Source organism: Paenibacillus sp. FSL R10-2788 (assembly GCF_038003885.1).
Taxonomy (GTDB): domain Bacteria; phylum Bacillota; class Bacilli; order Paenibacillales; family Paenibacillaceae; genus Paenibacillus_AQ; species Paenibacillus_AQ odorifer.
The window spans coordinates 6,861,346-6,919,016 of record NZ_JBBOQA010000001.1 but is presented as its reverse complement, the minus strand read 5'-3'; the positions used below and the strand labels follow the sequence as shown (position 1 = coordinate 6,919,016).

The following is a 57,671-nucleotide window of genomic DNA, read 5'->3' as shown; positions in this document are numbered from 1 at the left end:
TTTCGTCAATGGTTGCTCTAGGTAATATGCCGTTAGTTATAAATTGTTTTTTTTCTTGATTGATGCAATCTATAATAAGGGGCTGCAAGCGTGTCTTCTCAATGACGAAGTCCTTCTCAAAGGCATCCAGACGCGCCAATGATAAGGCCATCTTAAGCCCCTTTTCAATCTTATACAGCTCCTCTTGGATGCCGCTCACATATATGGTACCAACCTGAGCCTCCAACTGCAGCTGGATAACGGAAAGAGGCGTTTTCATTTGATGCACCCATTGGTTGATGAATGTTAAGTGCTCTTGATGTTTTTGATTGGATTGCTGCAATTTCAATTCATATAAGCGGTGTTGTTGTTTGAGCAACATGGAGATTTGATGGCTCCAAAAGGAGCTCCCCTTATCCAACGAAATTTCCTCAAGAGCATAGAAGTCACGATATAGTAAGGCGTAAACCTCTTTCGTCTTCACATACTTCCAAACTAAATAAACGAGAAGGATAAAAGTGTTAAATAAGAATATGTACAGGATGTCTGGGAATGGAAAATCTATCACGAGCACACAATAAAAAGTAGATAATACCACAGAGAAATAATAGAGAAGAATATATCCCTGATGTTCTTTTAGAAATAATCGCATTGAGGGTTCACATCCTACCAGCATTTGTTTAATTTATAACCGAGGCTTCTGATCGTTATAATCCCGTTTTGAATACCAAGTTCTTGCAGCTTTTTTTTCAGTCTTGTGACATTTACATTCAGGGTGTTTTCTTCGACGAACTGGGAGTCATCCCACAACTTTTCGAGTAGATTGTTTCTGGATACCACATTCGGATACAATCGAATCAAGCTTTCGAGCAACAGAGCTTCTTTTTTCGTAAGCGTTAATGCCTGACCTTTGAATTCAAGCTCCAATCTTTCGGGATATAATACTAGCTCCTCCAAAGCAATAACCCGCTCATCCGAACGGGCATAATCGCCATAAGCTCGCCTAAGATGGCTTTTGATTTTGGCCATGATCACCTCGTAAGAAAAGGGCTTGGTTATGTAGTCATCCGCGCCGTTTTCAAGAGCCATCACTTGATCCATTCCGCTTTCTCTAGCCGAGATGAAGAGAATTGGAGCTTTAGATATTTCCCTGATCCTTCTACACCAATAGAACCCGTCAAACTTAGGAAGGTTCACATCAAGCAGCACTAAACTAGGACGATGTAAAGAAAATTCTTCTGCGACCTGTTCAAAGTTTTGTACAACCTTCACTGAGAACCCATACTTCTCTATATGTTCTTTTAAAAGTCGACAGATAGACAAATCATCTTCAACTATAAAAATGGTATATTCCATAACTAAATTATTCCTCCGAAATGATGGATTGATTCATGAACTTGGATACTATCAGTATAACCCACTTAATAATATATGTATCGATTATATGGGAACGGCTGAGTATCCTTCGTAATTACATATTTCATACGCATCTAAGCTCGCCTTCATTATTCAGGTTCTATTTTCCCTCTTTATTGAAAACATGATGTATACAGCTGATAGGTACATTATTCTGTTATGCACATTCGACACATGTCGAAGTGGTAGTGTCAACACACCGTGTTGACAAATAATCCGAGGACATCTAAACAAATGGCTATCATTTGAATATTGAATCATTGAGGGTTCATGCCCTGTAGCATGAGCCTTTTGAATCTGCTAAATACCAACTTAGACGATTGAAATACTGGACAATAAGCTAAAAGGAAGCTAATATACATGAAACTTTCAAGGAGGCGATCCACATGTCAAAGCCCATTCACCTGTACCAACTCGATATCAATCCTGCTGCCGAGCGACATCTTCTTTCCCTCACCCAGCGCCATCTCAAACTCGCAGTCGAGCACGGTCACCGCCAGACTACTCTCGACCGCCGCACTGACATCACCAAAGAAATCGAAGCTATTCGAGCCGAGCGTGACTCCATAATCGCTGGCTTGAGGCAACAGCAAGATTTGCAGGTGGCGCTATGAACAATCACACTCCCCCGCTCGACTCCAAGTGCCCTGCTGGGCGCACAGTCGCCGCACCTAGCGCTGTCTTTAGCCATTACTAACGTTTGTTCGTCATAGGAAGCGAGTAATGCTGAAATATCATGAATGATTTGTTCACTTGCTGTCAGATTCTCATGGCGAGTGGTGTAACTATAGAATTAGTGGATGCCGTCCTCCAAAGCGACGGCGATTTTGTTCAGATTCTTTAACGAGATATTCTTTTCCGCTCGTTCCACACCACCAATATAGGAAAACGTAAAGCCGCACTTCTCGGCTAAACGCTGTTATCCTGAATAAGGAAATGGTTGTAGACGCTTTGAAGAACTTCGATGCCCTGTTTGCGGAAACATCTAATGATGACTCCTACGAGCACTGATTAAAGAGATTCATATGGAAGCAGATCGCAAGAGCATTAAAAATATCGTCTTCTGGTTCACAGAAGACGATTCCTTTAGCCAATTTGCTTTACCAGTGAGTGACGTGGGGAGAACCGTATCATAAGTAGGGCGAATTCGGTATGCGTGGCAAGGGAGCCCCGAGGCCCGGGGGGAGATGGCGACCTCTGGGGAAGATCGCTATACAGGATGGAACGAATTACTGAGATCCTACAGAAATCTTCGTTGAAGTTGTCCATTTGAGTGAGATGGCGGATGAATTTCGGCTGTGTTAGAACAGACATTAAGGTGTGATAGTTTATTCGAATCAAATGCAGATGATGAAGACCCGCAGGACGAACTTTGTAAGTTCTGCCATTTTGGACGTGAACTGTACGCGGTGGTTGTCGTTCACCCCCTCTTTTTTACTGTGTACTCCTTTCGTAGGACTTAAACCTTCTATTATTCGACTATGATGTTTAAATAGAGTCGAATGATAGAAGGTTTTTTGCGTGAAGACAATCAATGTTGAAGCATCTAACCATCTATTTTTAGCAAATAATCACCAAGGAGCGAACATGAATGGAACAAACGGTTACGAATAAAGTCACAGGAGAACAAATTACTTTTCTAGAAACGGCAAAGGACACGAACGGGGAGTATTTATTAATCGAAGTTGTGCTGCCCCCATTTGGCAAAGGTCCACCTTTGCATATTCATGATCAGTTTGAAGAGGAATTCGAAGTGATTACAGGCAAGCTCACCGTAACTTTAGGTAAAACAAAGCATGTGCTAGAAGCGGGAAACCGCCGTATTGCCCCACTTAAAACGTCCCATACCTTTACGAACGAGCATGAAGAGCCTGTTGTATTCCGCGTTCGGCTAACGCCGCCAAACAAGTTCGAGCAATCGGTTCGCATTCATTACGGGCTCATGGACGATAGATTAACAGATGAAAAGGGCAAACCCAAGTCACTTGCCCATACCGCTTTCGTTTTAACACTACAAAACACCCTAATCGTGGGTATTCCCTTCTGGTTACAACGTTCTCTCTTTAAATTCATTATTAAACGAGCCCGTAAAAAAGGAGTTTATGAAGTTCTGAAAAAGTATACAGGAGAGGTGCTGTAAGGAGAATTAATCGTTCATTTCTCACACAATCTTATAGAATACTACTTTCGTAGGACTACAAACTATTATATTTCTCACTATAATGTCCAGAGGAAGTCGAATTATAGTTGTTTTTTTGTTGCTTTGATTTTATCGGGTGAAGGGGGATCAATGTGAGGAAAGTATATCGTCGTTTAATAGTTGCTGTTATGAGTTTCACATTAATTGGAGGTACAGCCGCAGGGGCTGCCGGCATTCAAAGTGAGCTGTACCTGGGTGACAGCCATGAGGCTCTTTCAAAAGTAACAGTATTTGCAGGAAGTGGTGAATTTGACGATTGGGATGGAGCGGCATCAGAGGCTTCTTTTCGTATGCCTCAGGGAATCGCTGTCTTGAAGGATGGTTCTGTGCTTGTGGCAGACACCCGGAATCATCTCATCCGTCAAGTGAAGAATGGAGAGGTTTCTACCTATGCGGGCTTAATGCTTGACGGGGAAGACTACGGAACTCCTGAGGGAGCTTGGCACGATGGTGCTAAAGAAGATGCTGTGTTCAACGGTCCTTCGGGCATGGATACGGATTTGGAAGGTAATATATACATAGCAGATACCGAAAATCATCGGATACGAAAAATATCTAAGGATGGGATGGTAACAACGGTTGCCGGTGATGGCATAATCGGCAATGAAGACGGTATAGGTAATGAAGCGGGATTCTATCATCCCCAGGATGTGGCTGTCGCTGCAGATGGAACCTTGTATGTTGCGGATACGTTAAATCATTTAATCCGGCAAATAACAGCGGATGGTCAAGTGACTACACTTAACGCTGCATCTGATCGAGTCGTCGAGGTGATTGGCGGCTATGCTGTTCCTGCAGGTGATTATGCAGATGGAGAGCTTTCAACCGCCAAGTTTAATGATCCTACCAGCATTGCGATCGACCATAAAGGCAACTTATATGTAAGTGATACGGGCAATCGAGTAATTCGCTATATTGATCTGGCCAAGCGTACAGTGACAACCGCGGCGGGTTTGCCTGCGGGGGAGGAGCCTGTGTATGCGAATGGTAGCCTGTATGCCGAAGGTGGTTATGCGGATGGTGCCGCTACACAGGCACGCTTTCAGTCTCCTAGAGGAATCGTCGTAACAAAGGATGGGGGACTAGTCATTGCCGATAGCTTGAACCACACGATTCGTTATCTTGTTGACGGGTATGTGAGTACAATTGCTGGTGTACCTGCTCAGTTTGGTCAAGTAGATGGCATTAACGGTCATAATCTGCTCCATAATCCGACAGATGTAGCGGTTCTGCCAAATGGCGGCTTGCTCATTGCGGACAGCTATAACAATAAAATCCGTGAGCTTGAGTATTACCAGCTTCCAACCAATTTGCCCCACAATGATCAGGTGAAGGTTGTGATCAATGATACCGTGATCAGACTTGACGTGCAGCCCGAAATTGTGAAGGGGCGCACAATGGTGCCCGTGAGAGCTTTAAGCGAAATGCTGGGCTATAAGGTTGGATTGTTGGATAACCAGCGTACCATTGAATTGACAAAGGGAGACGTAAGTATCAGGCTGCAAATGGAGAGTAAAGTGATTTCCATTAACAATGCCGAGACGGGTGCAGAAGAGCAGCGAGAGATTGAGACAGCGCCATATAACAAAGATGGCCGTTCCTATGTTCCGATCCGATTTTTCAGTGAGGCATTTGGAGCAGATGTACAATGGGATTCGAACACGAGGACGGTAATTTTACGGGAAATCGCGGAAGCGGTCGAGAAGCTGCCTGCAGCAGATCGCAAGTCGCGTGTGACGGTAATCGAACAGATTAAAGGAACGGTCTGGATCAATCAGGCGGGCGGTTCATTGACTTACCGGGCCTATAATGGCATGAATCTTCATCAAGGTGATCATATTCTTACGGAAAAAAATACGAGCGCGATATTAAGGACGGCCGATCGTGGGGATGAAATTACGATAAGCGAAAACTCGGAGCTGTACATTTCAAACTTAAGTGATGCGTCCCGTGTAAAGCACACGAGCTTTATGTTATGGAGCGGGCTAGCTGCGGCCAATGTGTCCTCACTGGTAAGTGCCAAGGATACCTTCAACATCCTTACGCCGACGGCTGTGACTGATGTTCGAGGCACGAATTTTATGGTGGGTATCAATCCGGTTACGTTGTTTCCGATGATTACTGTAAACAGCGGTCTAGTTCAGGGAAGCGGCAACGGAACTAGTCAGGATCCAGCCCTCCTCGTATATCCTGGGCAGCAACTGAGCTTAAATCCAGGATTAGATTCGCAAACGCCCAATGTGCCTTATGTGGTTGATCTTTCCGGTCTCGTTAATCAAGCTTCACCTGCTGTTATCGAAGCCATATTAAAGGCTAAGCAAAAAATAGAGCAGGAAAATGAGGAGATGCTGGAGAGGTTTAGAAATCAAGCCCCAGGGTCTATCCCTAGCGGAAATCCGGGTGGCTTGTCTCCAGACGATCTGGATCGATACCAAAATAATTTAGATAATCTTCTTCCTAATATTTTAAAGCAGGCTCGTGATCAGAATTTAATAGGACCAGAACAATTGCAGGCACTTATCGATGAGGCCAATAAGCAATCCGGTAAAAAGATCGATTTGAATAATGTCCTGCCGCTTCAATTATCGGATGAGGAAAAGCAGCAGCAGGCAAGGCAGAAGCAATTGGAGGAAGAACAAAAAAGACTGCTGGAGGAGCAAAATAAGCAGCGTCTACTAGACGCACAGAAGCAGGCCCTAATAGATAAGCTTCTAGCTGCAAAAGTACTGCAAGAGCAGGAGAATAAGAAGAAACTTGAAGAAGCCGGTAAACAATCGGGGGAAAAGTTGATGCAACGACTTTTGGATGCTGAGAAGAAAAGATTTGAGGAGCTGAAAAAATTTTTGGAGCAGATGAAGAAGCTGCAAGAACAAGCTCAGCGGCCGCCAACACCGACGACACCATCAGGACTATCGGGATTGACACCGACGCCGACACCGACGCCAACACCGACGCCGACGCCAACACCGACACCGACGCCAACACCGACACCGACGCCAACACCGACGCCGACGCCAACACCGACACCGACGCCAACACCGACACCGACGCCAACACCGACGCCGACGCCAACACCGACACCGACGCCAACACCGACACCGACGCCAACACCGACACCGACGCCAACACCGACGCCGACGCCAACACCGACACCGACGCCAACACCGACGCCAACACCAACACCGACGCCAACACCAACACCAACGAATACTGCTCCTGAGGCGGTTAAACCAATATCTAATCAAATGGTAAATTCTAATGCGCCATTTGAAATCGATATGAGCGAGGTTTTCCATGATGCGGATGGTGATTCGTTAACATTCACAGCCCGTTCGAGTGATACGGCAGTTGTAGAGGTAGATGTGGAAGGAGCTAGCATGCGCATTAGCCCAACTGGTTTCGGTTCAACAGAAATTCATATAACGGCCAATGACGGTAAAGGCGGACTAACTACAGCCTCCTTCCGTTTCGCGTACTATGGGGAGATACAGAATATGAGGTCTGAAGTTCAGCCTCATTTCATTGAGCTCTATTGGAATGAGTATGGGGAAGAGGGGATCAACTATCACGTTTATATGAATGAGGAGCTGATCGAAACCACCCCAACCACCCATGTTTCACTTAGGAATCTTAATCCGGAGACGGTGTATAATCTGCGTGTAATTGCGGTTACTCGCGATGAAAAGATCATAGCGTTATCCGATTATTCGGTAACGACACTTCCTATCTACTTTGAGCCTATACCAAGTGACGGCTGATTCAATTACCGTATGTGGAACAAATAAATAAGCAGCTTTTTTGGAGGACTTTACGCTCCTATCATTTGTCTATGTTGTTTAGATAAAGCGAAATGATAGGAGACTTTTTATATGGAGACGACCAAGAGGCTTCTATTAATATTGGTGGCTTCTAGCGATGAAGAATTCTTTATGCGTAAGGACAAAAGAATGATGACAAGGAAAAGTAGGAAATTAGCAATAATGTTATTGATTATCCTTTTTATAATAGGAGGTATTTCGGGAAGCGTAGAATTTGGCGGCATATCGACTGTTGCAGCCGCTACAAACATCTCCGGTCAAGATGGAATTGGGTATAGTGGCTCCATTCTTGGGGATGAAGTGTTAGGAAGAACATTTACTGGATATCAGGCATGGCCAAGCGGATTTATAAAAGGATCTTCTGCCTTTGCCGGCGGTGTCTATGACGGAACTAACACAAGGTCGAAGCGGGAATCGGTTCGAACCGGAGTCGGAGGCCACACGGGCTGAGGAGGCGGTACTTATATTACGGTTGCTTCAACAGAAATAGTCAGGCGAATGCATGTGTTTTTGCCAATAGTTTCGCTGAGCTGAACCCTATAAGGCACCCGGACCGGGTGTCTTTTTTTCGTGCGCCCATAGTATATTTGAGTTAACTTACAGGGGGGGAATTAAAACTAATGGACTCCAAAAGCATCATAGATTAATATTTATAATAAACTTATCTTCCTAACCAAAGAGATCAGGACCTTTCGAACCATCTATAACTCAAAACTTAACTTATATTTTAGGTAGGTGCGTACGATTGTCGGCTATGATTAAGAAACTAAAAGATTACATAAAGGAGCCTCCTATAGAGATTGAAGGCTTCATTGAGCTCTCCATCCCATTGACGGAATTGGTGCTCCGTGAGCATCAAGAGAATGGGATGATCGGATGCTTGAGCCCCGTTAACATCAGTATTCAATGGGATGAAAAGACGGCGCGCATGATAAAGATCGGGGTAGGTAATGCTGCTTATCGGTCTCCTGAGCAATCGGGACGGATTAATCGGGTGCCGGATGAACGCAGCGATCTATACGCAGTAGGCGTTATTTTGTATGAGCTGTTAACCGGACAACTACCTTTTCTTCCTGAAAAGGGTGAAGATTGGAGTACTACACATATTAGCAGGATGCCTCAGCCTCATAATCGGTTGGAGGGAGAAGGGCCGCTGCAAAATATTTTGATGAAGTTACTTGCCAAATCTCCGGAGGATCGGTACCAGAGCACTTACGGGTTACTTGAGGATCTGAAGTGGTGTCGGGACATGCTGAAAAAACAAGGATCGCTGACGCCCTTCGAAGTAGGCCGCCTGGACCAAATTCGTTCGCTAGGTCTATCCGATAATTGGTACGGGCGGAGCGCTGCAGTAGAGCAAGTGGAGGCCGAACTTGAGCAGGCTGCTCAAGGGATGAGTGTATTTTCATGGGTGAGCGGCCAGGAGGGAATTGGCAAAACGACGCTCGTTCGCAGATTACAGTTAAACGTCGCTCGGCGTGGAGGCATGTTTGTTGAAGGGAGAGCAGAACCTCTTCAGCAAACTGCACCGTATGAACCAATTCTTCAAGCTTTGCGACAGTGGGTGGATCAGCTGTGGAGCGAGCCGGCAGATGTCATTTTACAGCTTAAAATAAAGCTGCAGGCGGAGTTTGGACGAGATGCGTGGGAGATCGTCTCCATTTTGCCCGAGATTCATTCACTGTTTGGAACCGAGGCGGAGGTATCGGCTGCCGTGGACGAAGAGAATGGCTGGGATCGTGCCAGAGATCATCTGCCACATCTCATTCGATGCATGGCCGAATGCAAGCCTCCGCTTGTCCTGTTTATTGATAACCTGGAATGGGCCGACCATGGAACGCATGCGGTGCTTCACTCACTTGTGAAGCATACGGTACCCGGATTGTTCCTAATTGGAACGAGCCAGACGGCAGTTGAGCAAGCTCCCACTTCGGGAGAACCTAATTCGAATCACTTCCCTGAGGTTACCTGGTTAGTTGAGAGATGGCGTACCAATGCGGAGGAAATAGTGGCCCTCATGCCACTGACATACGAAGAGGTGAGCCAATATGTCTCCGATGCCTTGCATGAAAATTCTGCTCGTATTCGTCTTCTAGCCAGATCTGTCTATAATCAAAGCGGCGGCAACCCTCGGGCGATACGTCTGATACTAGAAGACTGGCTGCAAGAGAAAAAACTCAGCTTTGACGAGAATCGGCATCAGTGGTCATGGGATCCGGAAGTCATCCGGCAAATGGGCGACCTAGAAGCGAATCTCCGTCTGATGGAGGCGAGCTTCACTAAGCTATCGAACGATACAAAGCAGCTTCTAGCTATGGCTGCCGCGATTGGTTCTGCCTTCCGATTGTCGATTCTTGCCGAAGCGTGCGATATGGTGCCGGATGCCGCTTTCCGTGGGCTACAAGAGGTAGAGGCAGAAGAAATCATCTATCGTGAGGATGAGGATGAGCAGGGAGACAGACAGGATCGAATCTATTTGTTCGTCCATGAGTGCATTCACCGAATGGCATATGATTTCGATTCAGGACGCAACGCGGACAGGCACCGTAGGATCGGGCAGCTGCTGCAACGCAGCTTTCCCAAGTGGAGTGATAATACGACGCTGACGGCAATCGATCACTTGAACCTAGCCGCATCGGTTCTGTCAGGGCAAGAGGTTCGGCAACTGGTTGAGCATAATCTTCAAGCGGGAAAGAAGGCATTAGCTGATGGGCGCTATGTAAAAGGGAAAGAATATGCGGAGAATGGGATTCGCCTATTAACGGAATACAAAGAGCTCGAATCGGGCGAGCTCAATGTTCAACTGCAGTTGGTGTTAGCATGGACGGAGTATATGGGCGGGCAACCCGACCGGGCGAGAGTACTATTGTCGGATTTAAATAAGAACACCAAGGGGATGAGCCGATCGAAGCGTTCGTGCATATGGGTGCCCTTGATTCAATTTCACGCGTTTGTGGACAATGAGGCGGCAATTGCAATTGGAAAAGAAGCGTTGGAGGCTTATGGATGGAAGCTTCAGGAGAATAGCTCCTTGTTGTCCATCGCCAAGGAAGTGACTCGGACAGGGCTTATGTTGTATCGAAAACGCAATAAGTCTTATCTGTTGTCCGACGCTCTTGATGAAGAGTATACGGAGTTATGCCTGTTATTGGAGCAGCTATTTTTTCCTCTCTTTATGCATGACGCCAGAGCGTTGCTAGAATTCTATGCTCGGTTTATCCGTTACGGGCTTCAGAAAGGGTTAAACGAATCACTTGCCGTCATGATCGTAGGATACGAGTTGATCATACAGAGGGTGCTTCCAAACTATGTTCAAGCGCCTTCAATCGCCAAACGGGTATTTTCGGAAATGGTTAATTTGTCCAATTTTAATCAACATTCATTTAATTTTGCGAGTGGAATGTTTAAGCAAATGGATAAGCCCTCGGAGGCTTTCATCATGATGTATAAGTCGATGCGCCAAGGGTTAGAAAGTGGAGAAAGAGATTTCGCCAATCTGGCCCTGATTACCTGTCTCGTGACGTACAGCGGTGACCTGGATGCTTTAAAGGAGCTACTCCAGTATTATGAGGAGAATATGCGACAGTTCGCCAGCGACAAGACACAGGAAATAGTACGGATCGCAGAGAGTTACATGTTAGCACTACAGGACGAATCTAAGAGGGAAGACTTCATTTCCATTCCGCAGGTTCCGTCAAGCGGCGCTTCGAAGCAACAGGAAGAGGATAACTATGGTTGTGTCTGCAGGCTAGAAGTGGCTTACTTGTCGGGTAATTATGAGGAAGCCTTGTACTGGGCGAAGCAGGGAAGGCAGAACGAGCTGTCACTGGATTGGACAAGAATTCGCAAGCAACGCTTTTATGAGAGTTTGAGCTTAGCCGCTATATTTTTGGAGAAAAACGAGGAAGAACGCAAGCAGATACGGCAAGCTATACGTCGTCAATTGCGAAAAATGAAAAGCTGGCGAGGATTTCTAGGCAACAGGTCCTCCGCATATTTGCTAATGAAAGCGGAGGACGAACGAATGGCTGGAAATCCGATGGCTGCGGTACACGGATATATGGCTGCGATTGGGCAGGCGAGAGCTGAAAAATACGCTCTAATTGAAGGGATTGCCTGCGAGCGGCTTGCAATCTGCTATAAAGATGACTTAATTAGCGGATCCGGTGCGATGATTAACATGATGGATGCCTGCGCCGCGTTCGCCGAATGGGGCATCACCTCCAAGGTGGCCCAAATCAAAGGCAGATATGCCGATCTGTTGGTTTACCCAGCTGCCAAGCAGCAGGAGGAGCAGATCTTGGAGCAGGAAGTGGAAAGCGACCGTAAGCGCATGGACATGCCACAGCTGAATACTTCAGTGGAAGGCAGGGAAGAGGCGAGGGAAGGCGAGTATGAGCTTGTGCGACAACTCATTGAGGGGGTTAGCAAGCTGAAGCAGGCTAGCTGGATGACAAGTCTGCTGGAAGCAGCGCTTCGCCAGTCTGGCGCCGATTGGGGTCTCTTGTTGAGCCGCCAAGGTGACGGGTTTGCTATCGAAGCAGGCGGATCAGATCGGTCGGATAAGCAAACGGCATCCGGATTGTATGCAGAGAGCGTCTTGAGTCATACTGCGTTGACAGGTAAGCCGCTACTTCTCCATGATGCGATTCGGAGTTTTTGGGTGAAGGATCATTATATTGAAGCACAGCAGCCCAGATCAATATTGTGCATACCGATCGCGGTTCCGGGAGATCGAGCTTCCTATTTACTCTACTTGGAAAATCGGAAATTACCAGGTGTGTTTACGGATCGGGACGTAAAGGTGTTAGAGCTTGTCGCGACGCGGATGATTTATGTCGAGCTGCTGGAAGGCGATGTTGGGGGTGCCGTAGAAAATATCTCGTTGCCGTTGCCTGTCCCAAGCCCCGATCAAACGGAGCTGAGTGAGCCACTGACCGACCGGGAGTACGAAATCTTAATGAATATTGCTGAAGGGCTATCGAACCGAGAGATTGCCGAGCGGCTCGGTATTGCCGAAACGACGGTCAAGACGCATGTATCGAGAGTCATCGGCAAGCTTGGCGTGAAGCGGCGGGGGCAAGCCGTTGTCCGTGCCAGGGAGCTGCAATTGATAGATTGACGAACGAGGAAGCGAGCCTTTAAGGGGCTCTTTTTTTCGTTTTTTTGAGGTGTACATCTTTAGGAGGGTAAGAAATTCTGCCTTATCCGAGGATATATCTCCACACTCTAGAAAAAGGACTTTCAGTTCTATCGGGGTCCGTCTATCTATAATTAGACAGTATATTGACTAATTAAAATAATCTGCTATGATGAATAAAGACAACATATTGTCTAACTGAGAAAAGGAGGACTCATGGATAATTACAGAGAGTTATTTTTGATGCAACAAATATATGCGACTTCATTCTCTCTTACCAATAAGATTCAGGGTAAAGGTGATAACTACATGGATCATTTTACATCCAGACAGTTTATGGTAATGATGGCCGTTGCTCATATATCCGAAGATGAATCGACGTTGAACAACATTGCAAGAAAGTTAGGTTCCACAAAACAGAGTGTGAAACAGATGATCATGATTTTGGAGAATAAGGGCTACATTAAGATTTCGCCTAGTAGTAAGGATAAACGGGCTGTCAATGTGACGATTACTGACTCTGGAAAACAAGCCCTATTGGAAGACGGCGAAAAAGCAACATTCTTCTTAGAAGAACTTTTTACGGAGTTTTCTACGGAGGAATTGGAAACAATGTGGGGTCTATTAAAGAAACTATACCGCTTTGACGGTGAGCAACAAGATGGATTTGAAGAAGATGGTAGTTTGGAATTCACGGAGAATCAAAACGACACCCAGATGAAGGTACTGAAGGAATTTGAAAAACGAAGAACCCATCGAGGAGTGGAGAATAGCCATGAAGAATAAGTCTGCAAGGCTAATTAATATTGAAGAATACGCACCAATCAATGGAATCAATCAATACTTGTATCACTTGGGAACTAACTATGATAACCCTGTGATGCTATTTTTGCATGGAGGACCCGGCTCAGCTGAATCTTTGTTTACGAGGGCGTTCCAAGAAAAATGGGAAGACATCTATACGGTGGTTCATTGGGACCAGCGCGGGACTGGGAAGACTTTAACCAGAAATCCAGATAAGCTTCCAACGATTGATCTGGTGCTGCAGGATTTGTTTGAAGTCATCCAATTCTTGAAGAAGAAATATAACAAGCAGAAGATCGTCCTGATCGGTCATTCTTGGGGAAGTGTATTGGGTTCTGTGTTTATTAAGAAGTATCCAGAAGAGGTAGCTTATTATATAGGCGCCTCACAGGTTATTGATATGTTGGAAAATGAGAGAGTCGGTTATAACAAAGTTAAAGAACTAATTGCGCAAGCCGGTGATACTAAATCAATGAGAAAGCTGGAGTCCGTTGGTGAATATCCGGGCAACCGAATTATATTTAACAAACCATTTTTGAAGAAGGTTGATGTGGTAAGAAAGCTCCAAGGAAAATATGAAACAGGAATAAAGCTAGACCTTTCGACTTGGATAACGGTGTTCAAGAGCCCTATTTTCAAGTTTTCAGATATTATTGCGTTCATGAAGATTTTTCGGGTAAATGCTAAGCTGCATGAATTTCTAGGTGATTTCAATCTCCGTACTGAAACGGCAAAATATAAGGTTCCTATTTATTATATTTTGGGTGGGAATGATTGGCAGGCTCCTTATGTCATTGCCCAAAAGTATTTTGAAGAGATCGAAGCTCCGAATAAAGGAATATATATCATTCCTAATGCGGGACATATGACAATGATGGAACAGCCAGTTCTGTTCTTTGATGCTCTGTTGGAAATAAACAAGATTGAAGAAATGAATAAAACCAGTGAAACTACCTACAGCGAGAGCACGCCATTGCTGGCGTAGTAACTACATATAAATGAGATATACCCCTAAAGTAATGTTTACTGAAGGGGGTACCTGCAAGGGTGCCCCCTTCAATTCGCCGTTAGAGTGATACGGTGAACCTTATCATAAGTAGGGGGAAAAGTTTGACGTGAAGTCCTTGCTGGCAGTGGAACGAGAGGGCGTTCAGCTAACGAGAAAGTTCAAATAAAAATCTATATAAAAAGATGTGTCTGATACATCAGAAGCTTGCTTAATTTAGTTTGATCGGGATACCGAATTCCATTTCGCACTGTCCATCCGGATGGTGAAGGGAGTTGGGGAAGTAAATCTCCAGGGCCGGACGTGAAACATCCCATATATATGGGCTTAGGGGAAGCCACTCGATGGAGACCAGGTGCAGCAGATCTTTCACCATATCCAGTCTGTCTGTTATCCGCACAATGGCGTACTTGCCTCCAGGAATCGTCCGGATGCCCAGATCGCCAGTCGGCGTCATCTGTTGCTCCGTTGTAATGCAAGCATCATACCTGTGTCTGCCATCCGGCGTGATGAAAGGGTCGTCGAGGATGAGTCCGACCGTCAGACATCCTTTTTTCAGTGCTTCTCTCGCGTCCAACCACGAGGCTACCCGCTCAAAGAGCCCTGTAATGTCCGAATTGATTGTTCCTTCATTGATGGTTCCCCTATACCGGGCGTAGATAGCATTCATTGGAGCAAGGTTCCGAATCTCAATAGGGAGTTCCGCCAGCTTGCGGGACAGTTCGGTGGACTTTTCAAAGGTGAATCGGGCCCTGAACCGTTCCGCAATCGTCTGGAGAGGAAACCTGTCCCGGCATTCGGAAGCGCTCAGCCCGGTATGCTCACGGAACACTCTGCAAAAGTGGGCCGGGGTTTGCAGACCACAATCCAAGGCGATATCAGTTATGCTCCGGTTTGGGTGGAACAACAGTAGCTTGATTGCCTTCTCGATGCGGATCCGCCGGGTAAACCCGTGCACGTTCTCGCCCATCACCACTTTGAACACCCGATGGAAGTGAAAGGGGGAGAAGGCGGCCATGTCCGAGACTTCTTTAAGGGTTAATGGATTCGTAAGATGCTCCTCCATATAGTTGACGACATGGTTGACCCGGTATCGGTATTCCAATTCCAACGCTTTTGCTGCCACCATTCGTTTCACCGTCCCCCCTTATTTTCATTATTGATTCAATCCTATCTCTATTATAGCAAGAATTGTTAATCAGTTAGCAAGAAATTGGAAGATGATACGCGCCCATTACACTACCATAAGGGAAGAAAGAAGATAACCTTAAAGGATGTGTTCATGTATGACCGAAATATTCCGTTATGCCAAGCTGGCCATGTTGGCAGGGGCAGCTAGCCTGATCCTTACCATGTCCGCTTGCTCTTCCGAAAAGTCCTTAGCCCCTGTGGTGTCCCCCAGCAACTCTAAGGTGATCAACTTGCCCAACGGGGAGTGGCCGATCGGCACTCCAGAGCAGGTTAAGATGGATCCCAAGGAAGTCGAAGCAGTGATGCAATATGCCAAGGAATCGCCGGTTCTCTCCATGCTCGTTGTTAAGGACGGTACAATTGTCTCCGAGTATTACAAGGACGGCATGTCGGATTCCAAGCTGGCTATAAACTCGGTCACCAAGAGCGTGACATCGCTCTTGATCGGGATAGCTATCGACAAAGGTTATCTGAAAGGAATAAATGAGCCGATAGAGCCATTTTTCCCCGAATATAAGGAGTTGTTCAATTCAACCGATAAGAGATCCATTACATTAGAGCACTTGCTCAGCATGACAAGTGGCTTGCATTTCCCGGAATGGACTGATTGGAATTATATGATCCAGCCTATGACGGAGACCAAGGACTGGAACCAATTTGTACTCAGCCAACCGATGGATTCTAGGCCAGGTGAAATATGGAACTACAATACAGGCGGTTCCCAACTAATGGCGGCAATTCTTAGGAAAACGACTGGGCAATCCGAACTCGATTTTGCCAAGGAGCATCTGTTGGGTCCTCTCGGAATTGATAGCATGAAGTGGCCCCGTTCACCGGACGATTCGAATTCAGGGGGCTTCGGCCTGAAGATGAAGCCAAGGGATCTGGCCAAGATTGGCCAATTGGTGCTTAACCGTGGCGTATGGGATGGCAAGCGCATCGTCTCGGAAGCATGGATCCGGGAATCGACCTCTCGGCATTCGGAGGGAAATGTGTTTTTCGGCGAATATGGCCACCATTGGTGGATGAATCAGTACGGCGGGCACAAGGCAGTTTTCGGTTTGGGTTATGCCGGCCAATATCTGACCATTGTTCCCGACCTGAATCTAGTGATCGTCGTGAACTCGGCTGCCACCGGGAATCCCCAGGATACCACCCTTCCTATCCAGTTTATCGAGAGCTTGGTTAAAGCGGTGAAGAACAAATAGAGGATATAGTCCTAGCCTACCGCTGTTTTATTGAACTCCAACCAACGTTGAAATTCGAATGTATACACAATTAAAGGGCACCCACACGAATGCCCTTTAAGGGGGAAACCTATGACAAGGATGCCTGGGGAGAATCCTCCCTCTGCCCGGTAAGAAAGAAAATGCCGCTTCAGCTATCGCGGTGAACCTTATCATAAGTATGGCGAAATAAATCCGTGGCAGGCGTTGTCCCCAGGTATCGTCATCCCAATCGAACCTAAAGAAGAAAATAGCGGCGTAGGGATCATCTCCCTTACGCCGCTACTATTCTAGTTTAATTCATTTTATTCCAACAAATCGTTAACGACAGCTTGGAGCTGATTGCTGTTAGTTAAAGAAAACGGCGGGTTATATTCGTATCTGTGATCATGGGCATACCCAATAGCTTCTATGACTTGGTCTAAGTTGTTAGTGGTTACTCCCGTTATCCCTGCAACGGCAAATGTCGTTGCGTCAGGCTTAGGGGCATATCCAGGATCCCAAAAGTAATTACTGATCTCTGTCAACGCTAGTCCAGCACGAACTTCATTAACTATCGCTTGGATTTCAGTTACGGTCCATGGAGATTTCGCGTCCGCGCTCAATGCATAATCAATATAGATTAAGTTCGACTGAGTGACACCTGTTACTCCAGCAATGTCAAATATGGATTCGTCAGGCGCATCGACATTTGGCTCTGGCTGGCCATAGTAAGCATTAATCGCTTCCAACGCGGCTTGTGCAGTCATTGGTGTTGGTGTTGGTGTTGGTGTTGGTGTTGGTGTTGGTGTTGGTGTTGGTGTTGGTGTTGGTGTTGGTGTTGGTGTTGGTGTTGGTGTTGGTGTTGGTGTTGGTGTTGGTGTTGGTGTTGGTGTTGGTGTTGGTGTTGGTGTTGGTGTTGCTGTTGGTGTTGGTGTTGGTGTTGGTGTTGGTGTTGTTGTTGGTGTTGGTGTTGGTGTTGGTGTTGGTGTTGGTGTTGGTGTTGGTGTTGGTGTTGGTGTTGGTGTTGGTGTTGGTGTTGGTGTTGGTGTTGGTGTTGCTGTTGGTGTTGGTGTTGGTGTTGGTACTGGTGTTGGTACTGGTGTTGGTACTGGTGTTGGTACCGGTGTTGGTACCGGTGTTGGTACCGGTGTTGGTACTGATGTTGGTACCGGTGTTGGTACCGGTGTTGGTACTGGTGTTGGTACTGGTATTGGTGCTGGTGTTGCTGCTGGTACTGGTGTTGGCGTCGCTGTTGGTACTGGTGTTGGCGTTGCTGTTGTTCCTGATGCTTCAGCTTTAGCTTTAGCTTTGTCTATAGCTTCTGTTACTGAATAAGATCCGACTACAAGATCGGCGCGAGTAGCAAGCTTGGCTCCATTGTTGCCTACATCAAACCCGCTCGCCTTGGCAACATCTAAGTAACCCTGGTACCATGGAGTCGTCGTTTGCACCTCGGATTTTTTACCAAACCCCTTAACTAGCATTGTAGCAAGCTGCCCAGTAGTTACGTTATCCTTTGGTGCAAATGTGTTGTCCGTCATGCCATCAATGATTCCAGCTTTTTTTGCCGCTTCAATAAACGGAATTGACCAACTCGAAGAAGCATCCGAACCATCTACATCTTTAAAGGACGAAGTGGCTTCTGTCCCGACGGTTAAGTTGAAAATTTTAGCTACAAGTTTAGCAGATTCCGCACGCGTCATGTTTCCAGTAATATCAAATTTATCGGTGCCATTACCTTCCATGTATCCCTTGGCTAGCAATGCATCAATTTTGGCAAGAAGAGCCGCATCCAGACCTGCTAAATCTGGGAAATCTTTAGAAGTCTTTGTAGGTGGTGAAGTAACTTCTGCTGCAGAAACCACACTTGGAATGAGTAAGCAAGCTACTAACGATAGAAGAATCCATTTTGAAACTTTCCTTTTCATAGAATACGCTCCTTAATTTATTTTTTTAGATGTAAATCTGACGTAAGGTTTATATCGGCATTTATTTCAATTTTAAATAGATTTTGAGGAAAATAATCTACACCCGGATATCAAGGCTGGCTTGGTCAGCAGATTTTTTGCAAAGCTCGGATTCAGCATAATCAACCATGCCGGGTTTCAAAAAATGATAATTGTCCTTGATTAAGAAGTAGCTTTCACCGATATTCATCTCATGGCATGCTACTCCTACGATATCGCCGTTTTCCTCCCAGCTGCCGATCCGGTGCGTTCACGAGTGATTGGAGTAAGGATGCGTGTGCCTTAATCATAAACGGTCGTCCATAGCCGTATCATAAATAGCGGCAAATTTTTTGGAAAATCGCGCTGCGGGCTTTTTGGAATTACAAAATAATGGAGGGGTATAAATGAAGTATTTTTACGGAGTATTATCTTTTTTGGGACTCGTCTTGCCCTATTCGCAATTCATCCCTTGGGTCGTGCGCAACGGCCTCGATTTGGGTCTCCTATTTGAAGCCATAATCAGTACGCGTATCGGAGCTTTTGCATGGATGGATGTTTTAGTTACCGCGATCGTGCTTATCGGATTCATTCTGTTAGAAGGTACCAGAAAGAGAATGAAATATTTATGGCTGCCGATTGCAGGTACGCTACTGGTAGGTCCTTCACTGGGTCTTCCCTTGTTTTTGTTTCTTCGACAATTACACATGGAGAAAAACATTTTAAAATAACATCATTCTGTTTTAGTATGAAGACTTGCCGTTCGTGACGCTAATGATGAGAAGATACGCGTGGCGAAAAATGTACTTAAAGAATTATTATGTGATACGTCCCTCATAGCAAATGAGGTCATTTAAAACAAGCGCACAAGCCATTGGCTTGTGCGTTTTGCTGCAGCTTAAGTATAGTTCTTATTTTATGATTAATGGTAATAGTCTGAAATTTGAGGCGTAACAAAAAATATCTTTAATAAAGAATTTCGCTTTAACTAGCGTACAATTTATGGGTCATAAGGAGGAAGAAATGACTGAATTACTAGCTCCAGCAGGAAATATGGAAGCTTTAAAAGCTGCAATTTCTAATGGTTGTGATGCAATATACTTAGGAATGCAAAAATTTGGTGCACGTGCATACTCGTCTAATTTTGATTTAGAAACGTTAAAAGAGGCGGTTACGTATGCGCACCTGAGGAACGTTAAAATCTATGTTGCTATGAATACCATCGTTTTCGAAAACGAAGTTGAAGAGATGAAAGTGCAGATACAGGAATTAAATGAAATCGGTGTTGATGGTATTATCGTCCAGGACCTGATTGCTTTTGATTATATCGTTAAAAACTTTGTTGATATGGAAGCACATTGTTCAACTCAAATGGGAATAGATGATCTAGACGGAACTTTATTATTTAAAGAACTTGGTGCGAAAAGAGTTGTTCTGTCCCGTGAGGTCAAGATTGAAAAAGTAAAAGAGATCAAAAGAATAGCTGAAATCCCTTTAGAAATTTTCGTTCACGGTGCTTTATGTGTATCTTATTCGGGAAATTGTCTAATGTCAGGATTGCTCGGCAATCGATGCGCAAATCGCGGAAGATGTGTGGGTTCATGCCGTAAGGAGTATGAACTAATCGATAAGACAACAGATACATCTTTAGGTAAAAGCTATATTCTATCTACTAAGGACTTAAACACCATCGATTATATCCATGATTTAAAAGAAATCGATTCTTTAAAAATAGAAGGCCGAATGAAGGCGCCTACGTATGTTGCTAATGTTGTATCCAAATATCGTAAGGCCTTAGATCATAAAATAACCGAAGAAGACAAAGAAAATCTGAAAAAAACATTCAATAGAACATTTACTAAAGGGTATTTGTTTCACGAAGACAGGAGAAATATTACAAATATCTTAAAACCTAATAACTTTGGTTATGAAATTGGAACAATCAGCAAGATTGTTAAAGATAGGTATGAAATAACACTTACACGTCCTTTAAATCAGAACGATACCATTCGAATAAGTCACAACAATGAAGATGTTAATTTAACGGTTGCAAAACTGTACGATAAAGAGGGCGAATTAATCAACAAAGCAGAGGATGTCTGCTATATCAAAATCAAAGAAAAGATGTCTACGGGAGATTTAGTATATAAAACGAAGGATTATTTCTATAACAAAGAATTAGAAGCATCACTGGAAAAAGAATTTAAGCGGTTTAACCTCGATATTAGAGTGTATGCACGTCCAGATTCAAAGCTTGTCATAGATGCGGAGGGCTTAGGCTGTCATTATTCATATGAAAGCGAGGAAATACTAGGCGAAGCCATTAATAATCCAACAACAAAAGACCAGGTAATCAAGCAATTTTCAAGATTAAATGATACGATATTCGAACTTAATCATGTGGATTTTGAGGAATGCAATGCTTTTATTCCAGCTAAACTGTTAAATGCAGCAAGAAGAGATATTGTACTGGGCTTATATGACTTAAGGCTTAACAGCCAGAAGAAAAGAACCAAGGCTTTGGAAGCAAAAGAAAAAATAAGCTTTGCCCCTGAAAAACCATACTTTACGGCCTCTGTAACGACTAAGGAGCAGTATGATGCTTGCGTGAGCTGTGGAATTAAGGAAATCTATTATAAAAACGTTGTTAGAAGAAATCAGGATGATTACAAGGAAAAAGAAGGGCAGCTACTAATCGGAGGATATGGCGGAATTTATCACTACAGAGAAACTAATCCGTTTGTTACGGACTATTCTCTAAATGTTGTTAATACTATTAGTTGCTATGAATTATATAAATTAGGTGCAAAACGAGTCACTTTATCTTATGAACTGAATAAGAGCCAAATTGAAGATTTAATGAATGCCTATGTTAAAGAAAATGACGGCTATCCTGCACTGGAAATGATTGTATATGGCAGGGCTCCTTTGATGTTTACGAAATATTGTCCGATGAAAAAAATGAATCAATGCAGAATTTGCAAAACGAAGAGCTATGAGTTAAAAGATGAGCACGGAACGTTCCCTATCATTTCCCATAATGATTGTACAACGACTATTCTTAATGGGAAGACGCTTAATCTTTTAGATGAGCTACACAACATCAAAGGAATCGAGGCGCTCAGATTAAACTTCACAGTTGAATCAAAAGGGCAGGTTGTGGAAGTCATTAATATGGCGTCAGGCAAATTAAATGGCTCTATGAATAATGCTGTCTTTAATCAGGAAACAGACACAAGAGGACATTTTAATAAAGAGATTGTGTAGGTAGCCAAAGGGATGACGCTGTCTTCCTTGCTAATCGTTCAGCTTAACATAAAAGAATCGAGTAGGAGGGGGCGGCGAGCCCCCGGCCTCTCACACCACCGTACGTACCGTTCGGTATACGGCGGTTCATGAAATATTCCGTAAGGAGTTGTATCTGTCCAATACACTCTTTAATCCATTGGATTCCCAATATTGGTTATTCAATGCACGTTGTAGAATTGGACTCCCCGCAATTCGCTACTAAGTTGCTGGCAGAGTTGGGTCTGGGCTCGAAGTTAAAAAGTCTTCCAGGGGAGCTGTCAGGTGGGGAGAAGCAGCGGACAGCGATCGCTCGTGCTTTAATTAATAACCCCAATGTCATCTTGGCGGATGAGCCGACAGCAAGTTTGGATACCAAGCGCGCCCATGAAGTAGTCAGTCTAATTGCGCAAGAGGTGAAGTCACGCCAGAAAGCGGCGATTATGGTTACCCACGATGAGCGTATGCTTGAATATTGCGACAAGGTATACCGGATGGAAGATGGGAAATTGTCGTTAGCTGAATCGTTAAGATCAGGGGTGTAACCAAGTTTCGTTCATAGATGTTGCGGTAACCTTATCATAAGTAACGACGAAAAAAGGGAGTATGCGCACACTCCCTTTGGAGCTAACATTGAATATTATCAAATGTCTACTTTAGATTAATCCAATAAGGCGAACCACTCAGATCACTTAATTTGCCGTCTTATTGATAAAATCAATCTCATTTCTGATCCCTTTATGGGCGTCATTCCACAGGCCCTTTGTCAGGCGAATGCGCAGCAGGCATGTGTTAGGATCTTCGTCGTTATTGGCTTCGTTATACCAATCGGCGAATATAGTGCGCAACTTAGTCATCATCTCGGCGTTATTCTCGTCACATACCCAGCCCAGGTTCTCACCGATACCATCGGCCGTAAAGTTTTCGACGATGATACAAACGGCGACTTCGGGGTTCTGGGCGATCTGCCGCATTTTGCCTGAGGTCGCATAAGTGACGGTGTAGAACGCGCCGTCCTCATAATAGGCGTCCACTATGCGGGCGGCGGGACGGCTTATACCATTGGCCCCGGGTTCCAGCGCGATGGTAGACAGAGTAATCAGGCCGTCCTTGTTACCCACTTGTTCTTCCAGCAGCTTCATGGCTTCGTCGTACTTGCTCATTATACTACCTCCTAAAATGTCATAAGGTATACATTGTTAAGCTTATCATTGTAAAATATTGGTGCATGTGAAGAATAATACGATAAAAGATTAAATCGCCATCAATCCAAGCTTATACTCGATGGTCTTTTTTTTATGCCATTTAATCTCCAGTCTACAAATATATCTATTTTTTTTATGTAATAGACATTGTAAATTACCCTGGTCCTATTGTAGAATCAAGAAGTTGTCGAATAATGGTGTAAAATGCCATCCTTGGAACTCACTAGGACGACAGACTCATTGATATTTTTAGAGTAAGAAGGGGGAAGAAACAATGTTATTCCAAGCAGCACGCCGTAAACTCAGTCTGATGATTGTGTTTGCCCTATTAGTAAGCACTCTTACGCCACATATGGTGTTTGGTGAGGCCGCACAGTTCAAAGACATCACAGGCTCTTATGCGCAAAAGGAGATTCATTCATTAACTGAAGCAGGAATAATCTCAGGGTATGAAGATAACTCTTTTAAACCGAAAAAGGCTATGTCACGTGCCGAACTGGCGAAAATCATAGTCCTGTCGTTGGGTCTAGAAGCAAATGCTGATCAAGCCGCACCGTTTAAAGACGTTGCCGCGAACAGTTGGTATCGCGGTTATGTAGGTGCATTGGTAAAGGCAGGCATTACGGAGGGGACATCGGCGACCACCTTCAGTCCTAATGCAAATGTCACCCGTGAAGAGCTGGTCGTATTTTTCATCCGAGCTTTCGAATTGGATGAAACAGCGAAGAAGCTTCCGGTTGATAGCAAGCTGTCAGATATCTCAGAGGTGTCCGAATGGGCAAAAGCACAAGTATCCCTTGCCTTTAAAAATGGTTTCATCAACGGGGTCCAAGGCAGTGACGGCACCCTGAAATTCAAACCCAAAGAGCATGCGGAGCGCCAAGCTCTGGCTCGTCTGGCTTATGAGTTCAAAACCAATAAGTCAGTATATGTCGAGAAATCCAAACAGCTTCTGGCTGAAGAGGTTAATAAGGGCAAGAGTCCTGAGGTAACACCGACTGCCACTCCGGCAACAACTGACCACGGGACATCTGTGACAGCACCAGCGCCGGGAGCTTCAGGTCCGGGAACGCCAGCATCGGCAACCCCAGCACCGGCAACCCCAGCACCAGTGACACCAACACCAGTGACACCGACATCGACACCGACACCGGCAACCCCGGCACCGGCAAATGCTCTCCAGGTTGTGGTGAAGGGGGAGAGTTCAGATGCCATTTATGTGGAAGAGCCAACAGAAGTTATATTCCGCTCATCGATTAATGCGGCAGGAACGGTAATCGCTAGTGTCTATCAAGTAGATGACAGCGGCAAAGTGATTTCCCAAATCATTTCGTTGTACGATGACGGTTTGGAAGCCCATGGAGACAGTCTTGAGGCAGACGGGCTGTACAGTGGCAAAGCAGTATTGACTGAAAGTACGGAGGGTTACATAAATCTGCAGGCGTTTGTGGGAGATGTGCCAAGCAGCACAGTTTTTAAATTATCTGTAATGAAGCATCTTACGGATGAACAGCTTGCACAAACGGAAATCATTGAAAATAATACACAGAGTAAGCTTGATCAACTGGCTACTTCATATGGTAATTTGCAAAAAGCAAAGGAAGAAACTGTGGCTTGGCTCCAAACCCAAGCAGAAGTAGAGCATGCTGGAATTTCGGGTGAAGGAGGAAGCATCTGGTATTTGCTGGACAACGGGATTCTAGGGGGGATATCCGCAGCTCCTGAGAATACAAAAGGGTTAAGCAGCACCGTAGAAGAGGCTGCGTCCAGTACTGCATTGGCGGCTGAGGCGCTAACGCAAAATGTGGAACAAACTGTAGCCACCATAGGAAGCCAGCGGGTTGCTGTAATTTCTCCGTTCTCCGGCACACTTCCATCTTCGACTGTTTATGACGCTGTATATCACAGCTTTGACCAGTCGAGTTACCCTTTCCTTGTGGAAAGAGTAAAGGACACCGCAGCGGGCGTGAATTTCTTTAAAGGACTGAATCAGTATGGCGTCGTGGTCTTGGATACCCACGGAGATACTTATTATGATGAAATAGTGCTACAGAAGCTCCATAATAAATACGGCATTGATTTCAAATACGCTGGACCGCAAGTCATGTTCCTGACAGGAGAAAAGGCAACGACAGAGAGCAAAAAGACCTATGAGTTGGACTTGAAAAAGGGAAGATTGGCTATTATATCCGGTTATTATGCTATTACACCGTCTTTTATTACACGGTACAACGATATGCTTCCTGATACCATCGTATATAATGGCAGCTGCCGCAGCGCGTACAACGATTCCATGGCAGATGCCTTCATCAACAATGGTGCTGGCACTTATTATGGATATACCGATTATGTAAAGCTTGCATATGATCAAGCTATTGCTAAATCCGTATTTACCGCTTTAAACGATGAGAACATGACAACCGAAAAAGCCTTTCAAGCAGCAGTGGCTGCCCATGGAGCAAACGATGGGTTGGCGGCATTCTTCATGAAAGGAAGCAGCATTGGCACTAAGACCGAAGGGGTCATCAACGGAACCTTTGAAAACGGAACTTGGACCGGCTGGAATGGAAACGGCGATGTTCGGGTGATCTCCAAGCTGGGACCGCTTAAACCGACAGAGGGGAACTACATGGCTATTATCAGCACTGGCCTTGGGTATGAAAACAATGATCAAGGAGGATATGACTACAATTCAGATAGTTATATCGAGCAAAGTTTCATTGTTCCAGCGGGTGCAACAACCCTATCGTTTGATTACAATTTCATTTCTGAGGAGCCTAAGGAATTCGTTGGAAGCAAATTCAATGACACCTTCAGAGCAACGGTAACTTCCAGTGTATACATTAATACGGCTTCCCTCATTACTTCTCACATGAATGGCGGCAATACAGTGACGTCCAGTGTCTATGGCAATGATTCTGTTATTATCGGGGCTGAATCGATTAATGAATCCACGGCCTATTGGATTGAAGAGAACAAAGTAGCGATTGATTTCTACGGCGGGGATCATACAACATACATGACGAATTGGAAGCATGTACAATTTGATGTAAGCCAATTTGCCGGCAAGGGCTCCATTGTCCTTCGGTTCCATGTTTGGGATCAAGGAGATAGTATCTACGATACGGCAGTACTAATCGATAATGTAATATTAAAGTAATCAAAAAACGGCTGGATCAGGGGAACCTGACCAGCCGTTTCTTTTGGAAATAAGCTAATGGACTTGCGTTCGGATATGGATTCCAAATAAAATGTGCATATTGCACATAATTTGTGTTATACTTTATTATGTGCAATATGCACATAATATGGGGTGGAAGAAGGGTGTAAATATGAAGGCAGCAATCGTAAAGGATAAGGGGACGATTCCCGTAATGGGTCATTGTGATTCCCCTGTTGGGACAGAGGGGCTAGTTATAATTAACGTTACGGCCACAGCCTTGAGTCGAGTTAGCAAGTTCCGTTCAATGGGTATGCACTACTCTTCTGAAGTTAACTTTCCAATTGTAGCCGGTATCGACGGTGTAGGAACTTTGAAAGATGGGTCTCGTGTTTACTTTGCGCTGCCTACTGCACCATATGGCAGTTTGGCTGAGCAAACAATCGTCAACGAAAAGCTGACTGTCCGTTTACCAGATGGTATTGATGATCTCACTGCTGCCGCTATCGCCAACCCTGCTATGTCGTCATGGGCTGCATTGGTATTTCGAGCTGGTTTTAAATCCGGTCAAACTGTATTGATTAATGGCGCTACTGGTGCATCCGGTAGTTTAGCAGTTCAGATTGCTAAGGGTCTGGGGGCCAAGAAGGTCATTGTAACAGGACGCAACGAATCGAAGTTGCAAGCACTTGAAGCTGATGAGGCTATTGCATTTGATATGACAGCCGACAACGGTCAAAAAATGTTTGAAAACGCCCTAATGCCAGTTATTGCTGAAGGTGTTGATGTTATATTGGATTATCTTTGGGGCGACAGCGCACTCGCTATCATGTCAGCTCTTGTTAAGGCGAAAACGGATCGTTCAACTCGTTTTGTAAGCATTGGAACTTCATCTGGCCAAGAAAGCATTCATTTACCTTCATCTCTTTTACGCTCATCAACAATCGAACTCGTAGGTAGCGGAGATAAGAGTGTTTCTAAAGCTGATATGCTATCTGCTGTTAGAGGTGTCTTTGAAATGGCTGCCGAGGGGAAGATAAAAATTACCACAAAAGAGTTCGCTCTAGAAGATATTGAAGAGGCTTGGAATGCCCCGCTAATGCCTCGTCCTGTTGTAAGGGTGAAATAAAATGGAAAACGATATTTTTAAAGCACTGATCGATTTAGTTTCCATTATCAATAGGCCAGACCGTGATAAGAAGATGATTGCTAATGCTGGCGTAAATTTGGAAGCAGCAACCTTTCGTGTCTTTGTGGGCATCGTGCATCTCCAACCGACTAGTGTTGGTGATTTGGCCGCCATGATGGGAAAAAACTATTCGAGTGTTAGCCGGCAAATTGATAAGTTAGAAAACGCGGGGTTGGTTCATACGTATCCATCAAGTGCAGATTCCCGCATTCGTGTGTCTGAATTGACGAAAAGCGGGGAGGAAATCAATGCAATGATTAGCCTCACCCGTGAACGCATTTTGCATGAAGCTTTGGATGACTGGACTCTAGAGGAAAAGAACAGCTTATTGAATAACTTAAGGCGTTTATTTGAATCGTTGCAAAGATTCGACTAGTTGCAGATTATGACTGTTCACACACAGCTCAATGTTTATTGCGATGGTGGATATTCGGGTAAAAGGAATTACGGATTCAATGGGGAACCATTCTGAAATCGGATTTACGAGGAAGCCGCAAAAATGCTAAAACGCTACTGACACAACGTTGTCAGTAGCGTTTTTGTATATTAGGGGTATAGCGAGTAGCGCAGTGTTTTGGAGATAGGGTGACCTTGCTCATAATCTTATTATAGAGGTGGAATTTATTCATGAGTAATATCAAATGGGAAGTGGATCCGGACCACAGCTCCGTCGAGTTTTCGGTGACGCATTTAATGATTAATAAAATCAAAGGAGTATTTGAGCGTTTCCAGGCTATCTTAAGTTTTGATCCCAACGAGTTAACAACTATGGGTATTCAGGCTTCCATAGACGCAAATAGTATCACAACTCGCCAAGCGCAGCGAGATGAACATTTGAGGGGCGACGACTTCCTTCATGCTGCCAAGTATCCAACCATTGCGTTTCAAAGCACCAACTGCGTCTTTGCTGGTGAGCGGCAATATGAACTTACAGGCAATCTAACTCTGCATGGAGTAACCCAATCTGTTACTTTTCATACTGTATTTGAAGGACTAAACAAGGACCCACGCGGACGGGAACGTGTAGGATTTCATTCAACAGCCAGTATTGATCGTAATGAATTTGGTTTGAAATTCAACTCGCCTCTGGAAACGGGTGGAATTATAGTCGGAAATGAAGTGAGGATCGAGCTTTGTATTGAGGCAATTAAAATACTGTGAACCGTATCACAAATTAATGTATTTTTACACCAAACGTAGTTATGACAAGGTATAAAAAAATCCCTCTCTGCGTAATAGAGAGGGACAGTAACTATTTAAGTACCAATTCATTAGAGCCTTATTAGATCATAACTGGTTGGTCTGTAAGAGCTGCGTAGGTTTAGTAAGCAGAGCAGGCCTCGCCGCTATCCAAGCCACTGAGAGTGTGGTTATAACACATAGGCCAATCCCATAAATCACCCATTTAACATCAACCAGGACAGGTAACTTGAACATAAGTTTTAGAGCTACAGTCGTTAACAACAAAGCTATCCCTGTACCAGCAGTTCCTGAGACTAAAGATAAAACAAAGTTCTCTAACAAGATTGACCGTAATGTCTTACCATTGGATACTCCCACTGCTTTGATGATTGCAATTTCTCTGCGTTTTCTTAAAAGGCTTATCACAATTTGATTCCCGATGGTAAGTATCGCTGTAATGAAGGCAAATAAAGTCACTATAGAGAAGAATACACTTATCATACGTATCATTGAATTTAAGCTTTCGGAGGCTGTACTTGATACTGAATACGCCATAGCGGATGCTGGAAGTACACCGTTTAATTCAGAGAGTAAACCCGTAGTCAGGGTCCCTCCGTCAATAGAAAACATTACCCGGTTAGGCGCCCCATATTTAGACAATATATCTTTAGTTGTTCTCATACCTACTGTTTTTACGAACCCTGATTCAAAAAAGCCAACAATTTTGAAAGGAATCTTCTTTTCTCCCATTGTAACTTCAACTGTATCGCCTGTCTTAATTCCCAACTGTTGATAATCTTCCAATAATAATGCGGTCTTGTGCGATGAATCATCTTCTATAAGGTCACGTCCACCAATAATGGAATAGGACCTTGATGCAAGTGAAGGGTCAACACCTTCAATGCTCAATTTATTGGAAGCGAAGAACTTATTCCCGTCTGACTTTTGCTGAAAAAGAGAAGTTGCTTCACTTCCGTTAATTGAACTTAAAAGACCGTTCATCTGGACACCCTCTGTCCACTTTTTAATATCGAGAGATTGAAAAGCTTCCTTGACTGCTTCAGACTCTACTAAGGAGCTTGTGATGAGTAGATTTCCTTTGGCCTCGGTCTCTAACTGTTGACTGACAGACTGAGTTAAGTTATCAGCGAAAAGTTCGCTTGATACTGCTGATGCAACACCAACACTCAAGATAAGAGCCAATAGTCCGTATCGTTTTCTTCCAGATGATAAATTATGAAAAGGGATAAACCAACGAGGAGAGATGAGTTTCCTCATGCTTCCAACCACTCTGAAAATGAAAGAGAAAGCAGAAGAACATACCTTCACAAATATACTTACCAATATAATAATCAGTAGAATCCCTAAAAAAGATAGAACGACTCTAGAACTAATGGATTCGGTTGAACCCAGAAAAAGTGTTTTTTGTAAGTAGAATGCTACAACTAGCGAAATCAGTAATAATAAGAGTCCTCTTTTCCAAAAGCGTACCCGATAAGAAGGGATCTGATGGTTTCCTTCAAGCAATAGCTGCATAGGAGAGACGATGAGCATTCCTTTTAGAGGAATCCATGTTGATATCAGTGCCATTAGCATTCCTACTGCGAAGGTAACAATTGTGACTTTCCATGAAAACTCCCAAGACAACGGTATAGCTAACATTTTGCCTACGTAAGAAGTTAACCAAGTACTCACTAGAAGACCTGTTACTATTCCAGTAATAGTTCCTATCGTCCCGATAAGAATACCTTCTGTTAAAAAGGTACCGGCAACTGAGCGAGAGCGTACACCTATTGCCTTCATAACTGCAATATCGCGCATTCTAGTGCTCATTGCCTGCTTCATTGTATTTGAAACTGTCAAAGCGCTGATTCCCAGTGCAAGCAGACTGAACAATTGTAAAAGTAAAAGAAGGGTCTTGGCTTGAGCCAAGCTTTCGTCTGTCCGCTCTTTCGTGTCCGTTAGTGTAGCACTTGGCAGATGCTTCTCAAGTTCTGCTTGCCAAGAAGTCTTTGGTGTGCCCGCTTTCCAATGGATAAGAATTTCATTTGTGCTTCCGGCTGGAGCGTTTAGCAGATTAGCTGCTTCATTCAACGGAAGATAAGCAGCTCCAAAAATATCCGCATCTCCGTAAGACTCTTGAACATTAAGTACTAATCCTTTTACCTTGTACTCATGCAGACTTCCATCAGACGCGCTCGGCAACCAAATTTTTTCTCCAACCTTTACCTGTAGGCGATCTGCTGCATTATCAGCAAGAAGGACCTCATTTGCTTGAAGTGAACGGATGCCAGGATATTGATTTTCCCCATAATAAGGGTAAGTCTTCGTATCAATTCCCTTCAAGATCACGCTTGTTGTTTTATTTTTGGATTGCACCATGCTCTGTCCGACATATGAAGATGAATGGCTGTCGATTTCTCCCATGTCTTGGAATATATCATTCACTATATTGCTCTGTAGTGGCTTAAGGTAGGACTGGACTAATACATCCCCACCTAATAGCAGTTTGGCAGAATTCTCAATAGAACGTGGCGCCAATTCAGATAATAGGAACATACTAAAGAAACTTGCACTTCCAATAATGAGAGACAATATAGTGAAAATTGTTCTTAATTTGTTACGTAATAAACTTCTCCCGGCAGAGCTCAGCCATATCATCAGATATTCACCTTCCTTTACTCAGACAAGGATCCTCAGTTTCAACCCTTCCATCTCTAATGTAAATCACTCGGTCGGATTTTGAAGCAACCTCTGGATCATGGGTAGCAATAATGAAGGTCATTCTCATTTGCTGTTTTAAGCGGAAGATAAGGTCAAGAACTTTCTGTCCGGAATCACGATCTAAATTGCCGGTTGGCTCGTCAGCAATGACTAGAGAGGGCTTATTAATCAGAGCTCTTGCAATAGCGACACGTTGCTGTTGTCCGCCGGATAGTTGATTAGGCAGGTGCTTCATCCGATCGCCCATCCCCACAAGCTTCAACATTTCTTCTGCTTTTTTACGTATTTCACTATGTCGGGTGCCTTTGATGCAGAACATGGGAAGCATTACATTTTCAAGAGCGGTCATTGTAGAGATTAGATTGAAGGATTGAAAAACAAACCCAATTTTTTGTGCGCGATAATCAGAAAGTTTTTCTTCAGATAAAGATTCGATTGACTTACCCTCAAGTGCGATTTTCCCTGTACTAGGCTTATCTAGGGATCCCATAATCCCAAGCAGGGTTGATTTTCCGCTGCCGCTGGGTCCCATAATGCTTACAATCTCACTTTTGTAAAACTTCAGATTTATTCCCTTAAGAACAGATATTATGCCGGCTTCGGATTCGTACTCTTTGTTAAGATTTTGGATGGCCAGAATCGGTTGTTCTACAATCAACTGAATTTTCCTTCTTTCTGTTAATTTTTTTAATAAGTAATATGGTGAAATGAAGAATTAATATCACAATCACTATCAAAAGGCCTTTGAAGTTTGTCCAGTTCCAAGAATGAAAGAGGGAAGTAAATGAAAAAATAAAACGTAACATATACATTAAAGCAATGCTGAAAACAATTAAGTATAAAGAGGAATACGCTAAAAACACTTTCTTGTAAGTACTGCTCATATTGATAATATTTAATCTAAATTTCTCGCGGAAAAGTCGTTTCCTACATACATATCCCAATAATCCTTGTTTTACCAATGTAAAAGTTCTAGTATGCAGGTTGGGAATTCCGAGGATATCTGTAAGTACCCAGAAACCATCAAGACGTAATAATGGATTTAGATTGCTAATAATGGAAAGCAAAATAAAATGGTTGGCAGTAAATAGTATATTGCTCCCTGTTATTATAGATGATAATTCATATATAATAAATATCCATAATTGAAAATATATACCTCCAAGGTCGATCACTACTCGCTCTTTTCTACTTGCTTTCCAAGCATCACTCAAATCCACGAAAAGAACAGGGGCTAAAAAAAACAATCCGATCCCCATATCTCTTGGTTTAACATTATATTTAAAAGCCGCCACTGTATGCCCAAATTCATGGAATATAGCCGAAAACAAAATCATGAAAAAAGTAATAATCCAAAAAAGATAAGAACCTAAATCTGCTTTATTTGCAGAAAGACTTAAATTTATTATGTAGTTGTAGAGGGCAATACTCATAAGAACTCCAAAAATACAAATACCTTTTAAAGAAAAAAGATGCTGAAAGGGTTGGGAACAGCCTTCCAGTCGGCTTGCATTTAATAGTGGAGTACGAAAACGGATGGCCGAGGAATGTTCTGCTATTTTTTCGCTCCCTACAACGATACCCTTCTCAGTTAGAAGATGTTCTAATAAATATTGTAGCTCTTCTAAGCGTGGGGCAACTTCATATTTCTCTAATAATTGCTCAGAAATCTCTAAAAGCGACTTTTTTCCGTCCATACAGTTAAAAATGGTTAAAATCTTTTCTGTTACTTTCATTTGTAGACCATTGTCAAAGTGAACTAAATAGCGAGCCCCCTCTTCCCAAACATCCATTTCATGGATAATATAGGGTATCAATTGGGGATATTTTGTTGCTGCTATCGCATTCATAATTATCCCCCTCTTTCTTTAGACGGTACCCAATTCTTCGAAAAGGTGTTTATTATGTTTGATATAAACATCTATTGTTTCATTGGCATAATTACAATAGGGCTTTGTAATATCTCCATTCCTCATTAAATTGGCATAAGCACAACCACCACCACAAAAGAGAGAGATAGAGCATTCCGTGCATTCCTTGGAATCTGTAATTCCCCGGTCCCATTGCTGATGAGCTTCAGAATTCAGCTCATATTTTGGGAAAAATGATCCAACGGCGGTCTCTGCACGGCCTACAGAGTCGGGACAGGCATAGATAAGTCCTTCTGTCCCAAATGAATAGAAACGTTGTTCGCGCGCGCTGCATTCTTTAAAATGTGGAACACTAGTGACCCCCGAGGAAGTACAAGCATCCATATCGTCCATCCTGCTCCAATCAAAAGATCGGATCGTGTTTCTAATTCGTGAGGTGCGCATGTTTATCACTGATCCCAGTCTTGCGTTGTATTTATCAATAAAAGAATCCAAGTCGCCGAACATTTCATATAGGGCTATCAACAGTTCATGTTCAGGTAAGTGGTCGGGCATTGGTTCACTGAAGTGATTAGTAACAGGCGTGACTTGCCAACCAAAGTGGGGGAACTTATTCCAGCCCTTTTGTTCAATGAAATTAGCCAGTTCGACCAGATGACCCAGATTTTCTTTGTTAACATTTGTCCTAGTAGCAACGGCAAAGCCTCGTTCCAGGGCCATATCAATATTTTGGACTATACGATCAAATGTTCCTTGTCCACCAGCCATGATACGCCGTTTATCGTGAACAGCTTTGGGGCCGTCAAGTGAAATTTGAAAGAAATCCCATTGGTCACGGTAAGGTTGAAAAATATCTAAAAATTGATGCAAGAATGTCCCGTTAGTAATAGCGCACATACGGAAACCATATTCATTAACAGCACGTTCTACCACTTCTTTAACTGTATTTTTAGTCTGCGGAAGAAGTGGTTCTCCTCCATATAAAACCATACGATGTTGTGCTCCTATGAAGCGGCCACGATTTTCTTCCATTTTAATAATTTGAGTAATAGCTTCGAACATTTTGGTTATTTCATCTGAGTCTAATGCATGATTATGGTCATGAATTTGATGGCCTTGATAGCAATAGGGGCACCTTAGATTACAAGCATATGTTGTACAAACATTGAAGGTCATACCCCATTTACTCTTTGCCGTCATTTTTTCCATTGCATCTTTAACTTTAAAAAGTATTTGTTGTTCTTCTGCAAGGCTATGAAAGATATACCCTCTTTTTTTGAAAAAAGTAAGTAGTTCAACCTCATCTTGATTATCTCGTTGCAGATTAGTCTGTTCAATCCGATCTAGCCGTTCCTTTACTAGACCATCCACTACATCTACTGCTCCACTAAGAGAATTAATCAAGATATAATTCCCATTGTTAATAGGATGAATAGAATTATATGTGCTTTTGATCATGATTTAACCTCCTCGTATTGTGCAGCTTCCTCCTGCAATTCGTGTAGATATTGACCAAGCATGTTCTTTGCATCCGGACAACAAGGAAGGTCCAGATCTCCGTATGTTGATAAAGCTTGTGCAGCGCAGCCGCCGCCGCAAATCATTGCTGCAGAGCAGTCTTTGCATTTGGGTATTTGTAGAACATTAAAATTTCTCCATTGGTCAAAAACGGGTTCCTTCGTAAAAACAGGGGAGAACTGGCCGATGCGATATTCTGATTTTCCCACTAAATCCGGACATGCATACATATTATTATCAGGTCCAAAAGCATAGGTTTTTCCTTCAGTAGCCTCACAGTAGACAAGTTGTGGCGAAATAATCCCAACTCTATCTTGTAATTCAGGATCAAGTAACATGCCTGTCCGGAAGAAACGGAACATTTCAGGACTAAGGCCGATCTTCTTTTGTTTTTCAAGTTCTGTAAAGTTAGGGACGTGTCGGATTAAAGACTTTGCAATCTCATAACCTTTCATCAAAGTAGAACTCAGACCTAGACAAGTATGATCTGTTACAGGAGCAAAGGTTATTGAGAAGGAAGGATGCCCGAAGAAGCCGCATTGATGATAGTACTTTATTAACTCAGGTACAGTTTTAATATTAGTTTGATCTATATTAATCCGGATCATAACAGGGATGTTACGGTTTAATAATTCATTAACGCCTTGGTGTATCCGTTGAAATGTACCCTGTCCTCCAGATAAAAAGCGCCGACAATCATGTATTTCCTCAGGGCCATCGACAGAAACCATAACACTTAAACAATCGCGAAAGCGTTCTAAAATGTCGGCGTAAGCTTTCAAGTGATAACCATTTGTATTACAACCGATTATAAAATTTCGTTTTTCCGCTTCTTCGCAGATTTTTTCTACCATGTTCTTGGCGGGAGGTAAGAGGGGCTCACCTCCGAATAGGTTAATTAATCCTTTGTCCATTCCGCTTTCTTTATGCAGAATATCAATTGCGGAAAACGCATGCTCTATTTGTTCTTCGGTAATGAAGCGTGTACTCTCATGAAGCAAATGATCTTCAAAGCAATATGTACAACGAAAATTGCAGGCATAAGTCGGACAAATAATATAATGCATGAATTGATCATAATTCATGATTTGTGATGCTTGGTTTAATCGTCGCTCCTTATCTTCATTATTCTCAAAAATGTAGCCTCTCCTCAATAAGAACTCGATATCGTCTTCTTTAAGCTCAGGCGGGTAATTAGATAGTTCCCAACTCTCTGCTGAATCCAGTAAATCAAGCATTTCTGCAGAGAAAAAATCTACAGCACCTGTCAAAGTATTGATAACAAGGTTTTTTTCATCAAACTCATATCTTAAATGGTATTTATTTACTATCATGATATTTTCACCTCTATACAATTTTGGAATTATTAAAAAATATTGTTTAATTGTATAATTTATTGTGAATCACTTATATTGGGTATTAAAGAATTATTCGTAAAAAAAAGCCGCAGAGAACGGCTTTTTTCATCGACTCAAATTTGGAAACAACAATTCCAGCAACAAAGATTAATGCAGGCCATTTCGTCACGATTTTCCAATGTTTCTACCTGATCAAATAATTCTGTCCATAGATCCTTGTCGTCGTTCACGGAGCGAGTTTTGAATTGATTTTCACTCGACATATGTAAACCTCCTTTATATTATTTTTATCTAGAAGAAAGATGCTTTTAGATAAAATTGTTAACCCAAACCTAATGACATCCATTGATTCTTTAGATACCCTAATAACCCATTTATTTACAATGTTATTCTATAATTTTAAATCTACTTATTATGTGAATTTAGTCACAAAATCAAAACTCTTCCAAAATTTTCGAAATAAATGTATTAAATCTCAGTGAGGAATTTAAGTTGAGGGAATTCCTGCTCACTAGAGATGCGGTAAACTAGATGCCTTGACTACTAATATTTGCATTAAATATTACCTAAATCGTATTTATCGAGGAGGAAATAACAGGAACAAAATTGAAAAAGTATACCCTATAGCAGCACTGACCGGGAGGATGGCATGCAATTTCAACCAATTTATTATAATGGGGAATTATTTCTACCGAAGATCGAATTAAATATGACACCGAACCAATCGGTTGGCATCATAACGGACTTGAAGCGAAAGCAGCTTTTAATGAATCAATTAGGGGATCATTCCCAATATTATTTATTTCGGGCTGGGCAAAACGAGTATATGCGTTTAACGGTGGAGGAACTAATCACTTTTCTAATCAGAGTAACAGAGAGGAATGAGCGTACCGCTTCGTTGATAGATTATTTTGCTTTAAAAGAAGAACGGAAGGTAAAGATCAAGGATCTAAGCTCATCGAAAAGGATGTATGTGACATTGCTGCGTGTCTTTTTTGCGCATCAGCCTACACTTGTACTGGAGGAATCCTATTTTTACTTGGAAGAGCAAGATTGTCGTCAACTCAAACGGATTCTGGATGATCTTTCTCAAGAAAAGCAGATTTTAATTTTAACTTCGAATTTAGAGGATGCCCTTATTTCCTGTGATGCCATTTATCGGTTGAACGAATCGGGATTTCATCCATTGGATATTCGGGACTTCGACGAGGATAAGCAGGAAGTACAGAAACAAGACGAGGCCAATATAACCTTGCAGAAGATCTCTACCAAAAGAAATGATAAAGTGATTTTATTTAATCCGCCTGAAATTGATTTTATAGAAAGTGTAGAGGGGTCAATCCTTGTTCATGTGGGCGGTGAAAATTATGACTGTGCGTTGACGCTGACCGAGCTCGAGCAGCGATTATTAAATTTCGGTTTTTTTAGGTGTCACCGATCTTACATTGTTAATCTGCAAAAAGTAAGAGAGATTATTACATGGACGAAAAATAGCTACAGCTTGCGATTAAATACAGGTCAAGATGCCGTGGTTCCGTTATCCCGTTCAAAATTGCCTGAATTAAAAGCACTTCTTAACATTTAAATGGTACCATTCAGGCGCTTACAGCTACATTTCGGCGCGTTTTGATGGCAGGAAGCATGTAATCTGTATATGTTTAAGCCATCAACACTAAGGATGTGGAGTTAATGAATGTTATCCGGGTAGAACGTATCCATAAGAGATTTGGAGAAAAGGATGCGTTAGCAGATGTTTCTTTTTCAATTCCTAAGGGTGAAATTTTTGGTTTCCTTGGCCCGAGTGGCTCAGGCAAAACAACATTAATTAAGATTCTAACGGCACAGTTAAATCCGACAAGTGGACAGGCAAGTGTATTTGACCAGCCGGCGGAGATGATGCAGCAGTCTGCTCAGAAGATGCGTTTTGGCATTTTGACGGATAACAGTGGTCTATATGAGAGGTTAAGTATTGAGGAAAATCTGGAGCTGTATCGTAAGTTATATGATCTTCCCAAATCTGCGGTCGACAAGGTGCTGCAGTTTGTAAACTTAAGCGGGGAGCGCAAAAAGAAAGCTAACCTCTTATCCAAAGGGATGCGTCAGCGTGTCATGCTGGCATGCGCGATTATCCATGAGCCGGAATTATTATTCCTGGATGAACCAACTTCGGCTCTAGATCCGGTAAACACAGCACATATCTATAAAGGCTTACGCTACTTAAATGAGAAAGGAACTACGATTTTTCTGACTACGCATGATATGTCTGAAGCAGAATTGATATGCAACCGTGTAGCGATTCTGTATCAGGGTCAAATCCAAACCATCGGTTCACCGAAGGAACTTAAACGGCAGCACCGGGAGAACGTAATTAGTGTGGACTTAATCAATGGGGAAACCTACGAGCTCCCGATCGATGAGGGGGCGGCTGACCAAATCGCGGATTGGATGAAGCGGGGGCTAATTGACCGGTTAGAGACGAAAGAGCCAAGTCTTGGTGATATTTTTATTAAAATGACAGGAAGTGAGCTACTATGAGTATCTCATACAAATGTGCCCGGGCGATATTTGTGAAGGATTACAAAGAGTTTTCACGTAACTACGCACTGTCCATTATGCTGATTTTTCCTATTATTATCGCTCTGATTTTCAAGAGGGCAGGTGCGTCTTTACCTGGAGCCAGCGGTTTTCTTTTTAATAGTTCGTTTGTATTGCTAACATGTTTCGCACAAGCCTGCTTGATTGCGGAAGAGAAGGAGCGTAACACTTTACGGTCATTAATGATGACACCGGCTACAACCATGGATGTACTAATCGGTAAAAGCAGTTTGGTCTTTGTCATGTCTGCTGTTGTTCTCGCTATTTCTACATTATTATTTGGCTATGAGCCAGCTAATATATGGGCGTTTGTGGCAGTAATCATTCTTTCGATTATTCTGTACACTGCAGCCGGGACGATCTGCGGTTTATTCTCCAAGACGTTGCTTGAATCCTCATTATCTATACTCCCTGTGGCGTTCATATTTATGGGGGCACCGTGGGGAGAAGTACTAGTGAAGGATTATCCGGTCTTCAAAGTGCTGGATTACATGCCAAGCAGTCAGCTTGTGCATCTGCTGGGTCTAAGCAATACAGGTTATACGACGGGCGATGTAGTGAAACCACTCCTCATTAATTTGGCATGGACGGTTGTGCTAACAGTAGTGTCTGTCATTTTATATCAGCGGCGGTTGAAGGACGAGTAAGGGAGCTCTGAAGGGACTTTAGCCAGCCTTCGGTGGGTCTTTGGTAGGGTTGAAACAAGCGGCCGACTGAGACTATACGACGATTATTTTCCAATTGAGGCTGTGATGTTGTCATGACGGGGCCTGCCGGGTAATAAAGATGATTAGAACTTTCAAATTTGGCTGATTTTGGATTGGGAGCCAAGGAAACGGGGGAAAGATCATGGCGGCACAGACAGTATCAGGCATCAGCTCCGTACAGACCATTGCGGCCTACGGCGGTACACAGAGTGATGTCAGTTCTCTGGAGAAACAGCGAAACCGGCTGATGATGGAACTGGATAAAGTGAATGCGGCACAAGGAAGTGAGATGCAGACTCCTTATCGCAGGGAGCAGCTGCAGCGGCAAATCCGGCTGCTGGAGTCCCAACTGGTACAGAAAAGCGGGAGCAGTACCTCCGTAAATTTTGTGCCTGCTTCTCCGCTTCAAGATCACCTCCCCCTTTGGGGAAATGAAGGAAAGGGAGGCCTCAAGGGCATCGGCCTGACTGATCCCCGGACGGCGACGGTGGACGCGGAGGGTCATTTCGACGCGTTAATTTAGGCAAGCGAGCGAAGGTGCGGAAAGCGTCAGGTGATAAACTGACACTCCATAATCATGAGGCTAGCTAGCCGAGCTTCCCCCGAGAAGACCCGCAGCACGGTAAAAACAACAAAATAGGCGAGAGGGAAGCTTCAACACTTCCTCCTCGCCTATTTGTGTTCATGCAGTTGCTTAGGGTTCAACTATTTTATTCTGGTGTTCCTTGGGTTACCCCATGGATATACGAGAGCGTCGGGGAATCGACGGCCCCTTGTCCCGGATTATAGGTGAAGGAGTACTCGATGGTATCCCCGTGTTGCAGGTGATTTACAGGGTAGGTATAGCTACCGTTCCCTGCCGGGGTCATGGCTACGTTTAGCTGCCCACCGTTATTCAACTTATAGTGTAAGTCGGCAAAGGTTGCGCCGTTCACATAGAACAGCAGGTCGTCACCTATTTTCTTCAGGCCCCGCACCTCATCGCCGACAATGATAACACCGGATGATGCTGCCGGTACAACAGTGATGGTGGAGAGGGCTGTTTTATTACCGTCGGCTGTTGTAGCCGTTACGGTTGTTGTGCCTGGAGTGAGTCCCGTCACGAGACCGTTCGGATTCACGGAAGCGACGTTGGTACCTGATACGGTCCAAGTGACCTGCTTATTGGTTGCATTAGACGGGGCAACATTGGCGTTCAACTGCACAGTCTGTCCGACCTCCACCTGCGCAGTGGTTTGATTCAGAGAAATACCGGTAACCGGCACGTTTACCGGATTCTCGCTGTTGCCTTCTTTATAGACACGAACATAATCCACTTGCATTGTTGCAGGAATATCCGACGGATCTGGGGTATGACCGCTGTCGAAGTGCCCGCCGATCGCCAGATTCATAATGATGTAGAAGGGTTGATCGAATGGGGCGTTCGGATTGTTAGGTGCAGCTACGGAATACCATTGATCTCTACTGACTTTAAAGAAGAACTTGCCGTCCACATACCATTTCATATTATCTTCTTCCCAGATCATGGAGTACACATGATAATCATTGGCGAAGGTCTGACCTTCAGGGAAGTGATATTCACCAGCAATATATCTGTTTACAGGCCATTGTCCGCCAAAGTGTATGGCCCCGCTGGTCGTGCCGGGCAAGCGTCCTTTGGCTTCCATAATATCAATTTCCCCGGATGCGGCCCACGCTCCATAAGCGGCATCTTCCGGAAGCATCCAAAGTGCTGGCCAAACGCCGTTACCTGTAGGCAGCTTAGCACGAATATCTACTCTGCCGTACTGGAAGGACAGCTGATCTTTGGTGTTAATCTTGCCGGATGAGTACTGGGCATACCGGCTTGGGTCCTGTGGAAAGGATTTTGAATCGTTCAAAGCTCTGATATTCAGCTTTCCGTCCTGTACAAATACATTTTGTGTACTGTCTGTATAGTGCTGCAGTTCCGCGTTGCCCCAGCCCCAGCTATTCGGATCGTCAGTAATATAATAACCTTGTTCGTAGCTCCATTTGCTCGTATCGAGTGCTGTTCCGTTAAATTCATCCTGCCAAATGAGATTCATGCCCTCTATCGCCGGGTCGTTTGGTGTTCCGATGGCAATGTCATCATGATCGGATACATCCGGACGTGGGGCATCTGGATTACCAATAAAGGTATAGTTGACGTAATTGTTGCCGACACTTCCGCCCGCCTGTCCATTTAATGGATAGCCAATACGGATTTGCACATCCTCTTGGACAGGCTGGAACCAAAGCCCATAGATGTAGTCAGCCCAATAGCCCCACTGGTTGGCATCGGACATGTTGTTATAGCCATTGCCGGCGTATACAAATCCGCTCTGGCTGGAATCACTCATAGCAACCCATTGTCCGTTGATGTTAATTTGGTATACGTAATTTCCTAGTTCAGTGCCTATTGGAGCGCCCCCATCAATCTTAGGTAGCGGTACACCTATTACACCTTTTGCATCTGCGGTAAAGGTCGTTCCCTCATAAGGAGTTAAGACATATGAATTTCTTACAGGTTTATTAAAGGTGAGGGTATAAACGACGTTAGCCGTTGAGGTTTTCGATTCTAACTTGACGTTGATAGACTCTGTTACGGTGAACCAGTAGCCACCGCCGCCTTCGGTGAATTGTCCGAAGTTGTTATCATAGATCCAGCCGCTGGCTGCATTATTGTCAATATCAATCCATGTACTGCTGCTTACAGGTTTTACATATACCTTCAGATCTTCAGCTACGGCTTCATAGGTAACGGCCGGATCATTGTTGAAGGTAGGATAAGTAAAGCCTGCACTTCCTGTAAAGCCTGCTGAAATCTGCGGCCCTTGTGTAGGGGCCATAGCAGTAATGGTCGTTTTGTTTATGTTTTGAAATACCAGGGTGTAATCAAGTGTAACTCCATTAGCCTTGGAGAACAGCTGAATCTCCGTTGTTGCGGAGAGAGTGAACCAATAGCCATTCAAGCCACCGTCGCTCCAGTGTCCCCAGTTTTGGTTGTAGGTATAGCCGCCTGCATGGTCAATATCCACCCAGTTTCCAGCAACTTTTACTTTTACACCGACGTCATCGGAAACATCATTCCAGGTGGCAGAGCCCCCATTGAATGTGGGCATGACGAAACCATAGCTAGCTTGCCCAACCCCTGATTTTGAGATGACAGGACCGTCTGCCGCTGAAAAGTAAGACATAGAGGTAACTGTGGTTCCTGCTGCCTGCACCTTAGAAGTCGGCAATAGACCAACCCCAGCCAACAGTACTACTGCTAAGAACAAACTAAATACCTTCTGCTTAAAACCACTTTCCGTATTGTAAAGTCGTTTCATACTTGCCCTCCTTTAATAAAATAATGAAGAAACGAAACCGCTTACATTTAGGGTCATCTCTATTCTATCGAATATAATAATCAGCTAAAAGGTACAATTATTTTTGTTATAACCCAATTTTTTGGCTTTTGATTATTTATAGCGCTGTGTCACGGAACTTTTCCTCGCTGTCGTGCTTCCGGCGCATCATTTGCCGGTATTCTGTGGGCTGCATGTCCATGACATCCCGAAATGATCGTGTAAAACTTTTGTAGCTTTCATACCCTACCATGGTGGCTACCTCTACAATTTTATGATCGGTTTCGGCCAGCAGCCGCCGGGCTTTATCCAGGCGCACATCGCGCAAGTATTCTGCAAAGCCTTTGCCGATATTTTTTTTGAACAGGTTAGAAAAATAGGCATAATTAAGCGACACGTGGTTCGATACCATCGCGAGATCCAGGGGTTTATGATAGCTTTCGTGTATAAAGCGTATGGCTTCATTCAAATCTTGCGAGTTGCGATAGCTGCACTTATATTCATAATAAAATTGGTTCAGCCGAAGCAGCTGTTGTTGCAGCGCCTGAATATAATCGCGAATACCCGGATAATCGAATAGATTACGTAAACATTCGATGTCCAGCGCTTCTTCCCCCATGTACGGGCGGATCACACGCACAGATTCCTCCAGCATCTGTACAATGGCACGGCATAGCTGCTGTGTGTATTGGATGTGATAGCGTTGCAATGTATCTTTGTGAAATATCATAGAAATGCCTTGGGTGATTGTACCGCTGTTTTTGGTGCCGATTAACTGGAACAGGGCATATAACTCCTCATAGGGAAGCTCCCACTGCTGCTCCAGTCGTTCAATATGTGTTGGCAAAATGCAGCTCTTCTCTGGAAACAGGTAACTGTGGCGATAGAGCTCCAACGCTTGTGTATAGCTGCGGGGCAGCTCCTTCAATCCTTGCTGCGGGCTGGTCATGGCAGTAATGGCATCTATCTGTCCTGCTTTGAGGGCGGCCGGGAAGGCTCCCGTATCTACGGCCGCATCAACCGCGAGAATCAGGTACGGGCGGTGTTGCAGGCATATACACCCTCGTCTGCCATACACACGGTAGGCAAGGGATTCCATACTGTGGCTACTGTCGGCCCCCGGTTGGTTAATCCATAATTCCTCCCGCAGCAGACACAGGCGGTAATTACTCCACAACTCTGGATTCTGTTGCTGGGTCTGGAGAACCCACGCTTCATCAATCATTGCACCCTGCATGAACATACTCAGTTCTTTGCGGTCTGTCTCCCGGGCGCGGCGGGAGATATGCTCCATATTACGCGAGAGCGCCTGCCGTGTTTTTATCTCATTTGCTACATGTTCTACTGCGGTTTGCAGATCTTCACGTTTCACAGGTTTGAGCAGGTAGCCTTTTGCTCCAAGTTCGATGGCTTTTTGAGCATAGGCAAAATCACTATAGCCGCTAATAATCAGGTAATCTACCTCAATATGCTCCTGTTTGCTCTTCGCCATCAGCGTCAGTCCATCCATATCGGGCATCCTGATATCAGTAATCACCAGTTGGATGTTGTGCTGACTCAATATATCTAAGGCCTCAATTCCGTTTACAGCACAGTAAATATTGTCCAGCTGCAGCGGAAATTGGCGCAGCATCGCCTGCAGCCCATCACGAATGTGCTTTTGATCGTCCACAATTAGAATATTGATCATGCCCTACCATCCTCCAAGATTCACATTTTCCCAAGGCAAACGTATGGTTACACAAGTATAGGCACCCTGCACACTGTCAATCCAAAGACCGCAGTTCTTACCATAATGAAGCTGTATGCGCTTATGCACGTTCTCCAAGCCCAGTCCGTTTTTGCTGGTAACAATCGGTGAATCTGAGTCGCCCCGCAGCACAGCCTGCAGACTGGACAGCATTTCCGGGTCAACACCTGCGCCATCATCTCGTATCTCAATTAGCAGAAGGCTTTCATTTTCTACCGATACGGTAATATGGATACGTACGCTGCCGCCCGAGGGCGCTGCATGATGAACGGCATTTTCGACGATGGGCTGCATGCACATTTTAGGAATTGTATAACGCAGTACCTCCTGCGGGAGATCCGCCGTCAACTCAATGCTGCCACCCTCCATAAAGTTTATGAATCGGACATAGCTGTGTATGTTGGCAAGTTCTTCGCTAAGCGCAACCGTATCGCTGCGCCATTGCATGCTGTATCGCAGTTGTGAGCCTAAAGACACCAACGCTTCGGCGATAGCGGGCTGTTGCTGAACCTCCGCGAGCATACGGATGGATTCCAGCGCGTTATATAAAAAGTGTGAATTGATCTGCGAATGCAGCGAGTGCAGCTGTGCATTTTTGGCAATCAGCTGCTTATCTACCACTTGGGTCATCAAATGTTTGATTTCGTCCAACATATTATTGTAGCTGACGGCCACCTCGTCGATTTCGTCACCGGTTTCGTTTTTATCCAGGCCGGTATCAATTTTCGCATCCAGTTGGCCTTGCCGCACCTTGCGCATAGAAGCCAGCACCCTGTCGAGCCGGCGGAAAATGCGCCGAGTGGTATGTGAAACGAGCAGTAACATTAGCAGCAATACACACAATGTGATCGCTACTACGAGCAAATACCAGCTTCGTGGGCCTTTCATCAGCGCTTGATGAGAGGCAATATCCACTACATAGGCGTTCAGTGGGGCGATGTAGCGATACAACGCGTAGTAAGTATGGTCGCCTACCTTGACCTTAATGGGGCTACTCTGCTGCAGCACATCCAGCCGCTGGTGAATGCTACCTAGAATGTTATCCAATTCCTCACCGGCATTTTGTGAAAAGATATGCTCAGGATTGTATACAGATCGGGAAGAGTCGGCTCCATCCATCACTACAGAAAAGAAATCCCCCCCGCTATCCTCAAGCAGGTCACTGAAAAAGACGCTATGCTGGGCGCGGATTTCCATAATGGTAGGGAGTTTCTGCTGTTGCCCCTGAAGGCGTACCAGCCGGTAATAGGATAGCGTATGCTCTCCATCTTTAAAAGCAAATAAGCGGTATGCCGCACCGCCTTCCTCCCGAAGTGTCACCCAGTAGTCCTTCGGCCAGAACTTGTCATAATGGTAGATTTCAGGCCAAATCTCAAATAGGTTTGGATTATCGACATAGAAACTTAGCTCGCTGATCATCTCGTAGCTTTGAATGATATTATGCATTTGCTCAAATTGATTTTGTCTAAATTTTACGAGACGCAGGCCATCCCCGCGCATATTGGAGTGAATAAAATCTACAAATGCCTTTTGATTCAGCGCAGTAGAGGAAGCGTTCTCAATAATGCCCATTTTGCTGCGCAGTTGTTCGTTAATTCGTGAGACATGGCTGCTGCCGGTAGCCATAGCGTCCTTGTATAGCTGACTTTCCTGTGTGCGGATAAATAAAAAGGATACCACAATCGCAGGGATGGCAATCATCATGCTAAAAGCCAGAAACAACTTTTGGGAGATTCGGGAATTACGGTACAGCTTCCTCATTTTAGTCAGCAGATACTTCATTTAAGTAGCCTCCTACCCTTGTAATATACCATATATTACAAACTGCCCGGTAGGTAACTAGGCTGTTTTGTTAAATGGTTAAAGAAGCGAAAAAGGGAATACCGGCCACCCTTTCGGTGGCCGGCAGCAATCTTAATACGGGCATTATTACTCTGCCATTTTGGATTTTCGCACATCCAGTTCAGCCTGGCGGTATTCCATCACCTTGCCAAAGTTGTAATTCTCGCGGCGGTCAAGGAAATTGTCGAAGATTTTATCAAATTCAGCCTCATTTTTGGCCGTAATTAGCTCAGGGAGTACTTCCTCCCAATTTTGCGAAATACGGGACCAGGCTACCGACACATCAGAATCGCCCTGTGGGTCTAAGCCCTTATAGATACCGCTATCAATATCGGCCTGCTTATTGGCGAAGTCTTCCATTTGCTTAATGACAGGAGATTTCTCCGGTCTCCACTGGTTGACGATTACAGGGTTTCGCATCATCCAATAGGTATCCATGATGCCGTATTCTTTCTCCAGCTTCTCAATATCAGTGTCGAGTAATTTTACCATTTCAGGCTTCAGTTGCGGCTTGCCATCTACCATCTCCCATGTTTCGCCTTCCTTGCCAAGGAACAAATCTCGTTGGCCTTCTTCGCTGGCCAGATAGGTCAAAAAGCGGATGGCTCGTTCAGGGTTTTCGGTTGATTTGCTAATCATCGTCACCATCCAGCCGTCCATGTTGCCAGGGAATAACTTAGGGTTATCGCCCTTGCTGTTCTTTGGCCCATCGACTGCGATGTAGTAAGAATCCGGGTTGCCGCTAGCAGCCAGCATAGGATTGACAGCCGACATACCGGTCCACTCGCGGACCATCATGAAATAGCGGGCGTTGTTTGTTTTTTCCTCTACCTGAGTATCGGAATCCACCAGGAAATCCACATTAATCAACCCGCGCTCGTAAGCCGTACGGAAGGTTTTTAGCCAGGCAATATAATCGGGATCGGTAATGCGGTCGTATACTTTTCCGTCTTTCTCATGCGGAACGGCCAGTAGGTTCTGCAGATATTCGGTCATCCCGTAAGGGACGTTCCCTTGTGCAAAAAAGGGACTGATGGGCTGGCCTTTATATTGGGAGTACTTATCCTTTACCAGTTGCAGTGCGTTCAGAAAGCCCTCTGGAGTGCTAAGGTCCGGGCTGCCCATCTCCTCATACAGATCTTTCCGCACCAGGAAAGTCTGGTTGGCGGCCGTCATGCCAGTTTCATGCATCAGGTTGGGGCTATATGAATCATTCGGAACGCCATAGGTATTGCCATTTTCTTGACGATACCACTTCAGTGTACCGTCCCCGGCCACCTTGAAGAAGTAAGGATCATATTTGTCAGCTAATTCATTTAAGGCGTAGACATGATCGCCTTCCCACAGCTTTTTGACAGCGGTTTCCCACGAACCCATTGATATCAAGTCTGGCAGCTTGCCCGAGGTCATCATCAGGGTAATATGTTCATTGGCTTCACCGGAAGGTACTTCAAGCTTGATGTTTACGCCTGTTTTTTCCGTTACGTACTTGGAGGTCAAGCTGTCTCCCCAAGTGTGGGCATACCAGTTAGCACCTACGAACCAGGTCAAATCAACAGGGCTGGTATCCAGCTTCCATGCCGGATCATCGGGATTGAGCTTTGCTTCACTTGGCGGCTGTGTACTATCTGTAGGCTGTGGTGTCGGCTTATTTTCACTATTCGCTGAATTGGAACACGCGGCTATGCCTAGCATCAGGCTTGCGGCCAGAACGAGGGTCAACCCCGGCTTAATGAGATTACGTTTCATGACATAATCATCCTTTCTTTGCTGCTTCTGAATTTTTGAATACCAGTTTCTAGACACTCACACTCTTATCCCTTAATGGCGCCAATCATCACGCCTTTGACCAGATAGCGTTGAATGAAAGGATAGACTATCAGAATAGGCAGTGTGGCCACCATCATGGATGCAAATTTAATAGAGTTGCCGGGAAGTCTTGCGCCGAATTGCGCCATAGCTTGCTGCTGCATGAAGGACATAGAGTTCTCCGCAATGATTTTGTACAGTATGGTCTGCAGTGGCAGTAATTCCTGCGAACGGATGTAGATGACCCCCTGGTAATAATCATTCCAATGATAAACGGCTGAAAAAAGCGATATAGTCGCAATGACAGCCATGCTATTGGGCAATACGATTCTGAACAGGACGCCATAGTCTGAAGCACCGTCTACCTTCGCAGACTCCTCCAGGCTGTCGGGTATGGTGCGGAAGAAGCTCATGAAAATGACCATATTAAAAAAAGTGTACATAGAGGGAATGATGAATATCCAAAAATTATCATATAAGCCCAGCTTCGTCATCAGAATAAATGTAGGGATCAGCCCGCCTGAGAACAGCATCGTAACCAATGCGATTTTAAGATACAGCTTGCGTCCGATCAGATTAGACTTGCTCATTCCGTAAGCAATAATGGCGGTAAACAACACATGCGTTGCTGTCCCGATCACTGTGCGCAGAGTGGTAATGTAAAAACCGTTCATCATAGTCTTATCATTGAACACAACGCTATAGCTGGCCAGCGATAATTCTTTGGGAAACCAGTTGACGGTGCCCAGGGATGCCTGCTGCGGAGCATTAAGCGAGTTAATGAATACAAACCACATCGGGTACAGTGTTAAAAAGCAAACCGCCAGCATCAGCAGGGTGTTGCAGACCTCAAATACTCCAATTTGCCGAAATCTTTTGCGTCTTTCCATACCTCTGTCCTCTCCCTTCTAAAAAATGCTGTCGCCGGTTAGTTTTTTGGATGTGTGATTGGCCAAAAACAACAAACCTAGCGCCACAATAGAGCGGGCGAACAGGACGGCTGTTGAGAAGGAATGGCGCCCGGAGACCAACCCCATGTTGTAGATATACAAGTCTAGGCTTTCCGCCATCCTCATGTTCATATTGTTCTTCAACATAAAGATCTGCTCAAAGTTACTGCCGAGTATCCCGCTGACAGCGAGGATGAACAAAATAGCGATGGTGGGGCGTATGCTCTGAATGGTGATATGCCACATCCGCTGCCGCCGGTTTGCGCCATCCAGCTCAGCCGCTTCGTACAGCCCCGGATCAATGCCGGATATTGCCGCTATGTAGATAATGGCGCTCCAGCCGGTTTCTTTTAACGTATCGGTGAAAAAGGTGATCCACCAAAAGTACTTAGGGTCGCTGTTAAACAGGATTTCGCGTTCCTGGAACCCGAACGCCATCATCAACTGATTGATCACACCGCCCTCGCCCAGCCAATTGAGCGCAATGCCGCCAAAAATCGTCCAGGCAATAAAGTGCGGCAGGTACGAAATGGTTTGTACCGTTCGCTTAAATCGAAGACTCCGTATTTCATTCAGCAGCAAGGCGAACAAGATAGGAATGGGAAAACCCAAGACCAGCTTGATGCTGCTCATTCCCAGAGTATTGCGAATCGAACGCCAAAAACGCTCATCCGTCAAAAAATCCTGAAAATGCTTCAGCCCGACAAACGGTGATTCTAGTAAGGGTTTGGCGATGCTGTAGTCCATAAATGCAATAATGAGCCAGAACATAGGGATATAACAAAAGATAAACATCCAGATGATTCCCGGGATAACCATGCTTTGCAATTGCCACTGCTTAAAAAGCGCTTTCATTTGTTCCGTTCTGTATTGGAACATTTTCCGTGCCCCCTTTCTATTTCATCGTATGAAAAAGCGTATAGGAAAAAAAGCCCATGATTATCGACCCTATCCCATTTTTTTAGATTTGTTTGACCAGCCGCAAAAATTAAGTATGCTGTGATTAAATGAAGGGAGTGTGCAAAGGATGAATAAACCTATATGGGAACAGAATTTCTTAGATAGAAATGCCGATTTAAAGCTATGGAATGTCCGCCTTGGCAACGACTTGTTAGATAATGAGGGTAATCCCATAGACCCAGGTTGGGGCAACGGAGAGCAGCAGTATTACACGGATCATTCCAGCAATCTGTATATCGATGAATTTGGCTTAAACCTGTGCGCGCGCAGCGAATCCATTGAAAAGGATGGGCGCAATTTTGCATATACCTCGGCTCGTTTGGATACAAAGGACCATTTTTCCTTTTGTTATGGCAAGTTGGTTGTGCGTGCAAAACTGCCGGTAGGGCAAGGGGTATGGCCTGCCATCTGGTTGCTTCCGCAGGAACAGGCTTACGGGCCTTGGCCAGCTTCCGGCGAGATTGATATCATGGAAGCCAAAGGCCGCTTGCCTCAGCAAATATTCGGAACACTGCACTACGGAAAGAATTGGGAACATCAAATCGTTGAGGAGTTCTCGCACCATTTTGAAAGCGGAACCATTAATGAATTCCATGATTATGCACTGGAATGGAATGCCAGTTCGATTCGATGGCTGGTAGACGGACATTGCTTTGCCGAGCGTTGCTTGGAGCCAGGCATTATGCCCTTTAACGAGTCATTTTATCTGGTGCTGAACCTTGCAGTGGGCGGCTGGTATGACAATGTAGCGGTTGACGAGACTGCACTGCCAGCGGTGATGACGGTTTCAGGGATATGGCTGTATCCATAATTAAAAATTTTGGAGATGCCCTCTTTTTCGATTTTCAATACCTACATCCCATCTGGTAGAATAGGGAAAACCATATTTCTCTATATTCTAGTAACTTAATTATAAGCTTGGGGAGGTAGACTATGGACAAAGAACTAGTGGCACAGCTGACACAGTGGCATGAAGATGATGAACACCAGAAGATTGTAGACACTCTGATGGAGATTCCTCCAGCGGACAGAGATTACGAGGTAGTCAGCAGTCTGGCAAGAGCGTATAACAATGTGGGATGTTATGAAGAAGCCCTTGAACACTTCGCGATGATTGCGGAACAAGGGCAGAATGATTATCTGTGGCATTTTCGTGTGGGATATTCCTACTATTATTTGAATCGATATGAGGAAGCGGTGAGAGTGCTGAGTATTGCCCATGACCTCGATCCGGATGATGAGAACACGGCCATGTTTTTGAAATTCAGCCAGCGCAAGCTTCGCAAAGAACAAGACGCCGCAGCCAGACGGGCAATCAGAGAACAGCATAATGATTCGGGGACGACTGCAGCTCCTTTTGACGGGATGGATCTCTCCGGCTTTTGGGACGATAGCGATTATGCGCTAAAAGAATATGTTTCTTCTCCGCCTACGGATGAGCTGATTGCTTCTGTAGAAGAAGAACTGGGTTACAAGCTTCCTGCCTCTTATATCAGTCTGATGAAGCAGCACAATGGGGGAGTGCCTTATAATACTTGTTTTCCGACCGAGGACGCGACCTCATGGGCTGAGGATCATATTGCGATTACGGGCATTATGGGCATCGGACGCGAGAAAAGCTATTCCATCTGCGGCGATCTCGGCAGCCCGTTCATGATTGAGGAGTGGGGGTATCCCGACATCGGCGTGGTAATTTGTGATTGCCCTTCGGCAGGCCATGATGTCGTGATGCTGGATTACCGCAATTGCGGGAGGGACGGCGAACCCGAGGTAATTCATGTGGATCAGGAAGATAATTATGAGATTACGTTTCTGGCCCAAGACTTCGAGACGTTTATACGCGGCCTGGTGAGTGATGAGGAATACGACACCTCTGAAGAAGATAAAGAGGAGGATTTGCGCAAAGTAGCCGTAGGCCAATTCTCACCTTTGCTTGCGAAGCTGTGCAGCGATGTGTCTGAGGTAGATCAGCTTGAGCAGAAGATCCGTAAAGTCTGTACCCGAATCGTTGAAGAGAAGGGACACTTCTCCTTTCATGCGGATGAGCTTTCTACTCTGATGTACGATGTACAGTTCTGGCTGTACACAAGCTCTTATCCAAATACGAGCCGTCAACAATATCTGGATGTATATGAGAAAATGATCACTTTTGGCGGCGAGTTCGGGCAAGGAGGATACGCTCCGGGATGGATCTGCGACTGGCTGGATGGGCGAATACGGGAAGAGCTAATCGTCCAGGAAAACGGGGTGCTTCGCTTCACAGATCAAGCCCGCTCTGAGGTCATTGCACGGCTGAAAGCGGAAGCTGCAAAATAGGAGACGTTGATTCGGGGCTACTCTCCCGCACGGAGCTCGGTTGATCACAATCGTATTCAAGGGTCATCCCACAAAGGATGGCCCTTAAACTTGCCGTTTCAGACAGTGCACTCCGCATAATAAGCGAAAGAAAATTAAAGCGCTTACTCGTGAAGTATTTATATATAAATGTAATTATTAACATTTTTCGACAACATTCACCTTACTTTTACATGGTAGTTATGATATATTCTGGGCGAATATGGATAACAAAAAAGAAAGGGGAATGAGTATGGAAGCGTTGGTGTGGACATCTAATCATAAGCTGGAGCTTTGCGAATGGGAAGAGCCGCAGATTGCAGCACCGGATGAAGTCAAGATCCGGATTGAGATGACAGGTGTATGTGGAACAGATTTAGCAGTCATAACTGGGAAAGAGGAGGGGGTTCCAGGGGTCATTCGTGGTCATGAGGCAGTAGGGACTGTAATCCAAATCGGCAGCAACGTTGACCGTGTTAAGGTAGGCGACCGCGTAGTTATCGATCCGAATCAAAGCTGTGATGAATGCTATTTTTGCTTGAAGAAACAGCCGCACCTCTGTACGGGCATCGATGGAAATGGGATGCCTATTGCGGGTTTGAATCGAAATGGGACATTCACTTTTTTTTACTCAACTGCACAAACGTTTGCACACCGTCTTCCCGATCATATGAGCTGGGAGACGGGGGTTTTGATTGAGCCGCTTGCCTGTGTACTGCACAATTTCAAAGAAGCCAATGTCACAGCAGACGACAAGGTACTCATTCTTGGATCGGGTCCAATGGGACTGTTAAGCCAAATTGTGAGCAAGTCGAAATCTGCGCTCACGGTAGCGACTGAAGTTAATCCCTATCGGCTAGCTTTTGCCAGAGAGATCTCAGATTTTGCTTTAACCCCTGCCCAATTAAATCAAGCTACCGTAGACAAAATCTGTGCGGGACATAAGTTTGATGTGATTATCGATACGGTGGGCACTCAACTCGAAATGGCGGAAAAGTGGATTGAACGTGGAGGCCGCATCGTTCCTTTTGGTATTAATGCGAAGTATCGCTACACCTTTTCCCCTACTAAATTCGTGCAGCATGCAATAAAAATTATAGCAGCAGGTGAATACCGCCACATGTTCGAGGAAGCTTTGCGGTTTGCCGCTGAAACTCCTGAAATGGAGAAACTAGTGACTAGAAAAGTTAAGCTCAGTGAGCATGAAGCAGCGATAGACGAGTTGATCGGCTATGAATTGAACTCTTTGAAGGTGGTTGGGAGTGAAACCGTAAAGACGGTTTTTGTTCCCTAAACGTAAGACTACAATCAATGAGAGGTGGCACTGTTGATGAGCAATGATAGCAAATTCAGATTAATTAAAGATTACTTGTCTACACAAAAGGCTAAAGACATAGAGCCAATTTGGATACCCGCAGTGTGGAATGAGTGCCAATATGAGCGTGTTCTCTTAGAAAAAGAGGGTGAAATTTGTGTACACCCGTATGATTTTTTGACAGATCATTTGAATTATCTGGACAGGCTTTCGTGGAGATATCTGCTTAAGGAACGCACAAATCTGGACGATAGCGCGATCTATTCTTCGCTTATTCGCTATTCTACGGCTTGGGATTACAACCATGACGGAAAAATTGAATCGGGTACTTTTTTAAGATTCTTTATTCTTCTGCCTCTGCTAAAGAAAATGGGCATCAATATTCTGTACATGCTTCCAGTTAACCAGTACAGCAAGTTGAATCTGAAGGGGGATATTGGGTCCCCTTACGCAGTGCAATCGTTATTCCATTTGGACGAGAACCTGCACGATAGCCTATTGGATGATATGGAGGAGTTTACGATCCACGATGAGCTCAGCGCTTTGGTAGAGGCTTGTCATTTACTTGATATTAAGACTGTTGTTGACTTCATTCCCCGTGTGACGGCGAAAAACAGTGCGTTCATTACCGAGCATCCTGAATGGGTGTATTGGATCAAAATGGATGAATTAGAAGGCTTTGCGCCGCCCGCAATTCCCCAGCTTGGATTTTTTGAGGAGTGTACGCCGGACAAATTGGAGACGGTCTACCGCAGCCAGGAGACAGCAGTATTTCTGCGGAAGTTCACGCCACCGCCCAATGAACTCCATCCAATCCTTTGGCAGCACTTGAAAGAGAAAGCTGCTAAAACAGGAGAGGAGCTATTAACTTTGGTGGAGCAAGAGATGGGGATAACGACTGCTCCAGCGCATTCGGATTGGATAAATGATGTGCAGCCGATTTGGACAGACATTACGTTCTTACGCCTCTACCAGGATTTCTCTCCGCAAGTGAGACATCTTATAAGTCCGGATCAGGCGCCATATGTCCTTTTTGATACGATTAAATGCAATGACTACCCGGGAGAGGAGCCGAATCTGGAGCTGTGGGATGTTCTGGAGGAGGCAGTACGGGTTAATCTCGAAAAATTTGGGATTGACGGCTTCCGCATCGACATCGGACACGTGCTTCCTATTCCGTTGTTGACTCGTATTTTTGACACGATTAAAGAGATGAATCCAAATGCGATCTTAATCAGCGAAGATTTGTTCAATCGCAACCACAAGAAGGCAGCAAACACCGGCTATAACATTATGCTTGGCAGTGGATGGAACGTCATGACACAAATTACTAAAGAGAATCTCATTTCATTCTTAGAAGAGCTGCCTGAGTTGAATATTCATATATTTGCCTGTGCAGAAACAGCAGATACTCCTCGGATCACCAGCCGTGGCGGTGTAGAGGTTGCTCGGATGATCGCGGTATTTAATCAATTTCTTCCGAACGCAATTCCATACGTGACGACGGGTTATGAAATGAATGAGGAGCAGCCGCTCAACTGTGGTCTTGGAGACAACACGAACGGAGAGGAGATTTCCCGAGCTTTTTTTAACGTTATGCAAATTAATTGGACCAATCCTACACCGATGCTGCCGCTGTTGGCGGAGCTAAGTGAACTCAAGAAAGATTGGCGCCACCTAGTGAAGCCGGAAAACTTTTTCGTGGCTCAATCCCCGGAAGGTATTGTTCTGTACGGGTATATGCAAGGGGATGAAACGCTGCTGTGCTGCTTTAACTTGAGTGCTGATGCTTTCTGCCAAGTTGATTTGAAGGTTGCCGTACCTGGCCGATGCCCAATGACGGTAACACTGGATAGTTCCTTAACGGGTAGCAGCGTAGGTCAGGCGTTCGATTGCTTGCTGCTTGCGCCTAATCAGGCTTTAGTGCTCGTAAACAATCATAGACAATTTAGGTAAGGGAGAGAGGCTGCAATGGAAAAGAACAATAAGGAAGTCGTGGTATGGCATGAGTTTGATGGTCCGGGAGATACCTCGATTGAGGTGCTGGAGGGAATTTGTAAGCTGTATACAGAGCGCTTCGGCGTACAAATTACACCACAAGTGATGAATATTACGGAGCTGACTGCGCGCCTGAACCAAATTAAGGACACCCAGCAAGGTCCGCATCTGGCGATGGTTCCTGCTGACATGTCCTCCTATGTGGAGAACGGTCTTTACTCCGAAGTACCGGGCGGGCTATTTGACGATACGCTGACTGAGGGAGCCCTTTCAACGATGCAAATGAATGGTGTTCAGTATGGTATCCCTGTATTGCGGGGTAATCATCTGGTTGTGTATTACAACCCGTTGATTTACTCTAGTGCGCCGACGACATGGGACGTGTTCGAAGAGGCAGCAGAAAAGTTATCCGCCCAAGGTATCATACCGATTGGAGCAGACTTACAGCAAGGCTATTGGTTTATTCCGTTCCTTACAGCTTTCGGCGGTTGGCCTGTACAGAATGGAAAGCCGAATATCGTCACCTCTGAAATGAAGCAGGCGCTTCAGTTTATTCGCGACAAGATGGATCAAGGCGTGCTCGTCAGTCTCGACGGCTCCACAGGACTGCTTGAGCAGTTCATTGACGGTAAGATCGGCGCCATTATTTGTGGCGAGTGGATTTATAACCATCTAGATAAACATATGAACAATAGGCTTGCGGTTTGCCAGCTTCCGAGCATCGAAGGGCGGCAATCATTATCCATGTCTTCTTCTATTGGCCTGATCTACCCTAATCATTCATTAACGTCCGAGGAGCGGGAAGATATTTTATCATTCACGCGCTTTATGCTGAGTGACGAATGCCAAACTATGTGGACGCTGGGTGTACAGCGGATTCCGGCTCAGGAAGAGGTGCTGAACCATCTAGCTGCCTCTGCTGCGCCTAACAAAAAGATGATTTTATCACTTTTGGATCACTCACGGCCGATGCCGACTTATCCCTTCATGATCCATGTATGGGAGGCGTTAAATGCGGGTCTTATCGAGCTGCCCTTGAGCAATCCTGAACAAGCATTGAACAAAATAGAACAGACTATTCAAGCCTCTTGGGGCGCATTTAAAAGCTAATTAGAGATGGGGAGAGCCAAATGAAAACAACGATATTCAGCCAAATTTCTATTGATGGAAAGCTCACTATGGGCGCTGGTAATTCGAGTAAAGAGCTTTTTTCTTTATTTTCCAGTGAGGATATGGAATTTATTCATCTATTCCGGGGGAAGGTGCAGGGAATTATGGTCGGCAAAAATACAATTTTGACGGACAATCCCTTCCTTACTAATCGGTATGAGGAAAATAAAAATCCAATTCGTATCATTCCGACAACTACCTTGGATATTCCGCTAGATTGCAATGTACTCTCGGACCAAGGGAAGACGATTATTGTCACGACCGAGAAAGGACGGGATGAAGAAAAAATCAAACAGATCCGGCAAAGAGGAAAGGAGTGCCTTATCTGCGGCGAGGATAAAGTAGATTTTGTGGAGCTTGAACGTCAGTTGGAGGAGAACTATGGGATTACCAGTCTGATGGTCGAAGGCGGCGGATTCTTAAACTGGCATATTTTCAATCAGGATATCGTCGATGAGATTATTCTAATGCAGCTTCCAATCATCGTAGGCGGCTCCACAAACATTACTTTAGTGGATGGAGACGGGTATCAGCAATTGAACTTTGCGAAAAAGTTCAAGGTTGTAGAAATTCAACCAAAAGATAACTACACGCTCATGCGCTACAAAAAGGTGATCTAACCTCAAACTAAGTCATAGACTGCGAATGGCTATAAGTTCTGGAAAAATCGAGAATATGGGGGTTGTGAACG

42 protein-coding genes and 1 pseudogene (1 of these 43 running past the window's edge) are annotated in these 57,671 nt (G+C 44.6%); 25 read left to right on the top strand and 18 right to left on the bottom strand.

The genetic code is table 11. From position 1 onward, the window contains the following. Positions 1 to 463, bottom strand: the 5' portion of a protein-coding gene (locus NSQ50_RS30700) for a sensor histidine kinase (protein WP_340949892.1). The gene continues 362 nt to the left of window position 1, outside the view; only the first 463 of its 825 coding nucleotides appear in the window; it begins with the start codon at positions 461 to 463; its stop codon lies off the left edge, out of view. 182 nt (positions 464 to 645) lie between these two features. Next, positions 646 to 1,335, bottom strand: coding sequence for a response regulator transcription factor (locus NSQ50_RS30695; protein WP_076222424.1), 690 nt, complete (start codon positions 1,333 to 1,335; stop codon positions 646 to 648). Positions 1,336 to 1,781: 446 nt separating this feature from the next. Between NSQ50_RS30695 and NSQ50_RS30690 the strand changes: the two genes are divergently transcribed. After that, on the top strand, positions 1,782 to 2,009 hold the full coding sequence (locus NSQ50_RS30690) for a hypothetical protein (protein WP_076222423.1): 228 nt from the start codon (positions 1,782 to 1,784) through the stop codon (positions 2,007 to 2,009). 179 nt (positions 2,010 to 2,188) lie between these two features. On the opposite strand, the gene NSQ50_RS30685 is transcribed toward NSQ50_RS30690, so the two are convergent. Beyond that, complete coding sequence (locus NSQ50_RS30685) at positions 2,189 to 2,266, bottom strand: hypothetical protein (RefSeq protein ID WP_370511376.1); 78 nt, start codon at positions 2,264 to 2,266, stop codon at positions 2,189 to 2,191. A gap of 720 nt (positions 2,267 to 2,986) precedes the next feature. Here NSQ50_RS30685 and NSQ50_RS30680 point away from each other — a divergent pair. The 6 genes from NSQ50_RS30680 (at position 2,987) to NSQ50_RS30650 (ending at position 14,342) form a co-directional block, all read left to right on the top strand. Further along, positions 2,987 to 3,535, top strand: coding sequence for a cupin domain-containing protein (locus NSQ50_RS30680; protein ID WP_076222422.1), 549 nt, complete (start codon positions 2,987 to 2,989; stop codon positions 3,533 to 3,535). A gap of 152 nt (positions 3,536 to 3,687) precedes the next feature. Next, positions 3,688 to 7,353 (top strand): stalk domain-containing protein, encoded by a 3,666-nt coding sequence (locus NSQ50_RS30675; RefSeq protein WP_340949887.1) that lies wholly within the window; start codon positions 3,688 to 3,690, stop codon positions 7,351 to 7,353. Positions 7,354 to 7,464: 111 nt separating this feature from the next. Then, entirely contained in the window at positions 7,465 to 7,863 is a 399-nt protein-coding gene (locus NSQ50_RS30670; protein ID WP_076140575.1) for a hypothetical protein, read from the top strand. Between the two features lie 304 nt (positions 7,864 to 8,167). Then, positions 8,168 to 12,535, top strand: a complete 4,368-nt coding sequence (locus NSQ50_RS30665; protein WP_143760441.1) for an AAA family ATPase — start codon at positions 8,168 to 8,170, stop codon at positions 12,533 to 12,535. A 234-nt stretch (positions 12,536 to 12,769) separates the two neighbouring features. Beyond that, positions 12,770 to 13,339 carry a MarR family winged helix-turn-helix transcriptional regulator gene (locus NSQ50_RS30655; protein WP_076140579.1) on the top strand — a complete coding sequence of 190 codons (570 nt, stop codon included), beginning with the start codon at positions 12,770 to 12,772 and terminating at the stop codon, positions 13,337 to 13,339. Next, a complete protein-coding gene (locus NSQ50_RS30650; protein ID WP_076222420.1) occupies positions 13,329 to 14,342 on the top strand; it encodes an alpha/beta fold hydrolase in 1,014 nt (337 codons plus the stop codon). The genes NSQ50_RS30655 and NSQ50_RS30650 overlap by 11 nt, the downstream gene beginning before the upstream one ends. Before the next feature lie 232 nt (positions 14,343 to 14,574). Here the strand turns inward: NSQ50_RS30650 and NSQ50_RS30645 are convergent, their stop codons facing one another. After that, positions 14,575 to 15,492 carry an AraC family transcriptional regulator gene (locus NSQ50_RS30645; RefSeq protein ID WP_036681034.1) on the bottom strand — a complete coding sequence of 306 codons (918 nt, stop codon included), beginning with the start codon at positions 15,490 to 15,492 and terminating at the stop codon, positions 14,575 to 14,577. A gap of 145 nt (positions 15,493 to 15,637) precedes the next feature. Between NSQ50_RS30645 and NSQ50_RS30640 the strand changes: the two genes are divergently transcribed. Further along, positions 15,638 to 16,762, top strand: a complete 1,125-nt coding sequence (locus tag NSQ50_RS30640; protein WP_081383629.1) for a serine hydrolase domain-containing protein — start codon at positions 15,638 to 15,640, stop codon at positions 16,760 to 16,762. A gap of 323 nt (positions 16,763 to 17,085) precedes the next feature. On the opposite strand, the gene NSQ50_RS30635 is transcribed toward NSQ50_RS30640, so the two are convergent. Together NSQ50_RS30635 and NSQ50_RS30630 are read right to left on the bottom strand one after the other, a co-directional pair. Next, positions 17,086 to 18,690 (bottom strand): S-layer homology domain-containing protein, encoded by a 1,605-nt coding sequence (locus tag NSQ50_RS30635; RefSeq protein ID WP_340949886.1) that lies wholly within the window; start codon positions 18,688 to 18,690, stop codon positions 17,086 to 17,088. A gap of 97 nt (positions 18,691 to 18,787) precedes the next feature. Then, positions 18,788 to 18,919, bottom strand: coding sequence for a hypothetical protein (locus NSQ50_RS30630; RefSeq protein WP_256715920.1), 132 nt, complete (start codon positions 18,917 to 18,919; stop codon positions 18,788 to 18,790). Between the two features lie 196 nt (positions 18,920 to 19,115). Between NSQ50_RS30630 and NSQ50_RS30625 the strand changes: the two genes are divergently transcribed. The 3 genes and pseudogenes from NSQ50_RS30625 to NSQ50_RS30615 form a co-directional block, all read left to right on the top strand. Then, positions 19,116 to 19,439, top strand: a complete 324-nt coding sequence (locus tag NSQ50_RS30625; RefSeq protein WP_036682419.1) for a DUF2834 domain-containing protein — start codon at positions 19,116 to 19,118, stop codon at positions 19,437 to 19,439. Positions 19,440 to 19,731: 292 nt separating this feature from the next. Further along, positions 19,732 to 21,975, top strand: a complete 2,244-nt coding sequence (locus NSQ50_RS30620; protein ID WP_076140582.1) for a U32 family peptidase — start codon at positions 19,732 to 19,734, stop codon at positions 21,973 to 21,975. A gap of 212 nt (positions 21,976 to 22,187) precedes the next feature. Next, positions 22,188 to 22,538 (top strand): annotated as a pseudogene (locus NSQ50_RS30615) (ATP-binding cassette domain-containing protein); the annotation flags it as partial. Positions 22,539 to 22,685: 147 nt separating this feature from the next. Here NSQ50_RS30615 and NSQ50_RS30610 read toward each other — a convergent pair. Continuing rightward, entirely contained in the window at positions 22,686 to 23,156 is a 471-nt protein-coding gene (locus NSQ50_RS30610; RefSeq protein ID WP_076099768.1) for a pyridoxamine 5'-phosphate oxidase family protein, read from the bottom strand. Positions 23,157 to 23,472: 316 nt separating this feature from the next. On the opposite strand from NSQ50_RS30610, the gene NSQ50_RS30605 reads away from it, so the two are divergent. The 4 genes from NSQ50_RS30605 to NSQ50_RS30590 all read left to right on the top strand — a co-directional run bounded on the left by NSQ50_RS30605 (position 23,473) and on the right by NSQ50_RS30590 (position 28,708). Then, complete coding sequence (locus NSQ50_RS30605; RefSeq protein WP_076222419.1) at positions 23,473 to 26,358, top strand: S-layer homology domain-containing protein; 2,886 nt, start codon at positions 23,473 to 23,475, stop codon at positions 26,356 to 26,358. 172 nt (positions 26,359 to 26,530) lie between these two features. Beyond that, positions 26,531 to 27,487 (top strand): quinone oxidoreductase family protein, encoded by a 957-nt coding sequence (locus tag NSQ50_RS30600; RefSeq protein ID WP_036682403.1) that lies wholly within the window; start codon positions 26,531 to 26,533, stop codon positions 27,485 to 27,487. Between the two features lies 1 nt (position 27,488). Beyond that, the gene (locus NSQ50_RS30595) at positions 27,489 to 27,923 is read left to right on the top strand and encodes a MarR family winged helix-turn-helix transcriptional regulator (RefSeq protein ID WP_036682401.1); all 435 of its coding nucleotides are present in this window, start codon (positions 27,489 to 27,491) and stop codon (positions 27,921 to 27,923) included. Positions 27,924 to 28,174: 251 nt separating this feature from the next. Next, entirely contained in the window at positions 28,175 to 28,708 is a 534-nt protein-coding gene (locus NSQ50_RS30590; protein WP_076105142.1) for a YceI family protein, read from the top strand. A 126-nt stretch (positions 28,709 to 28,834) separates the two neighbouring features. Here NSQ50_RS30590 and NSQ50_RS30585 read toward each other — a convergent pair whose 3' ends face one another. From NSQ50_RS30585 to NSQ50_RS30565, 5 genes are read right to left on the bottom strand one after another with little or no spacing between them, the layout of a single operon-like run. Next, entirely contained in the window at positions 28,835 to 31,390 is a 2,556-nt protein-coding gene (locus tag NSQ50_RS30585) for an FtsX-like permease family protein (RefSeq protein WP_051491238.1), read from the bottom strand. 7 nt (positions 31,391 to 31,397) lie between these two features. Then, positions 31,398 to 32,111 (bottom strand): ABC transporter ATP-binding protein, encoded by a 714-nt coding sequence (locus tag NSQ50_RS30580; RefSeq protein ID WP_036682398.1) that lies wholly within the window; start codon positions 32,109 to 32,111, stop codon positions 31,398 to 31,400. Continuing rightward, positions 32,071 to 33,303 (bottom strand): hypothetical protein, encoded by a 1,233-nt coding sequence (locus NSQ50_RS30575; RefSeq protein ID WP_052097394.1) that lies wholly within the window; start codon positions 33,301 to 33,303, stop codon positions 32,071 to 32,073. The genes NSQ50_RS30580 and NSQ50_RS30575 overlap by 41 nt, the downstream gene beginning before the upstream one ends. 18 nt (positions 33,304 to 33,321) lie before the next feature. Further along, the gene (locus tag NSQ50_RS30570; protein WP_036682397.1) at positions 33,322 to 34,782 is read right to left on the bottom strand and encodes a radical SAM/SPASM domain-containing protein; all 1,461 of its coding nucleotides are present in this window, start codon (positions 34,780 to 34,782) and stop codon (positions 33,322 to 33,324) included. Then, the gene (locus tag NSQ50_RS30565) at positions 34,779 to 36,176 is read right to left on the bottom strand and encodes a radical SAM/SPASM domain-containing protein (RefSeq protein WP_076222418.1); all 1,398 of its coding nucleotides are present in this window, start codon (positions 36,174 to 36,176) and stop codon (positions 34,779 to 34,781) included. The genes NSQ50_RS30570 and NSQ50_RS30565 overlap by 4 nt, the downstream gene beginning before the upstream one ends. A gap of 673 nt (positions 36,177 to 36,849) precedes the next feature. On the opposite strand from NSQ50_RS30565, the gene NSQ50_RS30560 reads away from it, so the two are divergent. The 4 genes from NSQ50_RS30560 to NSQ50_RS30545 all read left to right on the top strand — a co-directional run bounded on the left by NSQ50_RS30560 (position 36,850) and on the right by NSQ50_RS30545 (position 40,025). Continuing rightward, positions 36,850 to 37,785, top strand: coding sequence for a LytTR family DNA-binding domain-containing protein (locus NSQ50_RS30560; protein ID WP_076222417.1), 936 nt, complete (start codon positions 36,850 to 36,852; stop codon positions 37,783 to 37,785). A 104-nt stretch (positions 37,786 to 37,889) separates the two neighbouring features. Then, complete coding sequence (locus NSQ50_RS30555; RefSeq protein ID WP_038573911.1) at positions 37,890 to 38,735, top strand: ABC transporter ATP-binding protein; 846 nt, start codon at positions 37,890 to 37,892, stop codon at positions 38,733 to 38,735. Further along, entirely contained in the window at positions 38,732 to 39,442 is a 711-nt protein-coding gene (locus NSQ50_RS30550) for an ABC transporter permease (RefSeq protein WP_076222416.1), read from the top strand. The genes NSQ50_RS30555 and NSQ50_RS30550 overlap by 4 nt, the downstream gene beginning before the upstream one ends. 202 nt (positions 39,443 to 39,644) lie before the next feature. Next, a complete protein-coding gene (locus NSQ50_RS30545) occupies positions 39,645 to 40,025 on the top strand; it encodes a FlxA-like family protein (RefSeq protein ID WP_038573907.1) in 381 nt (126 codons plus the stop codon). Between the two features lie 187 nt (positions 40,026 to 40,212). On the opposite strand, the gene NSQ50_RS30540 is transcribed toward NSQ50_RS30545, so the two are convergent. The 6 genes from NSQ50_RS30540 to NSQ50_RS30515 form a co-directional block, all read right to left on the bottom strand. Then, positions 40,213 to 42,834: a family 16 glycosylhydrolase gene (locus NSQ50_RS30540; protein ID WP_076099765.1), complete on the bottom strand. Its 2,622-nt coding sequence runs from the start codon at positions 42,832 to 42,834 to the stop codon at positions 40,213 to 40,215. A gap of 136 nt (positions 42,835 to 42,970) precedes the next feature. Then, positions 42,971 to 44,542 (bottom strand): response regulator transcription factor, encoded by a 1,572-nt coding sequence (locus tag NSQ50_RS30535; RefSeq protein WP_076132881.1) that lies wholly within the window; start codon positions 44,540 to 44,542, stop codon positions 42,971 to 42,973. 3 nt (positions 44,543 to 44,545) lie between these two features. After that, positions 44,546 to 46,384 (bottom strand): sensor histidine kinase, encoded by a 1,839-nt coding sequence (locus NSQ50_RS30530; protein ID WP_076222415.1) that lies wholly within the window; start codon positions 46,382 to 46,384, stop codon positions 44,546 to 44,548. 147 nt (positions 46,385 to 46,531) lie between these two features. Further along, entirely contained in the window at positions 46,532 to 48,250 is a 1,719-nt protein-coding gene (locus NSQ50_RS30525; protein WP_340949885.1) for an extracellular solute-binding protein, read from the bottom strand. An 8-nt stretch (positions 48,251 to 48,258) separates the two neighbouring features. Continuing rightward, the gene (locus NSQ50_RS30520) at positions 48,259 to 49,143 is read right to left on the bottom strand and encodes a carbohydrate ABC transporter permease (protein ID WP_076222413.1); all 885 of its coding nucleotides are present in this window, start codon (positions 49,141 to 49,143) and stop codon (positions 48,259 to 48,261) included. A gap of 18 nt (positions 49,144 to 49,161) precedes the next feature. Further along, positions 49,162 to 50,082, bottom strand: a complete 921-nt coding sequence (locus NSQ50_RS30515; RefSeq protein WP_036682380.1) for an ABC transporter permease — start codon at positions 50,080 to 50,082, stop codon at positions 49,162 to 49,164. 148 nt (positions 50,083 to 50,230) lie between these two features. On the opposite strand from NSQ50_RS30515, the gene NSQ50_RS30510 reads away from it, so the two are divergent. The 6 genes from NSQ50_RS30510 to NSQ50_RS30485 all read left to right on the top strand — a co-directional run bounded on the left by NSQ50_RS30510 (position 50,231) and on the right by NSQ50_RS30485 (position 57,600). Next, positions 50,231 to 50,974 (top strand): glycoside hydrolase family 16 protein, encoded by a 744-nt coding sequence (locus NSQ50_RS30510; protein ID WP_076222412.1) that lies wholly within the window; start codon positions 50,231 to 50,233, stop codon positions 50,972 to 50,974. Between the two features lie 122 nt (positions 50,975 to 51,096). Next, entirely contained in the window at positions 51,097 to 52,479 is a 1,383-nt protein-coding gene (locus NSQ50_RS30505) for an SMI1/KNR4 family protein (protein WP_076222411.1), read from the top strand. 271 nt (positions 52,480 to 52,750) lie between these two features. Then, positions 52,751 to 53,791 (top strand): zinc-dependent alcohol dehydrogenase, encoded by a 1,041-nt coding sequence (locus NSQ50_RS30500; protein ID WP_038573898.1) that lies wholly within the window; start codon positions 52,751 to 52,753, stop codon positions 53,789 to 53,791. Positions 53,792 to 53,827: 36 nt separating this feature from the next. Next, positions 53,828 to 55,768 carry an alpha-amylase gene (locus NSQ50_RS30495; RefSeq protein ID WP_081386824.1) on the top strand — a complete coding sequence of 647 codons (1,941 nt, stop codon included), beginning with the start codon at positions 53,828 to 53,830 and terminating at the stop codon, positions 55,766 to 55,768. 15 nt (positions 55,769 to 55,783) lie between these two features. Further along, on the top strand, positions 55,784 to 56,920 hold the full coding sequence (locus NSQ50_RS30490) for a sugar ABC transporter substrate-binding protein (RefSeq protein ID WP_076222410.1): 1,137 nt from the start codon (positions 55,784 to 55,786) through the stop codon (positions 56,918 to 56,920). A gap of 20 nt (positions 56,921 to 56,940) precedes the next feature. Further along, positions 56,941 to 57,600, top strand: a complete 660-nt coding sequence (locus NSQ50_RS30485; RefSeq protein ID WP_076222409.1) for a dihydrofolate reductase family protein — start codon at positions 56,941 to 56,943, stop codon at positions 57,598 to 57,600. The last annotated feature ends 71 nt before the right edge of the window (positions 57,601 to 57,671 follow it).

Excerpts from the sequence above, each read along its gene's own strand:
- NSQ50_RS30695 (WP_076222424.1), bottom strand. The coding sequence starts at position 1,335 with ATGGAATATACCATTTTTATAGTTGAAGATGATTTGTCTATCTGTCGA.
- NSQ50_RS30690 (WP_076222423.1), top strand. The coding sequence starts at position 1,782 with ATGTCAAAGCCCATTCACCTGTACCAACTCGATATCAATCCTGCTGCC.
- NSQ50_RS30680 (WP_076222422.1), top strand. The coding sequence starts at position 2,987 with ATGGAACAAACGGTTACGAATAAAGTCACAGGAGAACAAATTACTTTT.
- NSQ50_RS30670 (WP_076140575.1), top strand. The coding sequence starts at position 7,465 with ATGGAGACGACCAAGAGGCTTCTATTAATATTGGTGGCTTCTAGCGAT.
- NSQ50_RS30665 (WP_143760441.1), top strand. The coding sequence starts at position 8,168 with ATGATTAAGAAACTAAAAGATTACATAAAGGAGCCTCCTATAGAGATT.
- NSQ50_RS30655 (WP_076140579.1), top strand. The coding sequence starts at position 12,770 with ATGGATAATTACAGAGAGTTATTTTTGATGCAACAAATATATGCGACT.
- NSQ50_RS30650 (WP_076222420.1), top strand. The coding sequence starts at position 13,329 with ATGAAGAATAAGTCTGCAAGGCTAATTAATATTGAAGAATACGCACCA.
- NSQ50_RS30645 (WP_036681034.1), bottom strand. The coding sequence starts at position 15,492 with ATGGTGGCAGCAAAAGCGTTGGAATTGGAATACCGATACCGGGTCAAC.
- NSQ50_RS30640 (WP_081383629.1), top strand. The coding sequence starts at position 15,638 with ATGTGTTCATGTATGACCGAAATATTCCGTTATGCCAAGCTGGCCATG.
- NSQ50_RS30635 (WP_340949886.1), bottom strand. The coding sequence starts at position 18,690 with ATGAAAAGGAAAGTTTCAAAATGGATTCTTCTATCGTTAGTAGCTTGC.
- NSQ50_RS30630 (WP_256715920.1), bottom strand. The coding sequence starts at position 18,919 with ATGAATATCGGTGAAAGCTACTTCTTAATCAAGGACAATTATCATTTT.
- NSQ50_RS30625 (WP_036682419.1), top strand. The coding sequence starts at position 19,116 with ATGAAGTATTTTTACGGAGTATTATCTTTTTTGGGACTCGTCTTGCCC.
- NSQ50_RS30620 (WP_076140582.1), top strand. The coding sequence starts at position 19,732 with ATGACTGAATTACTAGCTCCAGCAGGAAATATGGAAGCTTTAAAAGCT.
- NSQ50_RS30610 (WP_076099768.1), bottom strand. The coding sequence starts at position 23,156 with ATGAGCAAGTACGACGAAGCCATGAAGCTGCTGGAAGAACAAGTGGGT.
- NSQ50_RS30605 (WP_076222419.1), top strand. The coding sequence starts at position 23,473 with ATGTTATTCCAAGCAGCACGCCGTAAACTCAGTCTGATGATTGTGTTT.
- NSQ50_RS30600 (WP_036682403.1), top strand. The coding sequence starts at position 26,531 with ATGAAGGCAGCAATCGTAAAGGATAAGGGGACGATTCCCGTAATGGGT.
- NSQ50_RS30595 (WP_036682401.1), top strand. The coding sequence starts at position 27,489 with ATGGAAAACGATATTTTTAAAGCACTGATCGATTTAGTTTCCATTATC.
- NSQ50_RS30590 (WP_076105142.1), top strand. The coding sequence starts at position 28,175 with ATGAGTAATATCAAATGGGAAGTGGATCCGGACCACAGCTCCGTCGAG.
- NSQ50_RS30585 (WP_051491238.1), bottom strand. The coding sequence starts at position 31,390 with ATGATATGGCTGAGCTCTGCCGGGAGAAGTTTATTACGTAACAAATTA.
- NSQ50_RS30575 (WP_052097394.1), bottom strand. The coding sequence starts at position 33,303 with ATGAATGCGATAGCAGCAACAAAATATCCCCAATTGATACCCTATATT.
- NSQ50_RS30570 (WP_036682397.1), bottom strand. The coding sequence starts at position 34,782 with ATGATCAAAAGCACATATAATTCTATTCATCCTATTAACAATGGGAAT.
- NSQ50_RS30565 (WP_076222418.1), bottom strand. The coding sequence starts at position 36,176 with ATGATAGTAAATAAATACCATTTAAGATATGAGTTTGATGAAAAAAAC.
- NSQ50_RS30560 (WP_076222417.1), top strand. The coding sequence starts at position 36,850 with ATGCAATTTCAACCAATTTATTATAATGGGGAATTATTTCTACCGAAG.
- NSQ50_RS30555 (WP_038573911.1), top strand. The coding sequence starts at position 37,890 with ATGAATGTTATCCGGGTAGAACGTATCCATAAGAGATTTGGAGAAAAG.
- NSQ50_RS30550 (WP_076222416.1), top strand. The coding sequence starts at position 38,732 with ATGAGTATCTCATACAAATGTGCCCGGGCGATATTTGTGAAGGATTAC.
- NSQ50_RS30545 (WP_038573907.1), top strand. The coding sequence starts at position 39,645 with ATGGCGGCACAGACAGTATCAGGCATCAGCTCCGTACAGACCATTGCG.
- NSQ50_RS30540 (WP_076099765.1), bottom strand. The coding sequence starts at position 42,834 with ATGAAACGACTTTACAATACGGAAAGTGGTTTTAAGCAGAAGGTATTT.
- NSQ50_RS30535 (WP_076132881.1), bottom strand. The coding sequence starts at position 44,542 with ATGATCAATATTCTAATTGTGGACGATCAAAAGCACATTCGTGATGGG.
- NSQ50_RS30530 (WP_076222415.1), bottom strand. The coding sequence starts at position 46,384 with ATGAAGTATCTGCTGACTAAAATGAGGAAGCTGTACCGTAATTCCCGA.
- NSQ50_RS30520 (WP_076222413.1), bottom strand. The coding sequence starts at position 49,143 with ATGGAAAGACGCAAAAGATTTCGGCAAATTGGAGTATTTGAGGTCTGC.
- NSQ50_RS30515 (WP_036682380.1), bottom strand. The coding sequence starts at position 50,082 with ATGTTCCAATACAGAACGGAACAAATGAAAGCGCTTTTTAAGCAGTGG.
- NSQ50_RS30510 (WP_076222412.1), top strand. The coding sequence starts at position 50,231 with ATGAATAAACCTATATGGGAACAGAATTTCTTAGATAGAAATGCCGAT.
- NSQ50_RS30505 (WP_076222411.1), top strand. The coding sequence starts at position 51,097 with ATGGACAAAGAACTAGTGGCACAGCTGACACAGTGGCATGAAGATGAT.
- NSQ50_RS30500 (WP_038573898.1), top strand. The coding sequence starts at position 52,751 with ATGGAAGCGTTGGTGTGGACATCTAATCATAAGCTGGAGCTTTGCGAA.
- NSQ50_RS30495 (WP_081386824.1), top strand. The coding sequence starts at position 53,828 with ATGAGCAATGATAGCAAATTCAGATTAATTAAAGATTACTTGTCTACA.
- NSQ50_RS30490 (WP_076222410.1), top strand. The coding sequence starts at position 55,784 with ATGGAAAAGAACAATAAGGAAGTCGTGGTATGGCATGAGTTTGATGGT.
- NSQ50_RS30485 (WP_076222409.1), top strand. The coding sequence starts at position 56,941 with ATGAAAACAACGATATTCAGCCAAATTTCTATTGATGGAAAGCTCACT.